Origin of the sequence: Streptomyces sp. NRRL F-5727 (genome assembly GCF_000719555.1) — a bacterium.
Classification (GTDB): Bacteria; Actinomycetota; Actinomycetes; order Streptomycetales; family Streptomycetaceae; genus Streptomyces.
On sequence record NZ_JOGX01000036.1, the window covers coordinates 1 to 55,331 of the forward strand.

At 74.0% G+C, this 55,331-nt stretch carries 55 protein-coding genes, 1 tRNA gene and 3 pseudogenes (1 of these 59 running past the window's edge); 33 read left to right on the top strand and 26 right to left on the bottom strand.

Features of this window, described 5'->3' with window-relative positions; translation table 11 throughout:
• The 9 genes and pseudogenes from IF73_RS0123055 to IF73_RS0123095 all read left to right on the top strand — a co-directional run.
• Positions 1-349, top strand: a pseudogene (locus IF73_RS0123055) (cupredoxin domain-containing protein); the annotation flags it as partial.
• Positions 346-1,629, top strand: coding sequence for a hypothetical protein (locus IF73_RS0123060; protein ID WP_031011159.1), 1,284 nt, complete (start codon positions 346-348; stop codon positions 1,627-1,629). The pseudogene IF73_RS0123055 and the gene IF73_RS0123060, both read left to right, overlap by 4 nt.
• A 19-nt stretch (positions 1,630-1,648) precedes the next feature.
• Entirely contained in the window at positions 1,649-2,296 is a 648-nt protein-coding gene (locus tag IF73_RS0123065; RefSeq protein WP_031011160.1) for a TetR/AcrR family transcriptional regulator, read from the top strand.
• A 97-nt stretch (positions 2,297-2,393) separates the two neighbouring features.
• On the top strand, positions 2,394-4,610 hold the full coding sequence (locus tag IF73_RS0123070; protein WP_031011162.1) for a molybdopterin oxidoreductase family protein: 2,217 nt from the start codon (positions 2,394-2,396) through the stop codon (positions 4,608-4,610).
• Positions 4,611-4,728: 118 nt separating this feature from the next.
• Positions 4,729-6,198, top strand: a complete 1,470-nt coding sequence (locus tag IF73_RS0123075) for a CitMHS family transporter (RefSeq protein WP_031011163.1) — start codon at positions 4,729-4,731, stop codon at positions 6,196-6,198.
• Between the two features lie 128 nt (positions 6,199-6,326).
• Complete coding sequence (locus tag IF73_RS0123080; protein WP_031011164.1) at positions 6,327-6,953, top strand: hypothetical protein; 627 nt, start codon at positions 6,327-6,329, stop codon at positions 6,951-6,953.
• A gap of 55 nt (positions 6,954-7,008) precedes the next feature.
• On the top strand, positions 7,009-7,767 hold the full coding sequence (locus IF73_RS0123085) for a class F sortase (RefSeq protein ID WP_051717181.1): 759 nt from the start codon (positions 7,009-7,011) through the stop codon (positions 7,765-7,767).
• Positions 7,768-8,039: 272 nt separating this feature from the next.
• On the top strand, positions 8,040-9,431 hold the full coding sequence (locus tag IF73_RS0123090) for an aldehyde dehydrogenase family protein (protein WP_031011167.1): 1,392 nt from the start codon (positions 8,040-8,042) through the stop codon (positions 9,429-9,431).
• 34 nt (positions 9,432-9,465) lie between these two features.
• Positions 9,466-9,618: pseudogene (locus IF73_RS0123095) on the top strand (alcohol dehydrogenase); the annotation flags it as partial.
• Positions 9,619-9,788: 170 nt separating this feature from the next.
• Here IF73_RS0123095 and IF73_RS0123100 read toward each other — a convergent pair.
• Positions 9,789-10,520 (bottom strand): DsbA family oxidoreductase, encoded by a 732-nt coding sequence (locus IF73_RS0123100; protein WP_051717183.1) that lies wholly within the window; start codon positions 10,518-10,520, stop codon positions 9,789-9,791.
• A 103-nt stretch (positions 10,521-10,623) separates the two neighbouring features.
• Positions 10,624-11,562: a DMT family transporter gene (locus IF73_RS0123105; protein ID WP_031011173.1), complete on the bottom strand. Its 939-nt coding sequence runs from the start codon at positions 11,560-11,562 to the stop codon at positions 10,624-10,626.
• A 308-nt stretch (positions 11,563-11,870) separates the two neighbouring features.
• On the opposite strand from IF73_RS0123105, the gene IF73_RS0123110 reads away from it, so the two are divergent.
• Positions 11,871-12,488: a TetR/AcrR family transcriptional regulator gene (locus IF73_RS0123110; RefSeq protein WP_037880185.1), complete on the top strand. Its 618-nt coding sequence runs from the start codon at positions 11,871-11,873 to the stop codon at positions 12,486-12,488.
• Here the strand turns inward: IF73_RS0123110 and IF73_RS0123115 are convergent.
• From IF73_RS0123115 to IF73_RS0123125, 3 genes are all read right to left on the bottom strand, one after another.
• Complete coding sequence (locus IF73_RS0123115) at positions 12,438-13,385, bottom strand: DMT family transporter (protein WP_051717186.1); 948 nt, start codon at positions 13,383-13,385, stop codon at positions 12,438-12,440. The two genes, IF73_RS0123110 and IF73_RS0123115, sit on opposite strands and share 51 nt — an antisense overlap.
• 164 nt (positions 13,386-13,549) lie before the next feature.
• Positions 13,550-14,245: an ArsR/SmtB family transcription factor gene (locus tag IF73_RS0123120; RefSeq protein ID WP_031011179.1), complete on the bottom strand. Its 696-nt coding sequence runs from the start codon at positions 14,243-14,245 to the stop codon at positions 13,550-13,552.
• A gap of 18 nt (positions 14,246-14,263) precedes the next feature.
• Positions 14,264-14,926 carry a TetR/AcrR family transcriptional regulator gene (locus IF73_RS0123125; protein WP_031011181.1) on the bottom strand — a complete coding sequence of 221 codons (663 nt, stop codon included), beginning with the start codon at positions 14,924-14,926 and terminating at the stop codon, positions 14,264-14,266.
• Positions 14,927-14,994: 68 nt separating this feature from the next.
• Between IF73_RS0123125 and IF73_RS0123130 the strand changes: the two genes are divergently transcribed.
• From IF73_RS0123130 to IF73_RS0123140, 3 genes are all read left to right on the top strand, one after another.
• Complete coding sequence (locus tag IF73_RS0123130) at positions 14,995-16,146, top strand: acyl-CoA dehydrogenase family protein (RefSeq protein WP_031011183.1); 1,152 nt, start codon at positions 14,995-14,997, stop codon at positions 16,144-16,146.
• An 87-nt stretch (positions 16,147-16,233) separates the two neighbouring features.
• Entirely contained in the window at positions 16,234-16,524 is a 291-nt protein-coding gene (locus IF73_RS0123135; RefSeq protein WP_031011185.1) for a YiaA/YiaB family inner membrane protein, read from the top strand.
• 98 nt (positions 16,525-16,622) lie between these two features.
• The gene (locus tag IF73_RS0123140; RefSeq protein ID WP_031011187.1) at positions 16,623-17,255 is read left to right on the top strand and encodes a TetR/AcrR family transcriptional regulator; all 633 of its coding nucleotides are present in this window, start codon (positions 16,623-16,625) and stop codon (positions 17,253-17,255) included.
• Here IF73_RS0123140 and IF73_RS0123145 read toward each other — a convergent pair.
• A complete protein-coding gene (locus tag IF73_RS0123145; protein ID WP_031011190.1) occupies positions 17,246-17,707 on the bottom strand; it encodes a MaoC family dehydratase in 462 nt (153 codons plus the stop codon). The two genes, IF73_RS0123140 and IF73_RS0123145, sit on opposite strands and share 10 nt — an antisense overlap.
• Before the next feature lie 106 nt (positions 17,708-17,813).
• Between IF73_RS0123145 and soxR the strand changes: the two genes are divergently transcribed.
• A complete protein-coding gene (gene soxR, locus IF73_RS0123150) occupies positions 17,814-18,287 on the top strand; it encodes a redox-sensitive transcriptional activator SoxR (protein ID WP_031011192.1) in 474 nt (157 codons plus the stop codon).
• A gap of 50 nt (positions 18,288-18,337) precedes the next feature.
• On the opposite strand, the gene IF73_RS0123155 is transcribed toward soxR, so the two are convergent.
• The 4 genes from IF73_RS0123155 to IF73_RS0123170 all read right to left on the bottom strand — a co-directional run bounded on the left by IF73_RS0123155 (position 18,338) and on the right by IF73_RS0123170 (position 22,448).
• Positions 18,338-19,015 carry a 3-keto-5-aminohexanoate cleavage protein gene (locus tag IF73_RS0123155; RefSeq protein ID WP_234338320.1) on the bottom strand — a complete coding sequence of 226 codons (678 nt, stop codon included), beginning with the start codon at positions 19,013-19,015 and terminating at the stop codon, positions 18,338-18,340.
• Positions 19,016-19,086: 71 nt separating this feature from the next.
• Positions 19,087-19,698: a hypothetical protein gene (locus IF73_RS0123160; RefSeq protein ID WP_031011197.1), complete on the bottom strand. Its 612-nt coding sequence runs from the start codon at positions 19,696-19,698 to the stop codon at positions 19,087-19,089.
• A gap of 138 nt (positions 19,699-19,836) precedes the next feature.
• A complete protein-coding gene (locus IF73_RS0123165; RefSeq protein WP_199806708.1) occupies positions 19,837-21,033 on the bottom strand; it encodes a serine-threonine protein kinase in 1,197 nt (398 codons plus the stop codon).
• Between the two features lie 140 nt (positions 21,034-21,173).
• Entirely contained in the window at positions 21,174-22,448 is a 1,275-nt protein-coding gene (locus tag IF73_RS0123170; protein ID WP_234338321.1) for an exo-beta-N-acetylmuramidase NamZ domain-containing protein, read from the bottom strand.
• Positions 22,449-22,603: 155 nt separating this feature from the next.
• Here IF73_RS0123170 and IF73_RS0123175 point away from each other — a divergent pair, with 155 nt between their 5' ends.
• Both IF73_RS0123175 and IF73_RS0123180 read left to right on the top strand, forming a co-directional pair.
• Positions 22,604-23,380 carry an SDR family oxidoreductase gene (locus IF73_RS0123175; RefSeq protein WP_031011203.1) on the top strand — a complete coding sequence of 259 codons (777 nt, stop codon included), beginning with the start codon at positions 22,604-22,606 and terminating at the stop codon, positions 23,378-23,380.
• An 84-nt stretch (positions 23,381-23,464) separates the two neighbouring features.
• Entirely contained in the window at positions 23,465-24,058 is a 594-nt protein-coding gene (locus IF73_RS0123180; RefSeq protein WP_031011205.1) for a TetR/AcrR family transcriptional regulator, read from the top strand.
• A 6-nt stretch (positions 24,059-24,064) separates the two neighbouring features.
• Here IF73_RS0123180 and IF73_RS0123185 read toward each other — a convergent pair whose 3' ends face one another.
• The 3 genes from IF73_RS0123185 to IF73_RS0123195 form a co-directional block, all read right to left on the bottom strand.
• Positions 24,065-25,279 (bottom strand): acyl-CoA dehydrogenase family protein, encoded by a 1,215-nt coding sequence (locus IF73_RS0123185; RefSeq protein ID WP_031011206.1) that lies wholly within the window; start codon positions 25,277-25,279, stop codon positions 24,065-24,067.
• Between the two features lie 6 nt (positions 25,280-25,285).
• Positions 25,286-26,311, bottom strand: a complete 1,026-nt coding sequence (locus IF73_RS0123190; RefSeq protein ID WP_031011207.1) for a phosphotransferase family protein — start codon at positions 26,309-26,311, stop codon at positions 25,286-25,288.
• Between the two features lie 248 nt (positions 26,312-26,559).
• Entirely contained in the window at positions 26,560-27,471 is a 912-nt protein-coding gene (locus tag IF73_RS0123195; RefSeq protein ID WP_031011208.1) for an MBL fold metallo-hydrolase, read from the bottom strand.
• 143 nt (positions 27,472-27,614) lie between these two features.
• Between IF73_RS0123195 and IF73_RS0123200 the strand changes: the two genes are divergently transcribed.
• Positions 27,615-28,544, top strand: coding sequence for an NADP-dependent oxidoreductase (locus IF73_RS0123200; RefSeq protein WP_031011210.1), 930 nt, complete (start codon positions 27,615-27,617; stop codon positions 28,542-28,544).
• A 161-nt stretch (positions 28,545-28,705) separates the two neighbouring features.
• Here IF73_RS0123200 and IF73_RS0123205 read toward each other — a convergent pair whose 3' ends face one another.
• From IF73_RS0123205 to IF73_RS0123225, 5 genes and pseudogenes are all read right to left on the bottom strand, one after another.
• Entirely contained in the window at positions 28,706-29,035 is a 330-nt protein-coding gene (locus IF73_RS0123205) for a DUF202 domain-containing protein (protein WP_031011212.1), read from the bottom strand.
• Entirely contained in the window at positions 29,035-29,427 is a 393-nt protein-coding gene (locus tag IF73_RS0123210) for a YidH family protein (protein WP_031011214.1), read from the bottom strand. The genes IF73_RS0123205 and IF73_RS0123210 overlap by 1 nt, the downstream gene beginning before the upstream one ends.
• 21 nt (positions 29,428-29,448) lie before the next feature.
• Positions 29,449-29,976 carry an NUDIX hydrolase gene (locus IF73_RS0123215; RefSeq protein WP_031011216.1) on the bottom strand — a complete coding sequence of 176 codons (528 nt, stop codon included), beginning with the start codon at positions 29,974-29,976 and terminating at the stop codon, positions 29,449-29,451.
• A gap of 31 nt (positions 29,977-30,007) precedes the next feature.
• A pseudogene (locus IF73_RS42755) lies at positions 30,008-30,511 on the bottom strand (SDR family oxidoreductase).
• A 29-nt stretch (positions 30,512-30,540) separates the two neighbouring features.
• Positions 30,541-31,179 carry a TetR/AcrR family transcriptional regulator gene (locus IF73_RS0123225; protein WP_037880168.1) on the bottom strand — a complete coding sequence of 213 codons (639 nt, stop codon included), beginning with the start codon at positions 31,177-31,179 and terminating at the stop codon, positions 30,541-30,543.
• 86 nt (positions 31,180-31,265) lie between these two features.
• Here IF73_RS0123225 and IF73_RS0123230 point away from each other — a divergent pair, with 86 nt between their 5' ends.
• Positions 31,266-32,921 carry an FAD-binding dehydrogenase gene (locus tag IF73_RS0123230; protein ID WP_031011222.1) on the top strand — a complete coding sequence of 552 codons (1,656 nt, stop codon included), beginning with the start codon at positions 31,266-31,268 and terminating at the stop codon, positions 32,919-32,921.
• Positions 32,922-33,194: 273 nt separating this feature from the next.
• Positions 33,195-34,079 carry a TIGR03619 family F420-dependent LLM class oxidoreductase gene (locus IF73_RS0123235; protein WP_037880171.1) on the top strand — a complete coding sequence of 295 codons (885 nt, stop codon included), beginning with the start codon at positions 33,195-33,197 and terminating at the stop codon, positions 34,077-34,079.
• A gap of 61 nt (positions 34,080-34,140) precedes the next feature.
• On the opposite strand, the gene IF73_RS0123240 is transcribed toward IF73_RS0123235, so the two are convergent.
• Together IF73_RS0123240 and IF73_RS0123245 are read right to left on the bottom strand one after the other, a co-directional pair.
• Positions 34,141-35,538 carry a GntP family permease gene (locus IF73_RS0123240; RefSeq protein ID WP_031011226.1) on the bottom strand — a complete coding sequence of 466 codons (1,398 nt, stop codon included), beginning with the start codon at positions 35,536-35,538 and terminating at the stop codon, positions 34,141-34,143.
• 23 nt (positions 35,539-35,561) lie between these two features.
• Positions 35,562-36,089 (bottom strand): gluconokinase, encoded by a 528-nt coding sequence (locus IF73_RS0123245; protein ID WP_031011228.1) that lies wholly within the window; start codon positions 36,087-36,089, stop codon positions 35,562-35,564.
• 169 nt (positions 36,090-36,258) lie between these two features.
• On the opposite strand from IF73_RS0123245, the gene IF73_RS0123250 reads away from it, so the two are divergent.
• From IF73_RS0123250 to IF73_RS0123265, 4 genes are all read left to right on the top strand, one after another.
• A complete protein-coding gene (locus IF73_RS0123250; protein ID WP_031011230.1) occupies positions 36,259-36,960 on the top strand; it encodes a FadR/GntR family transcriptional regulator in 702 nt (233 codons plus the stop codon).
• Between the two features lie 180 nt (positions 36,961-37,140).
• Complete coding sequence (locus IF73_RS0123255) at positions 37,141-38,598, top strand: amino acid permease (RefSeq protein WP_031011233.1); 1,458 nt, start codon at positions 37,141-37,143, stop codon at positions 38,596-38,598.
• Between the two features lie 129 nt (positions 38,599-38,727).
• Positions 38,728-39,813 (top strand): S-(hydroxymethyl)mycothiol dehydrogenase, encoded by a 1,086-nt coding sequence (locus tag IF73_RS0123260; RefSeq protein ID WP_031011234.1) that lies wholly within the window; start codon positions 38,728-38,730, stop codon positions 39,811-39,813.
• Positions 39,813-40,442 carry an MBL fold metallo-hydrolase gene (locus tag IF73_RS0123265; RefSeq protein WP_031011236.1) on the top strand — a complete coding sequence of 210 codons (630 nt, stop codon included), beginning with the start codon at positions 39,813-39,815 and terminating at the stop codon, positions 40,440-40,442. The genes IF73_RS0123260 and IF73_RS0123265 overlap by 1 nt, the downstream gene beginning before the upstream one ends.
• Here IF73_RS0123265 and IF73_RS0123270 read toward each other — a convergent pair.
• Together IF73_RS0123270 and IF73_RS0123275 are read right to left on the bottom strand one after the other, a co-directional pair.
• Positions 40,426-41,352 carry an RluA family pseudouridine synthase gene (locus tag IF73_RS0123270; RefSeq protein ID WP_031011239.1) on the bottom strand — a complete coding sequence of 309 codons (927 nt, stop codon included), beginning with the start codon at positions 41,350-41,352 and terminating at the stop codon, positions 40,426-40,428. The genes IF73_RS0123265 and IF73_RS0123270 overlap by 17 nt on opposite strands.
• 73 nt (positions 41,353-41,425) lie before the next feature.
• Positions 41,426-41,513: transfer RNA gene (locus IF73_RS0123275), tRNA-Leu, on the bottom strand.
• 242 nt (positions 41,514-41,755) lie between these two features.
• Between IF73_RS0123275 and IF73_RS0123280 the strand changes: the two genes are divergently transcribed.
• The 3 genes from IF73_RS0123280 to IF73_RS41575 all read left to right on the top strand — a co-directional run bounded on the left by IF73_RS0123280 (position 41,756) and on the right by IF73_RS41575 (position 44,479).
• Positions 41,756-43,081: a M20/M25/M40 family metallo-hydrolase gene (locus IF73_RS0123280; RefSeq protein ID WP_031011241.1), complete on the top strand. Its 1,326-nt coding sequence runs from the start codon at positions 41,756-41,758 to the stop codon at positions 43,079-43,081.
• Positions 43,082-43,232: 151 nt separating this feature from the next.
• Entirely contained in the window at positions 43,233-43,466 is a 234-nt protein-coding gene (gene chpH, locus IF73_RS0123285; RefSeq protein ID WP_015032475.1) for a chaplin ChpH, read from the top strand.
• A gap of 155 nt (positions 43,467-43,621) precedes the next feature.
• On the top strand, positions 43,622-44,479 hold the full coding sequence (locus IF73_RS41575) for a chaplin (protein WP_031011243.1): 858 nt from the start codon (positions 43,622-43,624) through the stop codon (positions 44,477-44,479).
• Positions 44,480-44,537: 58 nt separating this feature from the next.
• Here the strand turns inward: IF73_RS41575 and IF73_RS0123295 are convergent, their stop codons facing one another.
• Complete coding sequence (locus tag IF73_RS0123295; protein ID WP_031011245.1) at positions 44,538-44,726, bottom strand: DUF5703 family protein; 189 nt, start codon at positions 44,724-44,726, stop codon at positions 44,538-44,540.
• A gap of 48 nt (positions 44,727-44,774) precedes the next feature.
• On the opposite strand from IF73_RS0123295, the gene IF73_RS0123300 reads away from it, so the two are divergent.
• Entirely contained in the window at positions 44,775-45,482 is a 708-nt protein-coding gene (locus IF73_RS0123300; RefSeq protein ID WP_031011248.1) for a hypothetical protein, read from the top strand.
• A gap of 82 nt (positions 45,483-45,564) precedes the next feature.
• Here IF73_RS0123300 and IF73_RS0123305 read toward each other — a convergent pair whose 3' ends face one another.
• Complete coding sequence (locus IF73_RS0123305) at positions 45,565-47,766, bottom strand: ATP-dependent DNA helicase (RefSeq protein WP_037880175.1); 2,202 nt, start codon at positions 47,764-47,766, stop codon at positions 45,565-45,567.
• Positions 47,763-48,740 (bottom strand): aldo/keto reductase, encoded by a 978-nt coding sequence (locus IF73_RS0123310; protein ID WP_031011252.1) that lies wholly within the window; start codon positions 48,738-48,740, stop codon positions 47,763-47,765. The genes IF73_RS0123305 and IF73_RS0123310 overlap by 4 nt, the downstream gene beginning before the upstream one ends.
• 153 nt (positions 48,741-48,893) lie before the next feature.
• On the opposite strand from IF73_RS0123310, the gene IF73_RS0123315 reads away from it, so the two are divergent.
• Positions 48,894-49,943, top strand: a complete 1,050-nt coding sequence (locus IF73_RS0123315; protein ID WP_031011255.1) for an LLM class F420-dependent oxidoreductase — start codon at positions 48,894-48,896, stop codon at positions 49,941-49,943.
• Positions 49,944-50,152: 209 nt separating this feature from the next.
• On the top strand, positions 50,153-50,938 hold the full coding sequence (locus IF73_RS0123320) for a hypothetical protein (RefSeq protein ID WP_031011257.1): 786 nt from the start codon (positions 50,153-50,155) through the stop codon (positions 50,936-50,938).
• 49 nt (positions 50,939-50,987) lie between these two features.
• Here IF73_RS0123320 and corA read toward each other — a convergent pair whose 3' ends face one another.
• A complete protein-coding gene (gene corA, locus IF73_RS0123325) occupies positions 50,988-51,980 on the bottom strand; it encodes a magnesium/cobalt transporter CorA (RefSeq protein WP_031011259.1) in 993 nt (330 codons plus the stop codon).
• A 94-nt stretch (positions 51,981-52,074) separates the two neighbouring features.
• On the opposite strand from corA, the gene IF73_RS0123330 reads away from it, so the two are divergent.
• The 4 genes from IF73_RS0123330 to mshC all read left to right on the top strand — a co-directional run.
• Positions 52,075-52,764, top strand: a complete 690-nt coding sequence (locus tag IF73_RS0123330) for a histidine phosphatase family protein (protein WP_031011261.1) — start codon at positions 52,075-52,077, stop codon at positions 52,762-52,764.
• Between the two features lie 67 nt (positions 52,765-52,831).
• Positions 52,832-53,422, top strand: a complete 591-nt coding sequence (locus IF73_RS0123335) for a DUF3090 domain-containing protein (RefSeq protein ID WP_031011263.1) — start codon at positions 52,832-52,834, stop codon at positions 53,420-53,422.
• Entirely contained in the window at positions 53,386-54,225 is an 840-nt protein-coding gene (locus IF73_RS0123340; protein ID WP_420706578.1) for an SCO1664 family protein, read from the top strand. The genes IF73_RS0123335 and IF73_RS0123340 overlap by 37 nt, the downstream gene beginning before the upstream one ends.
• 147 nt (positions 54,226-54,372) lie before the next feature.
• On the top strand, positions 54,373-55,331 hold the 5' portion of the coding sequence (mshC, locus tag IF73_RS0123345) for a cysteine--1-D-myo-inosityl 2-amino-2-deoxy-alpha-D-glucopyranoside ligase (RefSeq protein WP_031011267.1). Its footprint extends 271 nt past the window's final position; the window shows 959 of its 1,230 coding nt (coding positions 1-959); the start codon lies at positions 54,373-54,375; its stop codon lies beyond the right edge, outside the window.

Genomic DNA, 55,331 nt, shown 5'->3' on the forward strand with positions numbered 1-55,331 from the left:
TTCCCCGACCACCGACCCCACCCGGACCGCCGACCCGGCCCCGACCGCAGACCCCACCCCGACCGTCGACCCGACCCCCACTCCCGCCGGCCGCACCCTCGACATCCGCGTCAGCGGCTCGACCGTCACCCCCGCGCCCTCCCGCGTCGAGGTGAGGAAGGGCGAGCGGATCACCCTCCGTGTCACCTCCGACCGTGCCGACACCGTCCACGTCCACGGCTACGACCGCGAGGCCGCCCTCGCCCCCGGCACCCCCACCACCCTCGACCTCACCGCCGACCGCACCGGCCTCTTCGAGGTGGAGACCCACGAGTCCGGACTCGTGCTCACCCAACTGGTGGTCCGGTGACCGCCGTCCAGCCCCCGCCCCTTCCGCTCGCCCACGGCGTCGGCGCCCAGCACGACCTGCCCCTCTCTCCCTTCTACGCCTACGCCGGCGCCTTCACCGCGCTCCTGGTCTCCTTCCTGGGCCTCGCCCTCCTCTGGTCCGCCTCCCGCTTCCGCGGCGACCGCGCCGGCCGCCCCCTGCCCGCCTCACTCCAGCGCCTCGCCGACGCCCCGGCCACCCGCACCGCCCTCCGTAGCCTCGGCACCGCCCTCGCCCTGCTCTTCCTCGCCCACCTCCTCCTCGGCCCCGACGACCCCGACCGCAACCCCGCCCCCGGTGCCCTCTACGTCCTCCTCTGGGTCGGACTCGTGCCCGCCTCCCTCCTCCTCGGCCCCGTCTGGCGCCTCCTCAACCCGCTGCGCGCCCTCCTCTCCCTCCGCCCGCCCGCGCACCCCCGCCCGATCCCCGCCGCCGTCGGCATCCGCCCCGCCGCCGCCGGGCTCCTCCTCTTCGCCTGGCTCGAACTCGTCGCCCCCGACAACACCTCCCGCCCCGTCCTCCTCACCGCCCTCGCCGTCCACCTCGCCGTCCAGCTCCTCGGCGCCGCCCGCCACGGCGCCGCCTGGTTCGCCCACGCCGACCCCTTCGAGGTCTACTCCTCCCTCCTCGCCCGGCTCTCCCCGCTCGGCCGCCGCACCGACGGCCGGCTCGTGCTCCGCTCTCCCTTCAACGGCCTCGACTCCACCCCCGAGACCCCCGGACTGGTCGCCACCGTCTGCGTCCTCCTCGGCACCACCGCCTACGACGGCCTCTCCGACAACCCCCGCTGGATCACCGCCCTCCAGACCTCCTCCCTCGACCCCACCGTCCTCGCCACCCTCGGCCTCCTCGCCGCCGTCGCCCTCGCCGCCGTCTGCTACGGACTCTGCGCCGGCGCCCTCCGTCTCCTGAACCGCGCCCTCACCACACCCCTCACCTCCTTCGCGCACTCGCTGCTGCCCATCGCGCTCGGCTATCTCGTCGCCCACTACTTCTCACTCCTCGCGGTCGAAGGACCACGTACCGTCATGATGGCAGCGGGCACTGACAACGCCCCCTCGCCCGCTCCACCCCTGGGCCCCGCGGGCCTCGCCGTCCTCCAGGTCGCCGCGATCGTCACCGGTCACGTCCTCGGCGTCGTCGCCGCCCACGACCGGTCCGTCCGCCTCTTCCCGCCCGCCCGGGCCGTCGCCGGCCAACTCCCGCTCTTCGCGCTGATGATCGCGTACACCCTCGGCGGCATCGGACTGCTCATCGCCTGAACGGGATCGGAGCGGCATCATGGACCCCGTGCCCCAGCCCCGCCCGTCCGGCCCGCCGCCCGCGCTCCGCCGCACCCCCGTCCAGCAGCGCAGCGCCGAGCGGCTCGCCCGCATCCTCGACGCCTGCGCCGACCTCCTCGACGAGACCGGCTACGAGCAGCTGAGCACCCGGGCCGTCGCCGTCCGCGCCGGCGTCCCGATCGGGTCGGTCTACCGCTTCTTCGGCAACAAGCGGGCCATGGTCGCCGCCCTCGCCCACCGCAACCTCGACCGGTACGCCGAGCTGATCGCCGCCCGCTTCGAGCGGACGCCCGTCCTCGACGCGCACTCCGCGATCGACGGCGTCCTCGACGAGTTCATCGCGATGAAGCGCAGCGTCCCCGGCTTCGCCCTCGTCGACTTCGGCGTCCCCGCCGCCGACGAGCCCGGGGGAGCGGCCGCCGAGGACCCCAACGGCCTGGTCGCCGAGCGGATCTGCGGCCTGCTCGCCACCCATCTCGGCCGTGCCTCCGACGAGACGCTGCGCCGCAAGGTCCTCGTCGGCGTCGAGACCGCCGACACCCTCGTCCGCCTCGCCTTCCGGGCCGACCCCGACGGCGACACCGCCCTCATCCACGAGACGCGGGAGCTCCTCCATGCCTATCTCGCCCCCTCCCTCTCCGCCTGACCGCCGAGACGCACCGCCGTCACCCCCTCCCCGCCGTGCCTACCGGTCGGTATGCTCGCGTCGAGCCGCCGCCCCGCCACCGCCCACGGGAGACGTCATGCCCACCGCCCCGCGCATCTGCCCGCTCTGCGAAGCGACCTGCGGACTCGTCCTGACCCTCGACGGCAGCCGGGTCACCGGCGCCCGCGGGGATCGCGACGACGTCTTCAGCCGAGGCTTCGTCTGCCCCAAGGGCGCCGCGTTCCCGCAGGTCGACGCCGACCCCGACCGGCTCCGCACCCCGCTCGTCCGCGAGAACGGCAGCCTGCGCGACGCGAGCTGGGAGGAGGCGTTCGACACGATCGCGGCGAGAATCCGCCCCCTGATCGAGGATTACGGCCCCGACTCCCTGGGCATCGTCCTGGGCAACCCCAACGTCCACACGATGGCCGGAGCGCTCTACCCGCCGCTCCTCCTCCGCGCCACGGGCACGAGCAACCTCTTCACCGCCTCCACGGTCGACCAGATGCCCAAGCACGTCTCCAGCGGCCTCCTCTTCGGCGACCCCTTCGCCGTCCCCGTGCCCGACCTGGACCGCACCGACCACCTCCTGGTCATCGGAGCCAACCCGCTGGACTCCAACGGAAGTCTGTGCACCGCCCCCGACTTCCCCGGCCGGCTCGCCGCGCTGCGCCGCCGCGGCGGCACCCTCACCGTCGTCGACCCCCGCCGCACCCGCACCGCCCGCCTCGCCGACCGCCACCTCGCCCCCCGGCCCGGCACCGACGCCCTCCTCCTCGCCGCCCTCGTCCACACCCTCTTCGCCGAGGGGCTCACCGACCCCGGCCCGCTCGCCGGCCGCACCGAGGGCATCGACCAGGTCCGGGACGCCGTCCGGGAGTTCACCCCCGAGGCCGTCGCCCCCGTCTGCGAGCTCGAACCCGGCACGATCCGCGCCGTCGCCCGGGAGCTCGCCGCCGCGCCCACCGCCGCCGTGTACGGGCGGATGGGCAGCTCCACCGTGGCCCACGGCACCCTCGCCAACTGGCTCGTCGACGTCCTCAACGTCCTCACCGGCAACCTCGACCGGCCCGGCGGCGCCCTCTTCCCCCGCTCCGCCACCGCCCCCGCGCCCCGCCCCGCCGGGCCCGGCCGCGGCTTCCTCCTCGGCCGCCGCCACAGCCGCGTCTCCGGACACCCCGAGGTCAAGGGGGAGTTCCCGCTCGCCGCGCTCGCCGAGGAGATCGACACCCCGGGGGAGGGCCGCATCCGGGCGCTGATCACCATCGCCGCCAACCCCGTCCTCTCCGCCCCGGACGGACTCCGGCTCGACGCCGCCCTCGACACCCTCGACCTGATGGTCTGCGTCGACCCCTACCTCAACGAGACCACCCGCCACGCCGACGTCCTGCTGCCCCCGCCGCCGCCCTCCCAGAGCGCCCACTTCGACTTCGCCTTCAACGGGTTCGCCGTCCGCGACCAGGTCCGCCACACCCCGGCCGCCGTCCCCCTGGAACCCGGCCGGATGGACGAGTGCGAGATCCACGCCCGGCTGGTCCTCGCCGCCTCCGGCATGCACGGCGCGCCGCCGTCCGTCGTCGACGACCTCGCCGTCGACTCCATGCTCGCCAGGGCCGTCACCGAGCCGCACTCGCCGGCATACGGCGCCGACCCCAAGGAGTTCGCCGCCGGGCTCACCGGGGAGAGCGGAGCCGAGCGGCGGCTCGACCTGATGCTGCGCCTGGGGCCGTACGGCCTCACCCTCGACGAGCTCAAGGCCCACCCGCACGGCATCGACCTCGGCCCGCTCAAGCCCCGCCTGGACGAGGTCCTGCGCACCCGCAGCGGCCGGATCGAACTCCTCCCCGAACCGATCGCCGCCGACCTGCCCCGGCTGCGGGCCGCCCTCACCGCCGTACCCGAGCCGGGGACGCTCCAGCTGGTCGGCCGCCGCCATCTGCGCTCCAACAACAGCTGGCTGCACAACACCCCGGCCCTCACCGGGGGTTCGAACCGCTGCACCCTCCAGGTGCACCCGGACGACGCCGGCCGGCTGCGGCTCGCCGACGGCGCCCCCGCCCGGATCGAGGGCGCGGGCGGCGGGCTGACGGTGGAGGTCGAGGTCACCGACGCGGTACGGCCCGGGGTCGTCAGCCTCCCGCACGGCTGGGGCCACGACCGCCCCGGCACCCGCCTCGCCGTGGCCGCCGCCCGCCCCGGTGTCAACGTCAACCAGCTCCTCGACGGCACCCTCCTCGACCCGCTCTCCGGCACCGCCGTCCTCAACGGCTTCCCCGTCGAGGTCACCCCGCTGGAACCCGCGCCACTGCTGTGACCTGGGGTTTTGCTCGTATTGCTCACGCGTCGACCCCTTGTTGAGGCCGGAAGGGGGCACCTACGGTCATCCGGACCGCCGCTCGGCGGCTGTTCAACGGTGAACGTGAGGTGCCTCCATGCTGACCGTCCTCGGCTTCGCCATGATCGCGACCTTCCTGGTCCTGATCATGATGAAGAAGATGTCGCCGATCGCGGCGCTCGTCCTGATCCCCGCCCTGTTCTGCGTCGCCGTCGGGCAGGGCGCGCAGCTCGGCGACTACGTCATCGACGGCGTGAGCAAGCTGGCTCCCACCGCGGCGATGCTGATGTTCGCGATCGTCTACTTCGGCGTCATGATCGACGTCGGCCTCTTCGACCCGATCGTCCGGGCCATCCTGCGCTTCTGCAAGGCCGACCCGGTCCGGGTGGTCGTCGGCACGGCGGTGCTCGCCGCGATCGTCTCCCTCGACGGGGACGGCTCCACCACCTTCATGATCACCGTCTCGGCGATGTACCCGCTCTACAAGCGGCTCGGCATGAGCCTCGTCGTCCTCACCGGCGTGGCGGCCACGGCCAACGGCGTGATGAACACCCTGCCCTGGGGCGGCCCCACCGCCCGCGCCGCGACCGCGCTCAAGCTCGACGCCGGCGACATCTTCGTCCCGATGATCCCGGCCCTCGCGGCGGGCCTGGTCTTCGTGATCGCCCTCGCGTACGTCCTCGGCCGCCGCGAGCGGAAGCGGATCGGCTACCTCACCCTCGACGAGGCCCTCGCCACCGAGACCGACGGTGAGACGGTCCTCGTGGGCGCCGGCGGAGGGGCGGACCAGGCCACGGGCCAGGGCGAGGTCAGGGGCGAGGGCCGCCTGACGAAGCGGGCGGGCGGTACGGCCTCCGGCTCCGGCGCCGCCGCCGGCGGCACGGGCGGCTCCGGTGCGCCCGACCAGGACCCGGCCGCCCCCGGCTTCCAGGGCCTCGACCCGGAGCGCACCACCCTCCGCCCCCGGCTGTACTGGTTCAACGCCGCCCTCACGGTCGCCCTGCTCACCGCGATGATCCTGGAACTGCTGCCGATCCCGGTCCTCTTCCTCCTCGGCGCCGCGCTCGCGCTCACCGTGAGCTACCCGCGTCCCGCCGAGCAGAAGGAGCGCCTGGCCGCGCACGCGGAGAACGTCCTCAACGTCGCCGGCATGGTCTTCGCCGCGGCCGTCTTCACCGGGGTCCTCACGGGCACCGGCATGGTCAGGCACATGGCCGACTGGCTGGTCGGCGCCATCCCGGACGCGATGGGCCCGCACATGGCGCTCGTGACCGGCCTGCTCAGCCTGCCGCTCACCTACTTCATGTCGAACGACGGCTTCTACTTCGGCGTCCTGCCCGTGCTGGCCGAGGCCGGTGCCGCGCACGGCGTCTCGCCGCTGGAGATCGCCCGCGCCTCGCTGGTCGGCCAGGCCCTGCACATGTCGAGCCCGCTGGTCCCGGCGGTGTACGTGCTGGTCGGCATGGCGAAGGTGGAGTTCGGCGACCACACCCGCTTCACGGTGAAGTGGGCCGCCCTCACCTCGCTCGTCGTCCTCGGGGCGGCGCTCCTCTTCGGCATCGTCTGACCCGGCCTGGGCCGGACGGGGGACCGTCCGCCCGGCTTGCGCATGTCGCGACCGTGCGTGTTCCCCTCGTGACAGATAGTCGGATTATCGGTTGAAATGTCCGACGACATGCTCACGGAGGAACACGCATGCGTGCTCGTACCGCCCGTCCCCTCGCCGCCGCGTCCGGTCTCGCGTTGGCCGGTCTCGCCCTCCTCGGCGCCGGCCAGCCCGCGTACGCCGCCCCCGGCGACAACGGCGACGTGAAGATCCACAAGAGGTCCACGCCGGCGACCGACCAGCGCAACGACCCGAAGGTCTGCAGGTTCTACCTCGCTGCCTTCAACTTCGACGAGGACCAGGAGATCACCTGGAAGATCGAGCCCCAGCCAGCGAAGCCCGGCGGCGCCACCTTGAGCGGCGGCTTCACGCTGCCGACCGGTACCGGCCGCACCGAGGACGACTACAGCCTGCCCGACGGCATGTACAAGCTCACGTGGAACTTCGCGGGCGAGCAGGGCGCCGGCAAGCACAAGGTCTTCCAGGTCGACTGCGACAACGGCAACGGCAACGGAGGCAACGGCAACGGCGGGCACGGCCACCACAAGCCCCCGCACGGCCCGGTCGGCGCCGGCGGCGGCGGCAGCGCCGAGATCGCGGCCGACGAGGACGCCTCCGCCTTCGGTGTCGGCGCGGCCGTCACCGCCGGCCTCGCGGGCACCGTCGGCCTGGTGCTGATCCGCCGTTCGCGCCGCCGCAACGATGGCGCGGCGTAAGGCCCGCCTCACGCGCCGGCAGCGACGCCTCCTCCGGCTCACCAGGACCGTGGCGGTGACCGTGGTCCTGGTGACCGGGGGCGTGTGGTGGAGTGCGGACGGCGACCCCGCCGACCGGCAGCCCGTCGCCGGGGCCGACGCCAAGTCCGACGCCGGGGCGTCGGCCGCGGCGCCCGGCCCCGCCACCCCGGCCGCCGGCGACGGCGGCGCCGGCGGAACCGGCCGCACGGAGGCGGCCCGGAGCCGTACCGGCGCCGACGCGAGCCGTGCCGGGGCCACGGGGAGCCGGGCCGGCGCCCCCGCCCGGGCCCGGGTCCGCGAGAAGCCGCCCGCACCGCCCGCCCCGCTCGGCCGCTCCCGTCCCACCCTCGTCGCCGTGCCCGCCATCACCATCGAGGCGCCCACCCTCGACATCGGCCTCGACCGGGAGGGGCGGCTGGGCGTGCCGCCGGTCGACGACCCGCAGAAGGTCGGCTGGTACGCGCGCGGCCCCGCGCCCGGCGAGCGCGGCACGGCCGTGGTGGTCGGCCACCGGGACACCCTGACCGGACCGGCCGTCTTCCTCGACCTCGAGTCGCTCGGCCCCGGCAACACCGTCCGGGTCGCCCGCGCCGACGGGCGGGTCGCCGTCTTCACCGTGGACAAGGTGCGCACGTACCCGAAGTCCGCCTTCCCCGACAAGGAGGTGTACGGCTCCACCGACCGGCCCGAGCTGCGCCTGCTGACCTGCGGCGGAGCCTACGACCGGGGCTCGGGCTACGACGCCAACATCGTCGTCTTCGCCCACCTCACCGGTGTCGACAAGACGATCTGAACCGCACGGACGGCGGCGGCCCCGTGTCGGGTACCGTCGGCCCCGGCGGGGTCGGCCGGCCCCGGCGCGGGGCCGTTCCGCGTGCGTCCGCCCGGTCCGCCGCCGGCGCCCCGCGCCGCGCCGCCCCGCCCCGCGCCGCTCCGCGATGAGATCCGTTCCACGCCCAGAGGCCCTGGCGCCCTAAAACTAACAGCGCTAGTTTGGGGCGGCGGAGCCGAGCGGATCGGCCCGCCGGAGGCGAGCGGTCGAGCGGACCGGGAATGGGGAAGCTGATGAAGGCCCACGACGCGATGTACATCGGTGGGGAGTGGCGCCCCGCGGCCTCCTCCGGGACGATCCCCGTCACCGATCCGGTCACCGAGCAGGTCATCGCCCACGTGCCGGCCGGCACCGCCGAGGACGTCGACGCCGCCGTGCGCGCCGCCCGCGCCGCGCTGCCCGGCTGGGCCGCCACCCCGCCCGCCGAGCGGGCCGCCCGGATCGCCGCCCTGCGCGACGTGCTCGCCGCCCGCGCCGGCGAGATCGCCGCCACCGTCACCGCCGAGCTCGGCGCCCCGCCGAAGCTCGCCGCGGCCGTGCACGCCGGACTGCCGGTCAAGGTCGCCGGCTCGTACGCCGAACTCGCCGCCACCCACCCCTTCGTGGAGAAGGTCGGCAACTCCACCGTCTACGCGGAGCCGGTCGGCGTCGTCGCCGCCATCACGCCCTGGAACTACCCGCTCCACCAGATCGTCGCCAAGGTCGCCCCGGCTCTCGCCGCCGGCTGCACCACCGTCCTCAAGCCCGCCGAGGACACCCCGCTCACCGCCCAGCTCTTCGCCGAGGCCGTCCACGAGGCGGGCCTTCCGGCCGGCGTCTTCAACCTGGTCACCGGCCTGGGAACGGTCGCCGGCCAGGCCCTCGCCGAGCACCCCGACGTCGACCTCGTCTCCTTCACCGGCTCCACCGCCGTCGGCCGCCGCATCGGCGCCCTCGCCGGCGGCGCCGTGAAGCGGGTCGCCCTCGAACTCGGCGGCAAGTCCGCCAACGTGATCCTGCCCAGCGCCGACCTCCCCAGGGCCGTCGCCGTCGGCGTCGCCAACGTCATGTCCAACTCCGGTCAGACGTGCAGCGCCTGGACCCGGATGCTGGTCCCCGCGGAGCGGTACGAGGAGGCCGTGGCCCTCGCCGCCGAGGCCGCCGCCGCATACGTCCCCGGCGAGCGCCTCGGCCCGCTGGTCAGCGCCCGCCAGCGCGACCGGGTCCGCGGCTACATCGAGAAGGGCGTCGAGGAGGGCGCCCGGCTCGTCGCGGGCGGCACCGAGGCCCCGCTGGAGACCGGCTACTACGTCTCCCCGACGGTCTTCGCCGACGTCACCCCCGGGATGACCATCGCGCAGGAGGAGATCTTCGGCCCGGTGGTCTCCCTCCTCCGCTACGAGGACGAGGAGGAGGCCCTCGCGATCGCCAACGGCACCGAGTACGGCCTCGGCGGCGCCGTCTGGGGCGAGGAGACCGAGGCGGTCGCCTTCGCCCGCCGCATGGAGACCGGTCAGGTCGACATCAACGGCGGCCGGTTCAACCCGCTCGCCCCCTTCGGCGGCTGGAAGCGCTCCGGCGTCGGCCGGGAGCTCGGCGCGCACGGCCTCGCCGAGTACCTCCAGACCAAGTCCCTCCAGTTCTGAGCCCCGACCCGCCCCGCAGTAAGGAGAGACACCCGTGATCCGTGCCGCCGTCCTGCCCGCCGTCGGTGCCCCGCTGGAGATCACCGGCATCGAGCTGCCCGAGCCCGGCCCGGGCCGGGTCCGGATCCGGCTCGCCGCGGCCGGCGTCTGCCACTCCGACCTGTCGCTGACCAACGGCACCATGCGGGACGGCCGCTTCGACCTGGGCGCCCTCGTCACCGAGCGGATCACCCTGGACGGCATCCCCGGCGCCTTCGACGCCATGCTCGCCGGAAAGGGAGGCCGCGCCCTCGTCGTCTTCTGACCCGGACCACGACCCCGGGGCCCGGACCCACGGTCCCGGTCCCGGGGTACGGCTCAGGCGGCGGCCCGCAGCAGGATGTCCTCGTACACCTTCGGGTCGTCGCCGTGCACCACCGGCCAGCCGACGCCGTACGCCCCCTCCCAGCCCACCTCGACGCCCGGGTTGGCGATGTCGCTGCCGTCCGGCAGGAACAGGTGCGGGCTGCACCGGATCGCGTCCGTCCGCGAGAGCGCCGTCTGGTCGGCGAGCGCGCGGCGGGCCCGGCCGTCGTCCAGGGCCTCCTCCAGCGCGGCGACGTCGACCACGCCGGTCTCCCGGGCGACGTCCAGGATGACCCGCCGGTTGCTCACGCACCGGGACTCGGCCCAGAAGGCCCGGCGCAGCCCCAGGTCGAGGAGTTCCGAGGCCCGCAGCGACTGCTCCTTGGCGGCGAGCACCGCTTCGAGGGCCGGCAGGGTCGTGGACGGGTAGAGCCAGTCCTTCGCCTGCCACAGCTGCCACCCGGCCGCCGGCTCCAGCGAGGCCATCCGGGCCACCTCGCTGTCCGTGCCGGGGCGCGGGCTCGGCGCGTCGTTGAGCAGCTCCAGCGGGAAGGCGCGCAGGTCGAAGGCGACCCGGTCCTCCAGGCCCAGCCGGGCCCGGGTGGAGTGCAGCCGGTGGATCGCGAGGTGCGCGAACGAGCACCAGAGGTCGGAGTGGACGACGAGGACGCCGGGCGGCGGCGTCTCGACCGCGGCGGGCGCCGCGCCCTGCTCGGCGGTGTTCTCGGTGCTGTTCTCGGCCATGGCCGGGTTCCCTTCGGCAGACGTGAGTGGTGGAGACGTCCGCTCAGACGTGCGTTCAGGCGTGAGCGGAGACGTGCGTTCAGGCGTGAGCGGAGACGTGCGTTCAGGCGAGCTGGATGGTGAGCGAGCCGGCGAGCAGCAGGGCGAGACCGAGCGCGCGCGGCCGGGTGAGGGGGCGCCGGGGCAGCCGGAAGAGTCCCTTGTGGTCGATGACGGCCGAGGTCAGCTGCTGGCCCGTCACGGTGAGCGCGATGGTCACGGCGGCGCCGATGGCCGGTATGAGCAGGAAGGTGCCGGTCACGTACGCGGCGGCGCAGGCACCGCCGAGCCATCCCCACCAGGGCATCCCCTTCAGCGGGGCGACGCGCGGGGCCGGGGTGCGCCGGGTGGCCCGCAGCACCAGCAGGACGACGGCGATGGTGAGGGTCGCGACGGCGAAGCTGATCAGGGCGACGGTGAGCGGCGCGTCGAGCCGTTCCCGCAGCTGGGCGTTGACCGCGCCCTGCACCGGCAGCACCCCGCCCGCGACGATTCCGAGGACCGGCCAGCCCGTACGGGCGGCGGGCGAGAGCCGGGCGGCGCCCGCCGGGGCCGCGCCGCGTCCGCCCCGGATGATCACGACGATGCCGGTGAGGACGGCGGCCGCGCCGAGGACCGTGCCGGCGCTGAGCGCCTGCCGCTCCAGGCCGAGCAGGCCGAAGAGGTCGAGGGCGAGCGAGGCGAACATCTGGCCGGTGACGAAGAGTCCGACGCTCGCCAGGGCGCCGAGCCGGGGGAAGAGCAGGATGCCGCTGGTGATGTAGAGCGGGCTGGCCAGCCCGCCGAGCAGTTGCCAGGGCGGTACGTCCGGGAGTCTTCCCAGTGCGCCGAGGGTCCCGGCGGCCAGCGCCAGGGCGGCCAACAGGGCGGTGGCGAGGCTCAGTTGGAGGGTCGAGGCGCCGTACGGGGTGCCGACGGCGGAGTTGAGCTGGAGGTTGGCCGACGCCTGGACGGCGAGGAGGCAGCCGACGAGGAGCGCGACGGCGAGCAGTGCGGTGTGCATCAGGTATCTCCCTCGTGGAACGGCCGCGCGGGGCAGGACGACGACCCCCGCAAGTGGACGCCGTGTCCGTTTAGAGTGGCACACGGAGACCCAAACGGACAAGGTGTCCACTTAGGTGGGGGAGAAGTAGGGTCGGACCCATGAGCGACCACGAGCGGCACGGTCCCGCGGCGGACCCGGTGCGGAAGACGAAGGGGGCGGCCCGCCGTCCGGCGGACCGCCCCACCCCCGCCGAGCGGGATCTGATCGGCGTGCTCGGGCCGGCCGGCGACCCGCTGCCCGCGGGTGACCTGCTGGCCGCCGGCGACCTGTCGGCCGCGGGCGACCTCCAGGTCGACGCGCGCCCCGCCGCCGCCCCACGCCGCCGCGCCGACTCCGAGCGCAACCGCGCCCAGATCCTCGCCGCGGCCGAACGGCTCTTCGCCGAGGGCGACCCACGGACCGTCACCATGGACCGCATCGCCAAGGCCGCCGGCGTCGGCCGCGCCACCCTCTACCGGAGCTTCCCCGATCCGTCCTCGGTCGCGGTGGCGCTGCTCGACGAGCACGAGCGCCTGCTCCAGGGCCAACTCGTCTACGGCCCGCCGCCCCTGGGGCCCGGCGCACCCGCGGGGGAGCGGCTCGCCGCGTTCTACCTCGCGATGCTCGACCTCCTGGAGAAGCACCTCCCGCTGGCCCTCGGTGCGGAGACCGGCCCCGAACGCTTCCGCACCGGCGCGTACGGCTTCTGGCGGGTCCACGTCCGCACCCTGCTCGTCGCCCACGGCACCGAGGACCCGGACGCCCTGGTCGACACCGTGCTCGCCCCGCTCTCGCCCGAGCTGTTCGCCTTCCAGCGGCACGAACTCGGGCTCTCCGCCGAGCGGATCGGCGCCTCACTCGCGGCGTTCGCCCGCGGACTCCTCCAGGCGGGCGCCCGCCCCTGACACCGGGACGGCGGACTCGCGCGGGCGGGACCGGGACACCGCCACCCCCGCCAGGCACAGCGCGCCGCCCAGCAGCGTCAGCGCCCCGGGCAGCTCGCCGAGGAGCGCCCAGGCCATCAGGACGACCAGGGCGGGCACGGCGTAGGTGGTCGCGCCCATCCGTCCCGCGGTCGTCCGCGCCAGCGCGTACGCCCAGGTCGTGAAGGCGAGCGCGGTCGGGAACACCCCGAGATAGACCATGTTCGCGGTCGCCGACAGCGGCGCCCGCGCCGCCTCCGTCACCAGCTGCCCGGCGAACGGCAGGCAGGCCGCCGCGCCGATCGCGCAGCCGAACGTCGTCACCTGGAGCGCGCTCGCGTGGGCCAGGGCCGGCTTCTGCGCCACGACCCCGCCGGCGTACGCCACCGCGGCCAGCAGGCAGAGCGCGACGCCCAGCACCGAGGCGTGACCGTCCTCGCCGGACATCGACAGCCCCACGGCCACCGCGCCGGCGAAGGACACCGCCATGCCGGCCAGCAGGCGCGGCGGCAGCCGCTCGCCCAGGAAACGGGCGCCGAGCAGCGCGATCAGGATCGGTCCGATGTTCACGAGCATCGCGGCCGTCCCGGCGTCCACCTCCTGCTCGCCCCAGTTCAGCACCACCATGTACACCCCGAACCACAGCAGCCCGGAGACCAGGATCCCGGGCCAGGCGGCCCGCGGCGGCAGTCCCTCCCGCCGGGCCAGGAGCACGGCCCCGAGGACCAGCGCCCCGGCGAGCAGCCGCCCGAGGGCGAGCGCGCCGGGGGAGTAGGCGGACCCGGCGCTGCGGATGGAGACGAAGGCGGAGGCCCAGAGGACGACGGTGACCCCGGCGGCGGCGACCGCGAGCCGGGCGGAGGAGACGGAGTTCGGCATGCCCCCGACGGTAGGACCCGGACCCTTCGGTCCACACCGCATTATCGCCCGCCCCCGCGCCGGCCCGCCCCGCCCCCGCGTCAGCCCGCCCGCCGCGTCAGCCCGCCCCCTCACGCCGGCCCGTGCTCCTGCCGCGGCGCCGACCTGACCTCACTCGCCGCACCTCACCGCAGCGCGTCCGCCTCGATCCCCAGCTCCCGCCGCAGCGCCCGCTCCCCGGCCGGGGTGACCTTCACCGCTCGCGCGGACCCGATCCGTACGCACCAGCCGCTGTCCAGCGCGTGCGCGCAGAGCGCCGCTCCCGCGAGCCCCGCGAGGTGCGGGCGGCGTTCGGTCCAGTCCAGGCAGCCGCGCGCGAGCGGCCGCCGCCCCTTCGGCACGAGGGGGATGCCGAGCCCGGCGAACCACTCCAGGCCGTCGTCCGTGAGGGCGAACCCGGTGTCCTGGCGGAGCAGTCCGCGTGCGGTGAGCGCGTCCGTGACGGCGGTCCCGAGCCGTCCGGCGAGGTGGTCGTAGCAGGTACGGCCCCGGGCCATCGCCCGACCGGCGCTCGCGGCGGCCAGCGAGCGGGGCGGCTCGTCCGCGACCGGCCCGGCGAGGTTCGCCAGCTCCTCGACGAGCTGCGCGATCGCGGGACCGGCGAGCCGCACATACCGGTGCCGACCCTGCCGCTCCTCCGCGAGCACGCCGCCCGCGACCAGCTTCCCGAGGTGTTCGGTCGCGGTGGACGGCGCCACGCGCGCGTGGCGGGCGAGTTCCCCCGCCGTCCAGGCCCGCCCGTCGAGCAGGGCGAGCAGCATCGCGGCCCGGCTCTCCTCCGCGAAGAGCGCCGCGAACGCGGCGAGATCACTGGCTCCCATGGGTCCAGCATCCCGCGCTCACGCTTCGGCCCGCCCCGAAACGTGCGCCTCCCGCTCGTACTGCGCCCCCAGACCCTCGAGCAGCGCGCGCAGGCCCGTGGTGAAGGCACCCTCGTCGACCTTCTCGCGGTGCTCCGCGAGGCGGTGCGCCTGGCCGAGGTGGGGGTAGTCGGCGGGGTCGTACGCCGTCTCGTCGTCGACGAAGCCGCGCGCGAAGGAACCGAGGGCCGAGCCGGTGACGAAGTACCGCATCAGGGCGCCGATGTGGGTGGCCTGGGCGGGCGGCCAGCCGGCCCGGACCATCGCGCCGAAGACGGCGTCGGCGACCTTGAGGCCCGCGGGGCGGCGGCCGGGTCCCTGGGCGAGCACCGGGACGATGTGCGGATGGTCGGCGAGGGCGGCCCGGTAGGACAGCGCCCAGTCGTGCAGGGCGGTGCGCCAGTCGCGCGGGTCGCCCGGTTCGAACATCGACAGGTCGATCTTGGCGCTGACCGCGTCCGCGACCGCGTCGAGGATCTCGTCCTTGGTGCGGAAGTGGTTGTAGAGCGAGGGTCCGCTCACGCCGAGCTCGGCCGCGAGCCGCCGGGTCGAGAGGGCGGCCAGCCCCTCCGCGTCGACGAGCGCGCCCGCCGTCTCGACGATGCGGTCTCGGCTGAGCAGGGGCTTGCGCGGTCGGGCCATGGCGCACATAGTAGGCCCGCACCGATAAAACTAGCAGTGGTAATTAAACGGATGGGTGAGGTGGCACCGTGGATCTGGCGCTGAGCGAGGAGCAGCAGGACGTCCGGCGGCTCGCCGAGGACTTCGTCGCCCGCGAGGTCGCCCCGCACGTCGTCGCGTGGGACCGTGCCGAGGAGGTGGACCGGGGCATCGTGAAGAAGCTCGGCGCGGTCGGCTTCCTCGGGCTCACGATCCCGGAGGAGTACGGCGGTTCCGGCGGCGACCACCTCTCGTACTGCCTCGTCACCGAGGAGCTGGGGCGCGGCGACTCCTCCGTGCGCGGGATCGTCTCCGTCTCCCTCGGCCTGGTCGCCAAGACCATCGCCTCCTGGGGCAGCGAGGAGCAGAAGCGGGCCTGGCTGCCCCGGCTCGCCTCGGGTGACGCGCTCGGCTGCTTCGGGCTCACCGAGCCCGGCACCGGCTCCGACGCGGCCGGCCTGAGCACCCGGGCCGTCCGCGACGGCGACGACTACGTGATCGACGGCGCCAAGATGTTCATCACCAACGGCACCTGGGCCGACGTCGTGCTGCTCTTCGCGCGGACCGGCGACGCGCCCGGCCACAAGGGTGTCTCCGCCTTCCTCGTCCCCACCGACACCCCCGGCCTCACCCGCCGCACCATCCACGGCAAGCTCGGCCTGCGCGGCCAGGCCACCGCCGAACTGGCCCTGGAGGGTGTGCGCGTCCCGGCCTCCGCGATGCTCGGCCCCGAGGGGAAGGGCTTCTCCGTCGCCATGTCCGCCCTCGCCAAGGGCCGGATGTCCGTCGCGGCCGGCTGCGTCGGCATCGCCCAGGCCGCCCTCGACGCCGCCGTGCGCTACGCGGGGGAGCGCGAGCAGTTCGGCAGGCCCATCGCCTCGTACCAGCTCGTCCAGGAGCTCATCAGCGACATCGCCGTCGACGTGGACGCGGCCCGGCTGCTGACCTGGCGGGTCGCCGACCTCGTCGACCGGGGCGAGGAGTTCGCCACTGCCGCCTCCCAGGCCAAGCTGTTCGCCTCCGAGGCCGCCGTCCGCTCCGCCAACAACGCCCTCCAGGTCTTCGGCGGCTACGGCTACATCGACGAGTACCCGGTCGGCAAGCTGCTGCGGGACGCGCGCGTGATGACCCTCTACGAGGGCACCAGCCAGATCCAGAAGCTCATCATCGGCCGCGCGCTCACCGGCGTCTCCGCCTTCTGACCCGCCCTCGCGCGCGGGCTCCCTCTGAGTACCGGTCTGAGTATCCGGGCGGATGTGGCGCCGGCCACATCCGCCGATCCTGTCCCCATGAGCGAGTCACAGGTCAAGCAGCAGAACACCAGCGCCTACCACGCGCAGGCCGTCATCTCCTTCGCGATCGCCCTCGCCGCCGTCGCGATCGGGATCTACCAGCTGGAGGCGAGCGCCTGGGTGCGGGCCTTCCTCGCGGTCTCCGTCCTCTACCTCACCACCTCCGCCTTCACTCTCGCCAAGGTCGTCCGCGACCGGCAGGAGTCGGAGCGGATCGTCAGCCGGGTCGACCAGGCCCGCCTGGAGAAGCTCCTCGCCGAACACGACCCCTTCCAGCAGAAGCTCTGAGCCCTCTCCGCCCGGAGAACCGACACCCGCGATCTCTAAGCGCTTGCTCAGCTTCGTTGTATGGTGTTCGTCCTGACCGGTCCGAGGAGGAGTGTGGGATGAGCACGGCGGAGCAGACGCCCGGCGGCGAGGACGTGACCTGGGGCGAGGTCGCGCCCGAGGCCGCCCGGAGGCTGCTGGTCGCGGCCGTCGAGGCGTTCGCCGAACGCGGCTACCACGCCACCACCACCCGTGACATCGCCGGCCGGGCCGGGATGAGTCCGGCGGCGCTGTACATCCACTACAAGACCAAGGAAGAGCTGCTCCACCGGATCAGCCGCATCGGCCACGACCGCGCCCTGGAGATCCTCCGGGCCGCCGAGCTCCGCGACGGCGCCCCCTCCGACCGGCTGGCCGACGCCGTCCGCTCCTTCGTCCGCTGGCACGCCGAGCGCCACACCACCGCCCGGGTCGTCCAGTACGAGCTGGACGCGCTCGGCCCCGAGCACCGCGCCGAGATCGTGGAGCTGCGCCGGGAGACCGAGGCGACCGTGCGCCGGATCATCGAGGAGGGCGTGGCGGCCGGCGAGTTCGACGTGGCGGACCCGGCGGGCACCACCGTCGCGGTGCTGTCGCTCTGCATCGACGTGGCCCGGTGGTTCAACGTCCAGGGCCGCCGGACGCCCGACGAGGTCGGCGCCTTCTACGCCGACCTCGTGCTCCGCATGGTGGGGTACCGCGCTCAGAAGTAGTAGCGCGAGACCGACTCGGCGACGCACACCGGCTTGTCGCCGCCCTCGCGCTCCACGGTCACCCGCGCGGTGACCTGCACGCCGCCGCCGGCCTCCTCCACCTTCGTGAGCACCGCCGTGGCGCGCAGCCGCGAGCCGACCGGCACGGGGGCGGGGAAACGCACCTTCTCCGTGCCGTAGTTGAGGCCCATCTTCATGCCCTCGACCCGCAGCACCTGCGGCACGAAGAGCGGCAGCAGCGAGAGGGTCAGATAGCCGTGCGCGATCGTCCTGCCGAAGGGGCCCGAGGCGGCGCGCTCGGGGTCCACGTGGATCCACTGGTGGTCGCCGGTGGCGTCGGCGAACAGGTCGATCCGCTTCTGGTCGATCTCCAGCCAGTCGCTGTGCCCCAGCTGCTCGCCGACCCCCGCGCGCAGTTCCTCGGCGGAGGTGAAGATCCTCGGCTCGGCCATGTCCCTGGTCCCTTCTCGTACGACATACCAAACGGTCTGTGTCTAAGCGCTTGCTCAGCATGTGGGGTGAGGGTCGCGCTGTCAACGGACCAGTAGGGTTCGAGGGGTGCCGCAGATTCCAGAGAAGATCCACGAGCTCACCGTCGGCCAGCTCTCCGCCCGCAGCGGCGCCGCCGTCTCCGCCCTTCACTTCTACGAGTCGAAGGGGCTCATCAGCAGCCGCCGCACCGCCGGCAACCAGCGCCGTTACGGGCGCGACGCGCTGCGCCGGGTCGCCTTCATCCGCGCCGCCCAGCGCGTCGGCATCCCTCTCGCCACCATCCGCGACGCCCTCGCCGAACTGCCGGAGGAGCGCACGCCGACCCGCGACGACTGGTCCCGGCTCTCCGCCACCTGGCGGGCCGAACTCGACGACCGCATCAAGCAGCTCGGCCGGCTCCGCGACCACCTGACGGACTGCATCGGCTGCGGCTGCCTCTCCCTGGAGACCTGCGTCCTCTCCAACCCCGACGACGTCTTCGGCGAACGCATGGCCGGCTCCCGGCTGCTGCCGCTGCGCCGCGAGACCGCGGACGAATAGGCCGTTTCTTTCGGATCACGCCGCGAGCCCCATGATCCGAAAGAAACGGCCTATCGCCAGGACAGCGCGGCGCGCACCTGCTCCGCCGTGGAGCGGGCGCGGGTCCCGTCCGGCAGCAGGAGGGTGTCCTCCAGGCCGATCCGCCCGGCCACGCCCAGCCGCCGGGCCCGCCGCAGTGCCGGCCAGGCCGCCGCCCCGGTCCCGTACACCAGCACGGGCACCCCGCCGCACCGGCCCGCCGACCCGCTCCCGCCCTCAGGGCCGGCCGCGAGCGCGCGCAGCCACGCCCCGAGGTCGCCGTCCGGCCCGGCCGGCGCCTCGACGGCGATCCGCCGCACCCGGGGCGCCAGGGGAGAGCGGGCGAACAGGACCGGGTCCGGGGCGCCGGGACGCAGACCCGCCTCCACCGCCACCCCGCGCGCCAGCAGCGCCGCCGCCGTCTCCTCGGCGCCCGGCTCGTGCCAGGCCACCGAGGCCAGCTCCGGCAGCGTCTCCCAGGACCGGATCCGCGCGACCCGCCGCTCCGGGTCGGGCTCGGCCCACGCGTCCGCCGGCACCGTCACCGGGACGCGGACGAGCCTCCGCACCGCCGTCAGCGCGGGACCCACCACCCGGGGCGAGAGCGAACCGGCGCCACAGGGCGTCCGGGGCCGCAGCCGCACCTCGTGGGCCCCCGCCGCCACCGCCTCCGCCGCGGCCACCGCGAGCGCCGCCGGATCGCGCGGCACCGCCGCCGACTCCCCGGGCCCCCGTGCGCCGTTCAGCGCCGCCTGGAGCGGAGGGCCCGCTCCCGGCCGTGTCACGCCGCGGAGACCAGCGGGCGGCCGCGTACCTCCCGGGCCCGGGCCAGCGCCCCCGGGGTGAGGACCGCCCGGGGCACCTCGACCCCGCAGTCCCCGCACACCGGCCCGTACCAGGTCTCCTCGCCCGGTGCGCCCGCCCACGCGATCCGCGCCCCCGCGCAGACCGGGCACGCCTCGCCCGGGTCGTCCTCCAGCGCCGTGACCAGCCGCCGTACCACCTCCGGCAGCGGATCCGTCGGATGGACGGCCGGATCGCCGCAGCGCACCACCCCGTTGCCACCCCACACCGCCCGGTGCCAGTCGTCCGTCGCCCCCAGGGCGCGCAGCCCGCCGTGCTTCTCGCGCCGGCGCCGGGCGGCGAACTCCTTCTCGTACGCCAGCCAGACCGTCCGCGCCTCCTCCAGCTCCTCCAGCGCGGCCACCAGCCGCGCCGGATCGAGCTCCCGGTCGTCGGGCCCGAACCCGTGCCTGCGGCACAGGTGGTCCCAGGTCGCCCGGTGCCCGTAGGGGGCGAACCGCTCCAGGCACTTGCGCAGCGAGTATCTGCGCAGTGCCGTGTCGCACCCCTGATCGCGCACCTGTCTCGCGAGACTCCGGAAACCGGCCATCGCTCGCCACCTCCGTCGCTGGTCCTTCGCGGTCCTTCGCGCATCCGCGGTACCAGAGGGACGAACGGCGGCGCCGCCGTGTTCCGCCGGGCGGCGGAACGAGCGCCTTCTGGCGAGAAGACGCCACCGGGGAACGCGCTACCGGCGGCCGATCCGGGCCGCCGAGACCACCACCCCGGCCAGCTCCGGCCGCCGGATGTCGCTGTGCGAGCGGACCGCCTCCGCCGCGTCCACGCTCACGCACCCCGAGGCCGGAACCCCGTCCCGCAACACCGTGGCCAGCACCCGCCGCGCCGCCCCCGGCACGCCCTGGACGCCGTCCCACCCGATCGCCCCCCACCGCGGATCGCGCGCCACCAGCCGCCCCAGCGGCTCCGCGAGCGACGCCGAGTCCCGGGCCGCCCGGGAGGCCAGCGGATACAGCAGCCCGAGCGCGGTGTCGTGCCGCGAGTGACAGGCCACCACCGGCCCCCGCACCCGCAGCTGCAGGTCCCTCAGCGCCCCCGCCCGGCCCGGGTCGTGCGGCAGCCGGGCCGCGAACGCGTAGTGCGAGAAGGCGCCCTGGAGCAGCGTCATCGAACGGACCGGCCGCAGCGCCCCCGGCAGCCCGCGCAGCGCGTACGCCACCAGCCGGGCGCCCATGCTGTGCCCCACCAGGTGCACCCGCAGCCCCGGCGCCGCCCGTGCCACCTCGGCGAGCAGCGGCCCGAGCCCCCGCTCCCCGACCTGCCCCGCCCGCTTCTTCATCACGTAGTACGCGGCCTGGCGCAGCGCCTCGCGGCCGCCGTTCCACAGCCGGCCCAGCCCTGCCCCGAGCAGCGCCTCCGGCACCTCCGCCGCCAGCGCGCCGGTGAACACGGCGCAGGTCTCCACCGGATCCGCGAGCAGGAAGTCCGGCACCGTGCGGTCCGGGGCGACCCCCTCCCCGGCCACGTCCGCGAGCTCCCGCAGCAGCGCCCCGAACTCCGCGAACGCCGCCTCCTCGGCCGGGGCCAGCGCCACCAGCTCGGTGAGCCGGACGATCGTCCGCTCCTTCTCCGGCAGCGTCGTCACCAGCGCCCGGAAGTCCGGCACCGGCTCGTCCGTGAACATCATCGAGGGCCACACCACGCCCGCGTACCCCGCCTCCACGCCCGGAGCCAGCAGGCCCGGGAACGGCGCGAAGAAGTCCGAGTACAACCGGGTGGCCCCGGACGGCGAGTTGTTCCAGCCGTGCGCGAACACCACCAGATCCGTCACCCCCCGCCGCGCCAGCGCGACCAGTTCGGCCGCCTGCCCGGCCGGACCGTCCCCGTCCCTGTCGAAGACGATCTCCCGGTACGGATCCACACTCATCCCGCTCACGGCCCGCCCGTCCCTCCCCGTCGAGGAAGCGCCCTGGGGCCCGCGTCCCGCAACCCCTGGGCAGCATGCCCGGATCCGGCCATGGTCAGACCTCGGCGGCGCGTTTCCGGCCCGCGCGGGGGCGACCCGGGTCACCGGTACAGCAGATGCTCCCGCCGCACCGCCCGGAAGGCGGCCAGGTCGTCGGTCCAGGCGGCCACGGTCTCGTCGGTGTCCGCGCCCGCGTCGATCAGGGTGCGGACCCGGCTGGAGCCGGTGAGCTTGTCGATCCAGTGGTCGGGACGCCAGGCGAAGCCGGGCCAGGAGGCGCGGGCGGTGACCAGCAGGGCGATGCCGGTGCGGACCGGGTCGAAGGTCTCGCGGTCGTGGACGTGGAGCTGGACGCCGCCGACCGTCCGGCCCTGGAACTTGGAGAAGGTCGGCGCGAAGTACGCCTCGCGGAAGCGGACTCCGGGCAGCTCCAGGGCGTTCGCCGCCTCCGCCCAGCGGCGGTCCACGCCCTCCGCGCCGAGGAGTTCGAAGGGGCGGGTGGTGCCCCGGCCCTCGGAGAGGTTGGTGCCCTCGAAGAGGCAGGTGCCGGAGTAGACGAGCGCGGTCTCCGGGGTCGGCATGTTCGGGCTCGGCGGCACCCACGGCAGCCCGGTGGCGTCGAAGAAGTCCGCACGCCGCCAGCCCGTCATCCGCACCGTCTCCAGCTCCACCGGGCGGGCCAGGAACTCGGCGTTGAACAGCAGCGCCAGCTCCGCCACCGTCATCCCGTGCGCCTGCGCGATCGGCTCGCGCCCGACGAAGGTCGCGAAGGCCCGGTCCAGGACCGGGCCGAGGGCCGCCCGGCCGCTCACCGGGTTCGGCCGGTCCAGCACCACGAACCGCTTCCCGGCGAGCTCCGCCGCCACCATGCAGTCGTAGAGCGTCCAGATGTACGTGTAGAAGCGGGCGCCCGCGTCCTGGATGTCGAAGACGATCGTGTCGACGCCGGACGCGGTGAAGACGTCCGCCAGCGGCCGTCCGCTCTTCAGGTACGTGTCGTAGACCGGCAGTCCGGTCGCCGGGTCGTCGTACCGGCCCTCCGAACCGCCCGCCTGGGCGGTGCCCCGGAAGCCGTGCTCGGGGCCGAACACGGCCACCAGGTCCACCCGTTCGTCGGCGTGCATCACGTCCACCAGGTGCCGGGCGTCCGGCGCGATCCCGGTCGGGTTGGTGACGACGCCGACCCGTTCGCCGGCCAGCAGGGCGTACCCGTCCGCCGCCAGCCGCTCGAAACCGGTCCGTACGCGCGCGTGCCCCCGCCCGGGGGCCGCGGCGGCGGGGGAGGCCGTCACGGCCAGCGCCCCTCCGGCGGTCAGCGCCCCTCCGGCCGCCAGCAGATCCCGACGCGACAGCTTCTTCCGCCTCATGCGTGACATGGCCACGCAGGCTAGCGCTCCTGACGGCCCGGGGGAACGAGGCGTGCGGAAGCCGCGCGTCGCGCTCGCCGGGTCTTCCACCGCTCCATACCGACCGGTTAGTCTGCCGGAGTCATCCGAACCGTGACCGAGCCGAACACCACCTGGAGGGGCCCATGAACGCGGCCACGCACGAGCTCCGTGACGCAGCCGTCGTCGTCACCGGGGCGGGCGGCGGCATCGGCGCCGCCCTCGCCCGGCGCTTCGCCGCCGAGGGCGCCCGCGTCGTCGTCAACGACCTCGACGCCGACCGCGCCAAGGCCGTCGCCGCCGAACTCGGCGCCGTCGCCGTCCCCGGCGACGCCTCCGCGATCGTCGACGAGGCCCGCGAGGCCCTCGGCGGCACCGTCGACATCTGGTGCGCCAACGCCGGGCTCGCCTCCGCCGGCGACGCCTTCGCCGACGAGGCCGTCTGGGCCGCCGCCTGGGACGTCAACGTCATGGCCCACGTCCGCGCGGCCCGCGCCCTGCTCCCCGACTGGCTGGAGCGCGGCACCGGCCGCTTCGTCTCCACCGTCTCGGCCGCCGGACTGCTCACCATGATCGGCGCGGCCCCGTACTCCGTCTCCAAGCACGGCGCCTACGCCTTCGCCGAATGGCTCTCGCTCACCTACCGCCACCGCGGCCTCAAGGTGCACGCGATCTGCCCCCAGGGCGTCCGCACCGACATGCTCGCCGCCACCGGCTCGGCCGGCGACCTCGTCCTGGTCCCCACCGCCGTCGAGCCCGAGACCGTCGCCGACGCCCTCCTCGACGCCATCGCCGAGGACCGCTTCCTCGTCCTGCCGCACCCGGAGGTCGCCGACTACTACCGCAACCGCGCGGACGACCCCGAGCGCTGGATCGGCGGCATGAACAAGCTCCAGCGGCACTGGGAGGCGGGCGCGCGGTAGCGCACCCGGCGGCGGATGGGAAGATCTACCGACGACAGACCCCGGACGCCAGGGACGGGGCAGCGAGCTGGAAGGCGGCGGAGCATGGCCAGGACGACGGACGGGGACGGTTCTCCCGTCCCCCAGAGGCTCCTCGCCGCCGCCACCCGGCTCTTCGCCGAGCGGGGCTACGACCGCACCTCGGTGCAGGAGATCGTCGAGGCGGCGGGCGTCACCAAGGGCGCGCTCTACCACTACTTCGGCTCTAAGGAGGACCTCCTCCAGGAGGTGTACGCGCGCGTGCTCCGCCTCCAGCAGGAGCGCCTGGACGACTTCGCGGACTCCGACGCGCCCGTCGAGGAGCGGCTGCGCGCCGCCGCCGCCGACGTCGTCGTCACCACCATCGAGAACCTCGACGACGCCTCGATCTTCTTCCGCTCCATGCACCACCTGAGCCCGGAGAAGAACAAGCAGGTCCGCGCCGAGCGCCGCCGCTACCACGAGCGCTTCCGCGCCCTGATCGAGGAAGGCCAGCGGGCGGGCGTCTTCTCCTCCGCCACGCCCGCCGACCTCGTCGTGGACTACCACTTCGGCTCCGTGCACCACCTGTCCACGTGGTATCGCCCGGCCGGCCCGCTGGCCCCGCAGCAGGTCGCCGACCACCTGGCCGACCTCCTGCTGCGGGCCCTGCGCCCGTAACGGCCGCTAGAGGTAGCGCTTCAGCTCGCGGCGGGCCAGCGACCGCTGGTGCACCTCGTCGGGACCGTCCGCGAGCCGCAGGGTCCGCGCCGCCGCCCACAGCTCGGCGAGCGGGAAGTCCTGCGAGACGCCGCCGGCGCCGTGCGCCTGCACCGCCTTGTCGATGATGTCCACCACCGCGCGCGGGGTGGCGATCTTGATCGCCTGGATCTCGGTGTGGGCGCCCTTGTTGCCGACGGTGTCCATCAGCCAGGCCGTCTTCAGGACGAGCAGCCGCAGCTGCTCGATCGTCACGCGCGCGTCCGCGATCCAGTTCTGCACCACGCCCTGCTGGGCGAGGGGCTTGCCGAAGGCGGTACGCGAGACGGCCCGCCGGCACATCAGCTCCACGGCCCGCTCGGCCATGCCGATCAGCCGCATGCAGTGGTGGATCCGGCCGGGACCGAGCCGGGCCTGGGCGATGGCGAAGCCGCCGCCCTCCTCGCCGATCAGGTTCGCGGCCGGGACCCGCACGTTCTCGAAGACCACCTCGGCGTGGCCGCCGTGGTAGTGGTCCTCGTAGCCGTACACCCGCATCGCCCGGCGCACCTCGACGCCCGGGGTGTCGCGCGGCACGAGGATCATCGACTGCTGCCGGCGGAGGTCGGACCCGTCGGGGTCGGTCTTGCCCATCACGATGAAGACCTTGCAGTCGGGGTTCATCGCCCCGGAGATGTACCACTTGCGCCCGTCGACCACATACGCGTCCCCGTCCCGCCGGATCCGTGTCTCGATGTTGGTCGCGTCGGAGGAGGCCACCTCGGGCTCGGTCATCGCGAACGCGGACCGGATCTCGCCCGCGAGCAGCGGCTCCAGCCACTGCTTCTTCTGGGCCTCGTCGGCGAACTGGGCGAGCAGCTCCATGTTGCCGGTGTCCGGGGCCGCGCAGTTGAGGGCGGTCGGCGCGAGCTGCGGGCTGCGGCCGGTGATCTCGGCGAGCGGGGCGTACTGGAGGTTGGTCAGCCCCGCCCCGTACTCCTCGTCCGGGAGGAAGAGGTTCCACAGGCCCTGCCGCCTGGCCTCGGCCTTCAGCTCCGCCACCACCGGCGGCTCGTCCCACGGCGAGGCGAGCCCGGCCCGCTGCTCCTCGGCGACGGCCTCGGCGGGGTACACGTGCTCGTCCATGAAGGCGAGCAGCCGGGCCCGCAGCTCCTCGGTGCGGGCGTCGTAGGAGAAGTCCATGGCGGTTCAGCCCTCCTGAAGGGTGGTCAGGCCGTGCTCGATGAAGACGGGGACGAGGTCGCCGATGCGGTCGAAGCCGGCGCCGACGGTCTGCCCGAGGGTGTAGCGGTAGTGGATCCCCTCCAGGATCACGGCGAGCTTGAACCAGGCGAAGGCCGTGTACCAGGAGAGGGCGGAGACGTCCCGGCCGGAGCGGGCGGCGTACCGCTCGACCAGCTCGGCGGCCGTGGGGTGGCCGGCGGCGCTCGCGGTGGTCGAGATCGGGGAGCCGGGCAGGTCCAGCGGGGTGCTGTACATGACGAGCAGGCCCAGGTCGGTCAGCGGGTCGCCCAGCGTGGACATCTCCCAGTCGAGGACGGCGGTGATCCGGTCGTCCGCGCCGACGAGGGCGTTGTCGAGCCGGTAGTCGCCGTGCACCACGGTCGGCGCGGGGGAGGAGGGCAGCGCGCGGCCCAGGGCGGCGTGCAGCTCCTCGATGCCGGGCAGGTCGCGGCCCCGGGAGGCGGCGAGCTGCTTGCCCCAGCGGCGCAGCTGCCGGTCGAGGAAGCCCTCCGGCCGGCCGAAGTCGCCGAGCCCGACGGCCTCCGGCTCCACCGCGTGCAGGTCGACCAGGGTGTCGACCAGGCCGAGGACGGCGGCGCGGGTGCGCTCCGGGCCCAGCGGCGCCAGTTGGGAGGCGGAGCGGTACGGGGTCCCCTCGACGAACTCCATGACGTAGAAGGGCGCGCCGAGCACCTCCTCGTCCTCGCAGAGCAGCACCGTGCGGGGCACCGGCACCGAGGTGGCGCCGAGGGCGCTGATCACCCGGTGCTCGCGCCGCATGTCGTGCGCGGTGGCCAGCACGTGCCCGAGCGGCGGGCGGCGCACCACCCAGCGGCCGGTGCCGTCGGTGACGGCGTACGTGAGGTTGGAGCGGCCGCCCTCGATCAGCCGGGCTTCGAGGGGCCCGGCGACCAGTCCCGGCCGCTCGCGGTCCAGGTGGTGGCGCAGGCGCTCGGGGTCGAGGCCGGGTGGCGGGGCGGTGTGGCTCATCGGGCGTACCTCCGGTCGGTCGGTCGGCGTTCATGATGACCGACCAGTCGGTATGTCGTCCAGAGGGCTCCCCGAAAGACCGGAGGGCCCCGAAGGACCGGAGGGGTCCCGGAAGAGCGCAGGGCCCCGAAGGACCGGAGGGGTCCCGGAAGACCAGAGGGCCCGAAAGACCGGAGGGGACCCGGGTGCCGCCCCGGATCCCCCCGTCGTTCACACCCGCCCTGCGCATCCCGCGCACCAGCGCCCCGTCAGGCGTGGCACGCCACCGGGACCCCGCCGTTCATCGCCGCCATGTCGCCGAAGACCGCCACCGGGTCGAGCGGGTGCCCCTCCGGCAGCCCGTCCAGCTCCGCGTACGCCCGGTGCAGGTTCGCCACGAGCCGCTCGCTCTCCCGCCACGCGGCGAACTCGCCGGGCTCGGCCCGGCGGGCGGTCTCCAGCGGCGGGTCCCCCTTCGCGTGCCCCTCGGCCGCCAGCTCCGCCACCCACCGCAGATAGCGCTCGGTGGCGTCGTATGCGGCCGGGTCCGTCACCGGCCCGTGCCCCGGCACCACCCGCTCCGCGTCCAGCGACCGCAGCACGTCCAGCGCGCGCAGCGAGCCGGCCAGCGAGCCCATCGGCAGGAACGGCGTCCCGCCCTGGAAGACCAGGTCACCGGTGAAGACCACGCCCTGCTCCGGCAGGTGCACGATCGAGTCGCCGGTGGTGTGCGCCGGGCCCGGGTGCACCACCCGCACCTCGATCCCGCCGGCGTACACCGTCAGCCGGTCCCGGTACGTCACGTCGGGCGGCGTGATCTCGACCCGGCCGAAGTCGGTCTGCGGCCACAGCAGGTGCAGCTGGTGCCCGGCGCCCAGCTGCTCGGACCGGCAGTTCTCGTGCCCGATGATCCGGGCCTCGGGGCGGAAGACCCCGTTGCCGTAGGTGTGGTCCCCGTGGTGGTGGGTGTTCACGACGGTGCGCGGCAGCGGCAGCCCCGCGGCGAGCACCGCGTCGCGCAGCAGCAGGGCGCGCCGCTCGGTGGCGGTGGTGTCGACGAGCAGCGACTCGCCCGCGTCGCCGAGGAAGCCGGCGTTGTTCAGGCACCAGCCGCCGTCGGGCTGGACATAGGCGTGGACGTGCGGCGCGAGCGTGACCACGTACGGGTCGGTGGCAGGCACAGGGCTCCCCCGGGGAGGTGAAGATCGACGAAACAGGGGAAGCCTGCCACCGGCGGGCCCGCCCGGGGGCCGGATCCGCCGGATCGGACGCGTCTGCCCCGCCCGGCTTGCGGGACGCCCCGACCCCGTCGAGGGTCGGTTCCATGAAGGCGATCAGCTACCGCCGGTACGGCGGCCCCGAGGTCCTGGAGTACGGCGACCTGCCCGACCCGAAGGTCGGCCCCGACGAGGTCCTGGTCGAGGTGCGCGCGGCGGCGGTCAACCCGGTCGACTGGAAGGCCCAGGCCGGCTACCTCGACGGCATGATCGACGCGGTCTTCCCCGTCGTGCCGGGCTGGGACGTCTCCGGCGTCGTCGTCCGGCCCGGCGTCTCCGTCACCGAGTGGGCGGCGGGCGACGAGGTCATGGGGTACGTCCGGGAGGACGTCCTCGGGCACGGCACCTTCGCCGAGTACGTCGCCGCCCCCATCCGCACCCTCGGCCGCAAGCCCCGCCGCTACTCGTTCGAGGAGGCCGCCGGGCTGCCGCTCGCCGGACTCACCGCCTACCAGGCACTGCGCACCGCGCTCGCGGTGCGGCCGGGGGAGACCGTGCTGGTGCTCGCCGCGGCCGGCGGGGTCGGATCGATGGCCGTGCAGATCGCCCGCCACCTCGGCTGCCGCGTCCTCGGCGCCGCCCGCGCCTCCGGCCGGGACCGGGTCGCCGAACTCGGCGCGGAGCCGGTCCTCTTCGACGAAGAGACCTTCGCCCGCCAGGTCCGGGAGCTCGCCCCGGACGGCGTGGACGCCGTCCTCGACACCCTCGGCGGCCCCTTCCTCCAGCACGCGGCGAAGCTGCGTGCCCCCGGCGGCCGGCTCGCCTCCATCGCCGACGGCGAGGTCCTGGCCCTCGGCGGCCTCTACTACTGGGTCCGCCCGGACGCCGCCGACCTGAACGCGCTCGCCGACCTCGCCGACGAGGGCGTCCTGGACGTGCGGGTGGCGAAGACCTTCCCGCTGGAACGGGCGGCCGACGCCCAGCGCGCCAACGCCGAGGGCGGCCTCCAGGGGAAGGTGGTGGTCACGGTCCCTTAGCGGGACCGCGGCCTGACTGGATGTCGGATCCAATCTCCCAGCGTCCGGATCCAATCTCCCGGATCCCACACCCTGGATCCCACATCCAACATCTAACATCCTGGATCTGAGCTCCCGGATCCTGGATCCAGGCTCCCGGACCCAAGCTCCCGGATCCCGGATCACCAGATCAGCGCCGCCCCGCACACCGCCAGCGCCACCGTGCACCCCGCGGCCAGCAGCGCTCCGCGGGCCGACAGGACCCGCGGCCGGGCGGTGTCCAGGGAGTGGATCCGCCGGTGGGCGGCGGCCAGGAACCCGATCCACAGCAGCGCGGCGAGCGCCAGCCCGGTGACCCCCGCCACCGTGGCGTCGTCCACCAGGGCCGCCCTGACGCCGAGCACCGCCACGACCGTCCACGACAGCGTCGTCCGCCGCCAGGCGAGCCGGGTGCGCTCCGGCTGGAGCCCGGGGTCGCGGGCGGTCTCGTCCCCGGGCGCGGGACCGGCCACTATCCGGCCCGGCCGACGACCACGAGCACCACCATGGCGACCGCCACCACGGCCACGGTGAGGCTCAGCACGGCAGGGAAGCGGGAGACGGGCAGGTCCTCGCCGCGGCGCATGGCCCGCTCGCAGCGGATCCAGTGGTTCACCGCGCGCAGGGCGCACAGCACGCCGGCGGCGAGCAGCGCCAGCGCGAGCCCGACCCGCACCCCCCAGCGCAGGTCCGGCAGGAACTGGTCGACGGCGAACCCGCCGCCGATGAGCGCGAGCGCCGTCCGGATCCAGGCGAGGAAGGTCCGCTCGTTGGCGAGGGAGAAGCGGTAGTCGGGGGTCTCGCCCTCGTCCCGGATCCGCCGCGGCGCGAACCACAGCCGCAGGCTCTGTACGAATCGACTCACCCCGGCACCCTAACGGCCCCGCTACCGGTCCCCGTCCGCCGTCAGGCGTTCGTACGCGGCGAGCCCGTCCGGCACCCACTCCCAGGCCCCGGCCGCGCCCGGCAGCCGCTCCCGCAGCTCCTCTTCGGTCAGGAAGGCGTGCCAGGCGACCTCCTCCGGCTGCGGCCGCACCGGCAGGTCGCAGCGGACCTCGTACACGGAGGACCACCACTTCCCGGCGACGCCGCCGGAGTCGTACAGGAACGCGAAGCGGAAGGCGGGCCGGGGGAGGCCGGAGACGCCCAGCTCCTCCTCGGCCTCGCGCAGGGCCGCGTCGTCGTAGGACTCGCCGGCGCCGACGACCCCGCCGACGAACAGGTCGTACATCGACGGGAAGACCAGCTTCGTCGGGGTCCTGCGGTGGACGAAGACCCGTCCCTCGGCGTCCCGCACCCTGATGAAGACGCAGCGGTGGATCAGGCCCCGCGCGTACACCTCGCCGCGCGGGGCCTGTCCGATCACCCGGTCCTGCTCGTCGACGACGTCCAGTACCTCATCGGAAGCGCTCATGCGCCCATCCAAGCACCCGCCCCGCCGGCGTTCACCGCCCCATGACGCACTCGACCGTCGGGCCGATGGTCCAGCCGCCGTCCACGGCGAGCTCGGCGCCCGTCACGTACGAGGCCGCGTCCGAGAGCAGGAAGACCACCGCGCCGGCGATCTCGTCGGCCTCGCCGACCCGCCCCATCGGCGTGTTCGGGTACCCGCCCTCGCCCCGCTGGATGCCGACCGAGGCGGTCGGTCATGGGGGTGTACGTCATGCCCGGGTGGACCGAGTCGACCCGGATCCGTGCGGTGCCGAGCTCCACCGCACGGATCTTCGTCAGACCCCGCACGCCCCACTGGGAGGCGCCGTAGCCGGCGGTCGGCGCAAGGCCCCTCAGGCGCGCTCGCCGAGGCTCGCGGCGGTCGCCGCGCCGTCCTCGTCGAGGACGTCGGTGACGACCACGTTCGCGCCGGCGGCGACGGCCCGGCGGGCCGCCTCGGCTCCCAGGCCGCGGGCGCCGCCGGTGACGAGGACGGTCTTGCCGGTGAGGTCGGCCACGGAGGGTGCCTTCGGGGTGGTGCTTCGCATCAGACGTTCCGGGGCCGTGCGGCCCGGAGCAGCGCGGTGGTGGTCTCGACGAGGTCGGCGAGGAAGAGCGCCTCGCTCGTCAGCGGCTCCGTCCCGTCGAGGTACTGCCGGGCCCGGTCGGCGAGCGCCGCGCCGACCACCGTGAGGGCCAGGTCGAGGCGCTCCAGGAGCAGCGGCTCGGGCAGTCCCTCGTCGGCCAGCCGGGCGGCGATCCGCTCGATGAGCGCCCAGTAGGCGGTGCCGGCGAGGGTGGGGTGCGGGGTGCGGGCGCGGACGCCGCTCTCGTGGCTGAGCTGTGCGGAGACGCGCAGGCAGCGGCATCCCCGCTCGGTGCGCAGCTCGCTGGCCTCGGCCGTGACCAGGGCCGTGACCAGCCCGTGGACGTCGGCCTCGGCGTCGTACGCGAGGGCGACGAGCACCTGCTCGGTGCGGGCCAGCCGGCCGGCCATGACCGCGTCGAGGAGCCCGGCGCGGGAGCCGAAGTGGTACTGCACGGCGGAGGGGTTGGCCTGCCCGGCCAGCTTGGTGATGTCCCGCAGCTGGGCGCCGTCGACGCCCTGGGCGGCGAAGAGCTCCTCGGCCGCCCGGATCAGCTTCGCCCGGGTCTCGGGTCCTGACGTCCTTGCCACGGGACCCATGCTAATGCTCGGCATTAGAAAGTGGGAGGGCATCCTTCCGGTCCCAGAGGTTGACTCGATACATCCGTGTATCCAAGATGCGGTCCATGTCCTACGACGCCGATGTGATCGTGATCGGGGCCGGCCTCGCCGGTCTCGTCGCCACCGCCGAACTGGTCGACGCCGGCCGGTCCGTGATCCTCCTGGACCAGGAGCCCGAACAGTCCCTGGGCGGCCAGGCCCACTGGTCCTTCGGCGGGCTCTTCCTCGTCGACTCGCCCGAACAGCGCCGGCTCCGCATCAAGGACAGCCACGCGCTCGCCCTCCAGGACTGGATGGGCACCGCCGGCTTCGACCGCCCCGAGGACGACTGGGCCCGCCGCTGGGCGGAGGCGTACGTGGACTTCGCGGCCGGCGAGAAGCGCTCCTGGCTGCACGCGCGCGGGGTCCGCTTCTTCCCCGTGGTCGGCTGGGCCGAGCGCGGCGGCTACGACGCCAACGGGCACGGCAACTCCGTCCCCCGCTTCCACATCACCTGGGGTACGGGCCCCGGTCTCGTCGCCCCCTTCGAGCGCAGGGTCCGCGAGGGCGTCGCCCAGGGGCGCGTCACCTTCCGCTTCCGCCACCGCGTCACCGCCCTCGGCCGCACCGACGGCACCGTCGACACCGTCTCCGGCGAGATCCTGGAGCCCTCGGACGCCGAGCGCGGCACCGCCAGCAGCCGGACCGTGACGGGTTCCTTCGAGCTGCGCGCCCAGGCGGTGATCGTCACCACCGGCGGCATCGGCGGCAACCACGACCTGGTCCGCGCCCAGTGGCCCGCCCGCCTGGGCACCCCGCCCGACAAGCTGCTCTCCGGCGTCCCCGCCCACGTCGACGGCCTGATGCTCGGCATCGCGGAGAAGGCCGGCGCCCGGCACGTCAACCGCGACCGGATGTGGCACTACACCGAGGGCATCGAGAACTGGAACCCGATCTGGGCCAGGCACGGCATCCGCATCCTGCCCGGCCCCTCCTCGCTCTGGCTCGACGCCACCGGCAAGCGGCTCCCCGTGCCGCTCTTCCCCGGCTTCGACACCCTCGGCACCCTCGAACACATCATGCGGACCGGCCACGACCACACCTGGTTCGTCCTCGACAAGCGCATCATCGGCAAGGAGTTCGCCCTCTCCGGCTCCGAACAGAACCCCGACCTCACCGGCAAGTCCGTCCGCGACGTCCTCGGCCGCGCCCGCGCCGACGTGCCCGGCCCCGTCCAGGCGTTCATGGACCGGGGCGCCGACTTCGTCGTCGAGGACGACCTCACGGCCCTCGTCCGCGGCATGAACCGGATCACCGGCCAGGACCTCATCGACGAGACCGCCCTGCGAAAGGAGCTCACCGCCCGCGACCGCGAGATCGCCAACCCCTTCACCAAGGACCTCCAGATCACCGCGATCCGCGGCGCCCGCAGCTACCTCGGCGACCGCCTGATCAGGACCGCCGCCCCGCACCGCATCCTCGACCCCAAGGCCGGCCCGCTGATCGCCGTCCGCCTCAACATCCTCACCCGCAAGTCCCTCGGCGGCCTCCAGACCGACCTCTCCTCCCGGGTCCTCACCGAGACCGGCGAACCCCTCCCCGGCCTGTACGCGGCGGGCGAGGCCGCCGGCTTCGGCGGCGGCGGCGTCCACGGCTACCGCTCCCTCGAAGGCACCTTCCTCGGCGGATGCGTCTTCTCCGGCCGAGCGGCGGGCCGCGCGGCGGCCGCGGCGACGGCGTAGCCGTACGGCACCGGGGCACACCCCCGCCACGCGCGCGTACACCCCCGCCCCCGCCACACGGCGCACCCGCCACGCGCGCGTACGGCACCGGGCCACACCCCGCCACGCGCGCGTACACCCCCGCCACACGGCGCACCCGCCACGCGCGCGTACGGCCCCGCCACCCGGCGCACGCGCGCCTCCGGCCTCCGCCCGCCACGCACGCGTGCGTGGCGGGGGTCACACCCCGAACCCTTCGTGTCGCGGGCCGCCGAGCCGCCCAGGATGAGGCCCATGGAGATAGGCATCGCACTGCCCCAGTACGGCACCCACGCCCGCGCCGACCGCATCGCGGACTTCGCGCGGGACGCCGAGGAGGCCGGCTTCGACTCGTTCTGGGTCGGCGACCGCGTCCTGACCCCGGTGGACCCCGGCGACCTCTATCCGGGCCACACGCCGGAGAACCCGTACCCCCACCAGTACAAGACCTTCCTCGACCCGCTGACGGTGCTCACCGTCGCCGCCGGCGCGACCACCCGCGCCCGGCTCGGCACGAGCACCCTCAACGGCCCCTGGTACCCGCCGGCGCTGCTCGCCCGCTCCCTCACCTCCCTCGACCAGGTCAGCGGCGGACGCCTCGACGTCGGCCTGGGGCTGGGCTGGCTGCGTGACGAGTACACCGCCGTCGGCGCCGACTTCGGCCGGCGCGGTGCCCTCCTCGACGAACTGCTCGACGTCCTCCACGCCGTCTGGACCCGGGAGGAGTTCGGCCACCAGGGGCCCCGCTGGACGATCCCCGCCGCGTACGTCGGCCTCCGCCCGGTCCAGCCGGCCGGACCGCCCGTCCTCCTCGGCGGCTTCAGCCCGGCCGCCCTGCGCCGGGTCGGCCGCCGGGCCGCCGGCTGGGCCGGCGCCGTCCTGCCGCCCGGCGCGGCCGAGGGCCTGTGGGACGTGGCGCGGCGCGCCGCCGACGAGGCCGGCCGCGACCCCGAGGCGCTGCGCCGGCGGATCCGCTGCAACCCGGCCCCCGGCGCCACGGCGGACGGGATCGCGGCGGTCCTGGAAGGGGTGCGCGACACCGGCGCCGACGGCTGCTTCGTCGACCTCCAGCAGTCGGTCGACTCGCCGGACGAGGCCCTGGAGCTCGGCGCGAAGGTCCTGCGCCTGCTGCGCGGCTGAGCACGCCGAAGGGCCCCGGACCTCCACGCGGAGATCCGGGGCCCTCGGCTCACCGCCGGCGCTACAACACCAGCGACAGCAGCAGCACGAACACCAGGCCCACCACCGAGATGATGGTCTCCATCACCGACCAGGTCTTGATCGTCTGGCCGACGTTCAGGCCGAAGTACTCCTTCACCAGCCAGAAACCGGCGTCGTTGACGTGGCTGAAGAAGAGCGAACCGGCACCGATCGCCAGCACCAGGAGCGCCGTCTCACCGGTGGACATGCCCGCGGCGAGCGGGGCCACCAGGCCGGCCGCCGAGATCGTCGCGACCGTGGCGGAGCCCGTCGCGAGCCGGATCGCGACCGCGATCAGCCAGGCGAGGAGCAGGGCCGGGATCGACCAGTCCCTGGAGAAGTCCAGGATCATCTGGCCGACGCCGATGTCGATCAGCGTCTGCTTGAAGCCGCCGCCGGCGCCGACGATCAGCAGCACGCCCGCGATCGGGGCGAGGGACCTGTCGACCGTCGAGGACAGCCGCTCCTTGGTGAAGCCGGCCGCCCGGCCCAGCGTGAACATGCCGACTATGACGGCGGCGAGGAGGGCGATCAGCGGCGAGCCGATGACGTCGGTGACCTTCTGCACGGAGTTCTCGGGGTCGTCGACCACGATGTCGACGAGCGCCTTCACCAGCATCAGGACCACCGGCAGCATCACCGTGGCGACCGTGACGCCGAAGCCCGGGCGCTTCTCCAGGTCCTCGGAGGGGCGGGTCGGGATCATGTGCTCGGGCGGCGGGACGTCCACCCAGCGGGCCGCGTACTTCGAGAAGACCGGACCCGCGATGATCACGGTCGGGATCGCGACGACCAGGCCGAGGGCGAGGGTGACGCCCAGATTCGCGCCGACCGCGTCGATCGCGACGAGCGGTCCGGGGTGCGGCGGGATGAGCCCGTGCATCACCGACAGGCCGGCCAGCGCCGGGATGCCGATCCGCATCAGGGAGTAGTTGCCGCGCTTGGCGACCATCAGCACCACCGGGATCAGCAGCACGATGCCGACCTCGAAGAAGAGCGGCAGGCCGATCACCGAGGCGATCAGGACCATCGCCCACGGCATGGACCGCCTGCTCGCCTTCGCGAGGATCGTGTCGACGATCTGGTCGGCGCCGCCCGAGTCGGCGAGCAGCTTGCCGAGGATGGCGCCGAGCGCGATGAGCACGCCCACGCCGGCCACGGTGTTGCCGAGCCCGGTGCTGAACGACTTGACGGTGTCCGCGAGCGGCGCACCGGCGAACACGCCGAGCGCGAGCGACCCGATGGTCAGCGCGAGGAACGCGTGCAGCTTGAACTTGGTGATGAGCAGGACGATGACGGCGATGCCGGCGAGAACGGCGATGCCCAGCTGGGCGTTGCCGGCCGAGGTGATCGGTTCGACGGCGTCCGCTGCCAGGGTCTCGACGCTGAGACTGGTCACGGGGGGTCCTCAGGGGGTCAGGGTCAGGGGGCGAGCCGGCGCAGCGCGGCGACGGCGCGGGCGGTGATCTCCGCGGGGGTGCCGGAGACGTCGACGGCGACGCCGGCCTCGTCGTCCTGCAGCGGCTGCAGGGCGGCGAACTGGGAGTCGAGGAGCGCCGTCGGCATGAAGTGGCCCGTGCGCGCGGCCATCCGGCCCCCGATCAGCTCCCGGTCGCCGGTCAGATGGAGGAAGACGACCCCGGGGGCGGCCGCACGCAGCCGGTCCCGGTAGATCCGCTTCAGCGCGGAGCTGCTCACCACACCGCCTCGCCCGGCCCGGTCGTGGGCCCAGGCGCCGATGGCGTCGAGCCAGGGCTCCCGGTCGGCGTCGTCGAGCGGGACGCCGGCCGACATCTTGGCCACGTTCGCCGCCGGGTGGAAGTCGTCGCCCTCCGCGTAGGGGAGGTCCAGCGCCTCGGCGACCAGCGGGCCGATCGTGGTCTTGCCGGTCCCGGCGACGCCCATGACGACGACGACCGGCCGCGTCCCGGGCTGGGGGGTGGTGCTCATGGTGGTGCCTCGCTGTCTTCTTCGACATCGGTGCCGTCTTCCGCGACATCGATCCGTCGCGCTGTCATGAAACCCATTGAGTACGACGTATTCAAGAGCCTGTGACATAAAAGTCGTACTTTTCATTCCCGAGGTGATCACCGGACGGCGCCCGCATAGGCTGAGCACCATGACGACATCGGCCCAGGGGCTCCACTCGCACGTGCTCGCCACCCTGGGCCTGGCCATCACCGCGGGGGAGTACCCGCCCGGCACGGTGCTGCGCACCGACGAACTCGCCCAGGGCTTCGACGTCTCCCGCACCGTCGTCCGCGAGGTCGTCCGCGTCCTGGAGTCGATGCACCTGGTGGAGTCCCGCCGCCGGGTCGGCGTCACGGTGCTGCCCACCGAGAGCTGGAACGTGTACGACCCCCAGGTCATCCGCTGGCGGCTGGCCGGCGCCGACCGCCCCCGCCAGCTCCGCTCCCTCACCGTGCTGCGCTCCGCCGTCGAGCCCGTCGCGGCCGGCCTCGCCGCCCTCAACGCCACCCCGGCGCAGTGCCGCCGGCTCACCGAGGAGGCCCTCGGCATGGTCGCCACCTCGCGCGGCCGGCAGCTGGAGGCGTACCTCGTCCACGACATCGCCTTCCACCGGGTGGTCCTCGACGCCTCCGGGAACGAGATGTTCGCCCGCCTCGGCGACGTCGTCGCCGAGGTCCTCGCCGGCCGCACCCACCACCACGTGATGTTCGAGGACCCCGACCCGGCCGCCGTCACCCTCCACGTCCAGGTCGCCGAGGCCGTACGCGAGCGGGACGCGGCCCGCGCGGAGGCGCTGACCCGGGAGATCGCCGTCGGCGCGCTCAGGGAACTGGACGTCCTGGCTCCGTAGCGTCTGGTTAACCCGCCCGTAACCTCTGAACTAGCTCAAATCCGGGCGTTCAGTGACAGCGGTCACAGTCAGCGAGCGGGTGTAGCCGTGAGGATGTGCGCTGGCCATGCCAGGGAGACCCCCACGAGGGCACGGCCGGGTACCGCACAGACCCTCCCCCTCACGAAGGCGAACAACTCCATGACTGACCGCGTCACCGCGGCCGAGCCGCTGTCCGCCGCACCGGCGAACACGGCCGCCCCCGCCCATGTCGACGCCGGCGACGCCGGATACCGCAAGGACCTCAAGTCCCGGCACATCAACATGATCGCCATCGGTGGCGCCATCGGCACGGGGCTCTTCCTCGGCGCCGGCGGCCGGATGGCCAGCGCCGGCCCCTCGCTCTTCATCGCGTACGCGGTCTGCGGCGTCTTCGCCTTCTTCGTGGTCCGCGCCCTCGGCGAGCTGGTGCTCTACCGCCCGTCCTCCGGCGCCTTCGTCTCCTACGCCCGCGAGTTCATGGGCGAGAAGGGCGCCTACACGGCCGGCTGGCTCTACTTCCTCAACTGGTCGACCACCGCCGTCGCCGACATCACCGCCGCGGCCACCTACGCCCACTTCTGGTCGATGTTCAGCGACATCCCGCAGTGGGTTCTCGCCCTGATCGCCCTCGCGGTCGTCCTCGCCGCCAACCTCATCTCGGTGAAGTACTTCGGCGAGATGGAGTTCTGGTTCGCGATCGTCAAGGTCGCCGCGCTCGTCGCCTTCATGCTCGTCGGCATCTTCCTCGTCGTGACCTCGCACGACGTCGGCGGCTCCACCCCGGGCCTGGCCAACATCACCGACAACGGCGGCATCTTCCCCAACGGCATGATGCCGATGCTCCTGCTCATCCAGGGCGTCGTCTTCGCCTACGCCTCCGTCGAGCTCTGCGGCGTCGCCGCCGGCGAGACCGAGAACCCCGAGAAGATCATGCCGAAGGCGATCAACTCGATCATGTGGCGCGTCGGCCTCTTCTACGTCGGCTCCGTCGTCCTGCTCGCGCTGATCCTCCCGTACACCGCCTACTCGGGCGACCAGAGCCCCTTCGTCACCGTCTTCGACAAGCTGGGCATTCCCGGCGCCGCCGGCGTGATGAACCTCGTCGTCCTCACCGCCGCCCTCTCCAGCCTCAACTCCGGCCTGTACTCGACCGGCCGCATCCTGCGCTCCATGTCGCTGGCCGGCTCCGCGCCGAAGTTCACCGGCGTCATGAACAAGGGCGGCGTGCCCTACGGCGGCATCCTGCTCACCGCGGGCTTCGGCGTCGTCGGCGTGCTCCTCAACGCCAAGATGCCCGAGGACGCCTTCGAGCTGGTCCTCAACTTCGCCTCCATCGGCATCATCGGCACCTGGGCCATGATCATGGTCTGCTCGCTGCTCTTCGTCCGCCGCGCCGAGCAGGGCAAGCTCAGCCGCCCCGCCTACCGGCTGCCCTGGGCCCCGTACACCCAGATCGTGACCCTGGTCTTCCTCGGCTCCGTCCTCGTCCTCATGTGGATGGACGGCGGCATCGGCCGCACCACCGTGAACTGCCTGCCGCTGATCGGCGCGGCCCTCGTCGGCGGCTGGTTCCTGGTCCGCCGCCGGGTCCGCGAGACCTCCGGCAAGCAGGACTGACACCCCTCGACTCCCCCCACGGGAGCGGTGGACCCCCGCAGGCACGGCCTGCGGGGGTCTCGCCTTTTATCAGGAGATAGTGGTACGCAGGAGGCTTACAAGATCCTCTCGGCCGAAGGGAAGTCAGCGATGCCACAGCACGTGCGGGGGGTCATCGCCCCCGGTCGGAACGAGCCGGTGCGGATCGAGACGATCGTCGTCCCCGATCCGGGCCCCGGCGAGGCCGTCGTCCAGGTCCAGGCGTGCGGCGTCTGCCACACCGACCTCCACTACAAGCAGGGCGGGATCAACGACGACTTCCCCTTCCTGCTCGGCCACGAGGCCGCCGGCGTCGTCGAGTCGGTCGGCGAGGGCGTCACCGACGTCGCCCCCGGCGACTACGTGATCCTCAACTGGCGGGCCGTCTGCGGCCAGTGCCGCGCCTGCCGCCGCGGCCGCCCCTGGTACTGCTTCGACACCCACAACGCCGAGCAGAAGATGACCCTGCTCGACGGCACGGAGCTCTCCCCGGCCCTCGGCATCGGCGCCTTCGCCGAGAAGACCCTCGTCGCCGCCGGCCAGTGCACCAAGGTCGACCCGGCCGTCGCCCCCGAGATCGCCGGCCTCCTCGGCTGCGGCGTGATGGCCGGCATCGGCGCCGCGATCAACACCGGGAACGTCACCCGCGGCGACACCGTCGCCGTCATCGGCTGCGGAGGCGTCGGCGACGCCGCCGTCGTCGGCGCCCGCCTCGCCGGCGCCGCGAAGATCATCGCCGTCGACATCGACGAGCGGAAACTGGCCAAGGCGAAGGAGATGGGCGCCACCCACACCGTCGACTCCCGCACCGCCGACCCCGTCGAGGCGATCCGCGAACTCACCGGCGGCTTCGGCGCCGACGTCGTCATCGAGGCCGTCGGCCGACCGGAGACGTACCGGCAGGCGTTCTACGCCCGCGACCTGGCCGGCACCGTCGTCCTCGTCGGCGTCCCCACCCCCGAGATGAAGCTCGAACTGCCCCTCCTCGACGTCTTCGGCCGCGGCGGCTCCCTCAAGTCCTCCTGGTACGGCGACTGCCTGCCGTCCCGCGACTTCCCCATGCTCATCGACCTGCACCGGCAGGGCCGCATCGACCTCGGCGCCTTCGTCACCGAGACCATCGCCCTCGACGAGGTCGAGAAGGCGTTCGCCCGCATGCACGAGGGCGACGTCCTCCGCTCGGTGGTGGTGCTGTGATGACCGCCCGCGTCGACCACCTGGTCACCTCCGGCACCTTCAGCCTCGACGGCGGCACCTGGGACGTCGACAACAACGTCTGGATCGTCGGCGACGACGACGAGGCGATCGTCATCGACGCCGCCCACGACGCCGGCGCCGTCCTCGCCGCCCTCGACGGCCGCACCCTGCGCGCCATCGTCTGCACCCACGCCCACGACGACCACGTCGGCGCCGCCCCCGCGCTCGCCGCCGCCACCGGCGCCCGCATCCTGCTCCACCCCGCCGACCAGCCGCTGTGGAAGCTCACCCACCCCGACCACGCCCCCGACGGCGAACTCGCCGACGGCCAGGTCCTCACCATCGCCGGCACCGACCTGAAGGTCCTCCACACCCCCGGCCACGCCCCCGGCGCCGTCTGCCTGTACGCCCCCGACCTGGGCACGGTCTTCACCGGCGACACCCTCTTCCAGGGCGGCCCCGGCGCCACCGGCCGGTCCTTCTCGGACTTCCCCACGATCGTCGAGTCGATCCGCGGGAAGCTCCTCACCCTGCCGCCGGAGACGGTCGTCCGCACCGGCCACGGCGACTCCACCACCATCGGCGCCGAGGCCCCGCACCTGGAGGAGTGGATCACCCGGGGCCACTGAGCGAGAGCCGGCTCTCGAACCGCCTCTCCTCGCCCGTGACCGGGTCGGTGAACTCCAGCGACCGCGCCAGCAGCCGCAGCGGCCGCCGGTAGTCCTCCGGCCCGTCCTCACGCACCACCGGATAGAGCGGATCGTCCAGGATCGGCAGCCCCAGCGCGTTCATGTGCACCCGCAGCTGGTGCGTCTTCCCGGTCTCCGGCACCAGCCGGTACCGCCCGAGCCCGTCGCGGTGCGCCACCAGCTCGATCCGGCTCACCGCGTTCGGCTCGCCCGGCACCTCCCGCGCGGCGAGCACCCCCCGCTCCTTCTCGATCCGGCTTCGCACCGTCACCGGCAGCGCCACCCCCGGGTCGTACGGCGCCACCGCCTCGTACTCCTTGCGCACCCGCCGCTCCTTGAACAGCAGCTGGTACGCCCCCCGGTCCTCGGGCCGCACCACGAAGAGCACGAGACCCGCCGTCAGCCGGTCGAGCCGGTGCGCCGGCTGGAGCGCCGGCAGCCCGAGCCCGGCCCGCAGCCGCGCCACCGCCGTCTCCGTCACATGGCGCCCGCGCGGGGTCGTCGCCAGGAAGTGCGGCTTGTCCGCGACCAGGATCCGCTCGTCCCGGTGGACCACCCCGATCTCGAACGGCACCCGCTCCTCGGCCGCCAGGTCCCGGTGGAACCACAGCCACCGCCCCGGCTCGTACGGCTCCGAGGCCGCCGCCGCCCGCCCGTCCGCGCCGACGAACCGCCCCGCGTCCAGCATCGCGCCGACCCGCTCCGCGCCCACCGCCGCCCCGTACCGCCCGAGCAGGTACGCCCCGACGGTCGGCCAGGCGCCCTCGGGGTCCTCCGGCAGCCGGAGCCGTACCGGGTCGATCCCGTCCCGCTGCGGCAGCGGCGCGGCCGGCACCCTCTTCCTCCGCACGGCTCCGCCTCACGTCCTCTGCATCCGGAACACGAGAAAGTCCCGGTCGAGAGACTCGACCGGGACTTTCCTCTGGTGTCCGAGGGGGGACTTGAACCCCCACGCCCGATAAAGGGCACTAGCACCTCAAGCTAGCGCGTCTGCCATTCCGCCACCCGGACAGGGTGTGTGTCTCACGGCGCTGGGCCGTTCCGACGAGGAAAACCATAGCAAACATTCGGGGTGGCCGATCACCACCCCCTCACCCGCCCCAGCGGCCCCACCCGCCCCGCCGGACACGCCGTCTCGGCATGTGTCGGCGGTGTGTCGGCCGGTGGACGCCCTTGCGCCGCCGGGGCGGGGGCGCGGCAGGATGGAGGCGACCACCACCAGGCATGTGGGGCACGTCGTGGGAGGAAGCAGCGTGAGCGAGTCGAACACCGGCCGGACCGTCTCGGGTGAGGACGAGGTCGTCGACCTCTGCCGGGACCTCATCCGCATCGACACCAGCAACTACGGCGACCACTCCGGCCCCGGCGAACGGGCCGCCGCCGAGTACGTCGCCGAGAAGCTCGCCGAGGTGGGCCTCGACCCGAAGATCATCGAGTCGCACAAGGGCCGTGCCTCCACCGTCGCCCGCATCGAGGGCGAGGACCCTTCCCGGCCGGCGCTGCTCATCCACGGGCACACCGACGTCGTCCCGGCCAACGCCGAGGACTGGACCCACCACCCCTTCTCCGGCGAGGTCGCCGACGGCTGCGTCTGGGGCCGCGGCGCCGTCGACATGAAGGACATGGACGCGATGACCCTCGCGGTCGTCCGCGACCGGCTGCGCAGCGGCCGCAAGCCCCCGCGCGACATCGTCCTCGCCTTCCTCGCCGACGAGGAGGCCGGCGGCACCTACGGCGCCCGCCACCTGGTGGACAAGCACCGCGGTCTCTTCGACGGCGTCACCGAGGCGATCGGCGAGGTCGGAGGCTTCTCCTTCACCGTCAACGAGAACCTGCGCCTCTACCTGGTCGAGACCGCCCAGAAGGGCATGCACTGGATGCGGCTCACCGTCGAGGGCACGGCCGGCCACGGCTCCATGACCAACTCCGACAACGCCATCACCGAGCTGTGCGAGGCCGTCGGCCGCCTCGGCCGCCACCAGTGGCCGGTCCGCGTCACCAAGACCGTCCGCAGCTTCCTCGACGAGCTGTCCGACGCCCTCGGCACCCCGCTCGACCCCGAGGACATGGACGCCACCCTGGCCAAGCTCGGCGGCATCGCCAAGATGGTCGGCGCCACCCTGCGCAACTCCGCCGCCCCCACCATGCTCGGCGCCGGCTACAAGGTGAACGTCATCCCCGGCCAGGCCACCGCCCACGTCGACGGCCGCTTCCTGCCCGGCTACGAGGAGGAGTTCCTGGCCGACCTCGACCGGATCCTCGGCCCCAAGGTGAAGCGCGAGGACGTCCACGGCGACAAGGCCCTGGAGACCAGCTTCGACGGCGCCCTCGTCGACGCCATGCAGCTGGCCCTGCGGGCCGAGGACCCGATCGCCCGCGCCGTCCCGTACATGCTCTCCGGCGGCACCGACGCCAAGTCCTTCGACGACCTCGGCATCCGCTGCTTCGGCTTCGCCCCGCTCCAGCTGCCGCCGGAGCTGGACTTCGCCGGCATGTTCCACGGCGTGGACGAGCGCGTCCCCGTCGACGGCCTGAAGTTCGGCGTCCGCGTCCTGGACCGCTTCATCGACGCCTGCTGACCCCCGGCCCCGCCGGGCCCCGAATTCGGCCGCCCGTTTGGGTCTGCCCGGAAAGAGTGAATGCACCCGAGGGCTCGTAGCCCTCAACCTTCCCCCTCGTTACAGGTGATGCGGTCCGCGGCTGGGGCCGCATTGTCAACTAGGAGGAATAATGATCAAGAAGGTCGTCGCTGCTGCGGCTGCCACCGGCGGTCTGGTTCTCGCGGGCGCGGGCATGGCCGTCGCCGACGCGGGTGCCCAGGGTGCGGCCATCGGCTCCCCCGGTGTCCTCTCGGGCAACGTCGTGCAGGTCCCGGTTCACGTTCCCGTGAACGTCTGCGGCAACACGGTCTCCGTGATCGGTCTGCTGAACCCCGCCTTCGGCAACACCTGCGTCAACGCCTGACGTTGTGCCCCGCCCCTTGAGGGCGTGAGCCGTCCGGCCCCGGAGTGCGTGCCATGCACTCCGGGGCCGGTGGCCATTCCGCCCCGGGCACGGGCCCGGTGGCCCCCACTCCAAGCCGATCAGGCGACATCGCCGAGAAGGCAGGTAAGCAAGCTATGCGACAGGTCACGCGCAAGAGCATCATCACCGTCGCGGCGGCCGGAGGCGTCTTCGCGCTCGGCGGCGGCATCGCGCAGGCGGACTCCGGTGCGAGCGGCACCGCGGCGAACTCACCCGGCGTCGCGTCCGGGAACTCCGTCCAGGTGCCGGTCCACGCCCCGGTCAACGCCTGCGGCAACACCGTGAACGTCGTCGGGGTGCTCAACCCGGCGATGGGCAACTCCTGCGCCAACATCCCCGCGCAGTCCGGCCCCGGCGCGTCCGGCGGCGCGTACGCCAGCGACTCCCCGGGCGTGGCCTCCGGCAACACCGTCGTGGTGCCGGTCGACGTGCCGGTGAACGCGTGCGGAAACAGCGTCACGGGCATCGGCCTCGGCAACGCCGCCACGGGCAACGACTGCGCCAACACCGGGAACCCCGACGACGGCTACGGCGAGGAGGAGCCCGGCGGCTACGGCGAGGAGCCGGGCGGCTACGGCGAGGAGCCCGAGACCCCCGGCACGCCGGGCACCCCCGGTACCCCGGGCACGCCGGGGACTCCCGGTACCCCGGGCACGCCCGGCACGCCCGGCACGCCCGGCACGCCGGGGACCCCGGGCACGCCCGGTACCCCCGGCACCCCCGGTACGCCGGGGACCCCCGGTACCCCGGGCACGCCCGGCACTCCCGGTGTGCCGCCGAGCTCGGACGGTGGCTCGAACCAACCCGGGCCGCAGCTCACGCCGCCCCCGGCCGCGCCGGACGAGCTCGCCGAGACCGGGTCCTCCGCGCCCCTCGGCGTGATCGTCCCGGCCGCCGCGGGCATGCTCCTCGCCGGCTCGCTGGTCTACCGCCGCTCCCGCCGCGGCGCCTGAGCCGCGCCGGCCGGAACGCGAAGGGGCCCCGCATCACACGGGGCCCCTTTCGCGTCCGTCACCAGGTCGTGCGGATCTGACGGATGATCCGCCGCTTCAGCCGCACTCTGCGGCTGCCGTCCCGGCGCAGGGTGAGTCGGTCCAACTCCCAGTGCCCGTACTCGGCATGGTCGGTCAGAAGCCGCGCGGTCTCCTTGCGGGAGATACCGCGCGGCACGTACACGTCGACAAATTCGTATTCCGGCATCGGTATCTATTGTGCGGGCACCGGCCCGGTACGGATAGCGTCTGTCCCATGTCTGATGCTGCGCAGCCCACCGCTGCCGAGGTACGTGCCGCCGCAGAGGCGGTCAAGACCGCACTGGACCGCCACCTCGCGGCGGTCGAACGCCGCACGGGGGACGACGACAGCGGCGTGTACGAGGCGTTCAACGCCCTCGCCGCGGCCGCCGAGACCTATGACGAGCTCCTCTACGACCGCTACGACGAGGTGACCCCCTTCGAGATCCCCGGGGCCGACGACAAGCTGCCCCCGTACGCGGGGCCTGACGAACCGCACGCCCTCAGCGTGCTGATCCGGCGCGACTACGCCGTGGCCGAGCCGCGCCGGCTCGTGGCCCAGGCCCGGCGCGTCGCCGACCTCGACCACGACGAGGACGGACCCCGCTCCACCGCCGCGGCGCTCGGGGTCCTCTTCGGGGAGTACGAACCCGACGAGATCGCCTCCCGGCACAAGGAGTTCGGCCTGGAGGAGGGCGACTCCACGCTGTGGGTCACCGCCGACGGAGACCTTCCGGAGCCGGGGGAGTGGCTGGCCGCCCCCTTCGACCAGGCCGACCCCGAGCGGATCGTCTGCCGCTTCGACATCAGCTCCGTCTTCGACGACGAGGACGACGAGGACCACGGAGACGGCGAGGACGACGGGGACGCCGAGGACGGCGAGGAGACCGCCGAGGAGGCCGCCGAGGCGTCGGGCGCGGGGGAGGCCGGGGCCGCCCGCTGACACGCGCCGGGGAGGACGGCGGAGGGCCGGGACATCGACGGTGATGTCCCGGCCCTCCGGCGTTCCGCCCCGGCGGGGACGTTCACTCCTCGCCGGGGACGGCGAGCAGGCCGGCCAGGAGCGGTCGCAGCCGGGTCGTCCGCGCCGGGGCGAGGACCTCGGCCACCGCCCGGGGAAGCGCCTGGTCCACACCGTGCACGACCGACAGATGGCGCTCGGCCCGGCCGAAGGCCGTGTAGACCCACGGGCGGCTCAGCCCGGGCGCCGCGTCGCCCGGCAGCACCGCGACCACCGCGGGCCACCGGCCCCCGGCCGCCTGGTGCGCGGTCAGCGCCCAGCCGTGCCGCAGCGCCGACTCCACCCGCTCCTTCGGTACGACGACCTCGCCCTCCGAGGTGCGCAGCCGCAGCCCCTCGGCGTCGGCCCCGAGGACCGTGCCCGAGACCGTCCGGCCCGGCACCGGCGCGTACGCCACCCGGTCGCCCGGGTCGTAGCCGCCGAAGCGCCCGGGGCCGGGGTTCAGCCGCTGCTTCAGGGCCGCGTTCAGCGCGCGCGTGCCGGCCGAGCCGCCGTGGCCGACGGTGATCACCCGGGTCTGCTCGGGGGTCAGCCCGAAGGCGCGCGGCACCGATTCGGCGACCAGCTGGACCGTGCGGTGCACGGCCTCGCCGGCGTCCCGCACCGGGACGATGACGACCTCCTTGCCGGGGGCCTCGACCTGGTTCAGCTCGCCGATGCCGATGCCCGAGACCAGCTCGCCGATCGGCCCCGGGTCGGGGCGGCGGGAGGCCACCCGGGGGCAGACCCGGGCGGCGAGCGCGTCCGCGAGGACCGCGCCGGGGCCGGCCGACCCGAGGACGGCGGGGTCACCGCTGAGCACCAGACGGCAGCCGTCCGGGAGGGCCTCGACGAGCATCGCGCCCGTCTCCACGTCCAGCTGCGGGGCGTCCAGCACCACCAGCAGGTCCAGGGCGAGCCCGCCCTCCTCGTCCCGGCCCGGTCCGGCCGTCCCGGACAGCAGCGCGGCGAGCGGCACCGCCGTCCCGGCGGCCCGCTCCTCCTCGGTCAGCCGCTCCGCGTCGTGCACCGCGACCAGGACGCGCAGTCCGCGCTCCCGGGCCGCGGCGGCCAGCGCCAGCGGCTCGGCGCGGGCGGCCTCGCCGCCGGTGTGCAGCACCAGACCGTGGCCGCCGACGGCCCGCTCCAGCTCCTCGCCGTCCCACTCCTCGGCGGTGACCGTGCGCACCAGCCGGGCCAGACCGTCCGCGAGGCTCTCCTCGGCGAGCGCGTACCGGTCGAGGCCGAGCAGCGGGGGCTCCGCCGGGCCCTCCTCCGCGCCGGCGGACGCCTGGTCCTCCCCGTCCTCCTCCGGTGCGCCGTCCTCCGGGCCGCCCTCCTCCTGGAAGACCAGGACGGCGCCCTCGGAGATCGCGGTCTCGACGGCCTGCCCCGGGTCCGGCACCCCGTGCCGGGCGAGACCGGCCCGCACCTCGTCCACGGTGAGCGCGGTGTGGCCCTGGAGGGCGGCCCGGTCGAGCAGCCACACGGTCAGGGCGACGGCCCGGCGCGGATCGTCCGGACCACACTCCGCGCCGAGCAGGGCCCGCGCGAAGCCGTCGGCCTGCTCCGGCCGCACCCCGGTGACCGCCAGCAGCCGCCACGGGTCCTCGGTGAGGGCCTCGGCCGCCTGCTCGCCGAGCGCGGCGGCCACCTGGCCGGCCAGCGCCTCGGGCGCGCCGCCCCGGGCCAGCACCTCGCGGACCCCGGCGAGCGCCCCGGCCGTGGGCGCGGGCGGCGCCGCGGGGGCGGGAGGGCGGACGGTGGTCTCGGCCGGCCGGGCGGGGCGGGCCGGCTCGGGCGCAGGCTCGAAGAAGGCGCCGCCGGAGGCGGCACCGCCCTCCACGGCCCGCACGGCCGCCAGCAGGTCGGCGGCGGTCCCGCTCAGCTTGGCGCCGCTCGCCACGGGCCCGCCCCGCTCGGCCTTCCGCGCCTCGATCCGGGCCCGCAGCTCCCGCTGGGCCGCCAGCTCCGCCTGCGCCTCGCTCAGCTCCGGCGCCGCACCCTCGGCACCCTCCGAGGCCCCGGCGTCCGCCGAGGTCTCGGTCTCCTCCGAGGCTCCTGACGTCTCCGGGGTCTCCGAGGTCTCCGCGGTCTCCGACGACGCTGAGGTCCCGGCGTCCTCGGGGGTAGTCTCAGGGCTCTCGGGCGCGGCGGACGGCGCCACGTCCTCGTGGGCCAGGTCCTCGGACGCCTCGGGCGCGGTCTCGCCGGAAGGCTCGGTCACAAGGTGCTCCAGTCGTGATCCGGATAGCGGTGCACGGGCGCGGACACATCGTCCAAAGCCCGGCAGATCTCGTCAGGAAGACTAAGGCCCTCCACCGACAGCGCGGCCGTGAGCTGCCGTGCCGTGCGCGCGCCGACGATCGGGGCGGTCACCCCGGGCCGGTCCCTGACCCAGGCGAGCGCCACGTGCAGCGGGGTGGTGGCGAGCCCGTCGGCGGCGGTGCTGACCGCCTCCACGATCCGGCTCGCCGCCTCGTCCAGATACGGCTCCACGAACGGCGCCAGCGCCTCCGACGCGCCCCGGGAGTCGGACGGGGTGCCGCTCCGGTACTTGCCGGTCAGCACGCCCCGGCCGAGCGGCGACGACGGCAGCAGACCTATCCCGAGGTCGATCGCCGCGGGCAGCACCTCCCGCTCGACGCCCCGCTGGAGCAGCGAGTACTCCAGCTGGGCCCCGGCGAGCCGGGTCCGGTCGCCGGCCAGCTGCCAGGTGCCCGCCTTGGCGAGCTGCCAGCCGCAGAAGTTCGCCACGCCCGCGTACCGCGCCCGCCCGCTGCGTACCGCGATGTCGAGCGCCTGGAGCGACTCCTCCAGCGGGGTGTACGGGTCGTAGGCGTGCAGCTGCCAGAGGTCCACGTGGTCCGTGCCGAGCCGGGCCAGGGAGGCGTCGAGCGCGGCGAGGAGATGGCCGCGCGAACCGTCGGTGCGCCGGTCCGGGTCGGGGACGCTGCCGGCCTTGGTGGACAGGACCAGGTCGCTCCGGGGCACGAGCCGCTCCATCAGCCGCCCGAGCAGATGCTCCGCCTCGCCGCCGCCGTACACGTCGGCGGTGTCCACGAGCGTGCCGCCCGCGTCCCAGAACGCCTTCAGCTGTTCGGCGGCGTCGTGCTCGTCGGTGTCCCGCCCCCAGGTGAGCGTGCCGAGCCCGATGCGCGAGACGCGCAGGCCGGTACGTCCGAGATGCCTCTGCTCCATGGGCGGGACCTTACTGGCCGGGGCTGCGGGCGGAGAGACCCTGTGGACAGAACCTGTGGACGACGGCGTGGCGGCGGGCTCCTGACGGATGCGGGGGTGGCGCGCTAGAGTCCGGACCGAGAGACGTTACCGATGGGTAAGGGGTGCGTGGACATGCGGCTCGGCATCAACCTCGGCTACTGGGGCGCCGGCATGGACGGCGACAATCTGGCCGTGGCCCAGGAGGCCGACCGCCTCGGCTACGACGTGTGCTGGGCGGCGGAGGCGTACGGGTCGGACGCGCCGACCGTGCTCTCCTGGGTCGCCGCGAAGACGGAGCGGATCGACGTCGGCTCGGCGATCATGCAGATCCCGGCCCGTCAGCCCGCGATGACGGCGATGACCGCCGCCACCCTCGACTCGCTCTCCGGCGGCCGCTTCCGCTTGGGCCTCGGCGTCTCGGGACCGCAGGTCTCCGAGGGCTGGTACGGCGTGAAGTTCGACAAGCCGCTGGCCCGCACCCGCGAGTACGTGGAGATCGTCCGCAAGGCGATGTCCCGCGAGCGCCTGACCCACGAGGGCGAGCACTGGACGCTCCCGCTGCCCGGCGGCCCCGGCAAGCCGATCAAGCTGACCGTCCACCCGCAGCGCGAGCACATCCCGCTCTACATCGCCGCGATCGGCCCGAAGAACCTGGAGCAGACCGGCGAGATCGCCGACGGCGCCCTGCTGATCTTCCCCTCCGCCGAGCACCTGGAGGAGACCGCCCTGCGGCCGCTCCGGGCGGGGCGCGAGAAGGCCGGCCTGACCATGGAGGGCTTCGACGTCTGCCCGACGCTGCCGCTCGCCCTCGGCGACGACATCGACGCGCTGGCCGACGTCTTCCGCCCGTACACCGCCCTCTACGTGGGCGGCATGGGCAGCCGCAAGCAGAACTTCTACAACCAGCTCGCCCAGCGCATGGGCTACGAGAAGGAGGCCGCCGAGATCCAGGACAAGTACCTGGCCGGCGACAAGACGGGCGCCGCGGCCGCCGTGCCGCGCACCCTGATCGACCAGACCGCCCTGCTCGGCAGGGTCGACCGGATCGCGGACCGCATGACCGCCTACGCGGAGGCCGGTGTCACCACCCTGACCCTCGCCCCCGCCGGCTTCACGCTCGACGAGCGCCTCACCGCGCTGCGCGCCGGCGTCGACGCCCTGGAGCGGGCGGGCCTGGCGTAAGAGGTTCTGCGGCCGTGGTGGGGGCTCGGGGGTCTTCCCCGCCACGGCCGTCATGCCGTTCAACGCGCCACCGCGCCCCCGGTTACGGCCCCGCGCCTCACTCTTTCGGCCGATACCCAGGAGCCCTCCTGTTGCCCGTCGTCCCGGACCGCATTTGACTCGGTCTGCCGGACCCGCGGAGCGCGGACGTCCGCAGGGAGGTGGCAGCGATGCTCACGGCCAAGAGTGTGTTCCAGGAAATCATCGACGACGACGAGGCGTTCCGGCTCTTCTGCTCGATCGCCGCCAGCGGCGAGTCGCAGGGCGGCTGGGAGAACGCCCGGATCGCCGCCCTCGTCGCCCCCGCCATGCGGGACCTCACCCCGAAGATCGTCCGGCACGGCGCCGACGAGGACAAGCACGGCCGGATCTTCAACGCCCTCATGCGCAAGCGCGGCCTCGAACCCGTCCCCGTCCCGCCGGACACCGACTACACGATGCTCCTGGAACGGCGCGGCATCGGCCTGGCCCACGACAAGCTCCACCGGGACGAGCCGCTCACCGAGGAGGACGTCGTCGTCTACCTCGCCCACAGCCGGGTCACCGAGGAACGCGCCGCCGCCCAGATGCAGCTCCTGGTGAAGTACTTCGGCGACCACCCCGAGCTCGGCAAGGCCATCCGCATGATCTGCAACGACGAGGACAACCACCTCGCCTACTGCCACGAGGAACTGCTCCGGCTCGCCCGCGCCGGCCACGGCCGGCTCATCCAGCGCACCCTGCGCGAGTCGGCGCTCGCCGAGATCCAGGTCTACCGCGACGTCAGCCTCGCCGTCATGCGCCACATGGGCCGCATCCTGGAGTGGCCGAAGGCCAAGGGCGCGGTGCTCGCCGCCGGCATCCACGGCATGTACGCCTACGAGCGCGCGGCCGGCTGGCACCGGATGATCGGCCTGCGGATGCCCGAACGGCTCGACGCCCTCGGCGGCCCCGCCACCCCGGCCCCGGCCTTCTGACCGGGCCGGGCGGCCCCCGAGGGCCCCACGGGCGGCCGGCGCGGCCGGCTCACAGCCAGCCGCGCCGCTTGAACAGGCGGTACAGCGACACCTCGATCAGCACCATCGCGCCGATCAGCGTCGGATACGACCACGTCCAGTGCAGCTCCGGCATGTGGTCGAAGTTCATGCCGTAGATCCCCGCCACCATCGTCGGCACCGCCGCCATCGCCGCCCAGGCCGAGATCTTCCTCATGTCGTCGTTCTGCCGCACCCCCATCTGCGCGAGGTGCGCCGACAGCACGTCCGACAGCAGCCGGTCCAACCCCTCCACCTGGTCGTTGGCCCGCAGCAGATGGTCGTTGACGTCCCGGAAGAAGGGCCGCGACTCCTCGCTCACGAACGGCACCGCGCCCGCCGTCAGCCGGGCCATCGGCCCCGCCAGCGGACCCGACGCCCGCCGGAACTCCAGCACCTGCCGCTTCGCCGTGTAGATCCGCTCCGCCGTGCTCCCCGTGCCGGTCCCGCCCGGCGCGAAGACCGCGGCCTCCAGCTCCTCCAGGTCCACCTGGAGCTCGCCCGCCACGTCCAGGTAGTGGTCCACCACCGCGTCGCTCACCGCGTACAGCACCGACGTCGGCCCGTGCCGCAGCACCTCCGGATGCGTCTCCAGCCGCTTGCGCACCGCCGCCAGGGGCGCGCCCTCGCCGTGCCGCACCGTCACCACGAAGGAGTCGCCCAGGAACAGCATCAGCTCCCCGGACGTGACCCGGTCGCTCTCCGGCTCGTAGAGGACCGGTTTCAGCACCACGAAGAGGGAGTCGTCGTAGATCTCCAGCTTGGGCCGCTGGTGCGCCTTGAGCGCGTCCTCGACCGCCAGCGGGTGCAGAGCGAACTCCGAGGTCACATGGTCGAACTCGGCCTCCGTCGGTTCGTAGAGCCCCACCCAGAGGAAGGCGTCACCACCGGCCCGCGCCTCCGCGAGGGAGCGGGAGAGGTCGCCGCCGCATTCCCTCCGGCGGCCGTCGCGGTACAGGGCAGCGTCGACGATCACGGGCCGTATTCTCCCCCGCTCCGGCCCGCGGCGCACGCGCGCGGGGCGGCTCACCCGGCCGTACCCGCTCCCGCACGCGCGCGTGCGCCGTAGGCTGGCCGCCATGGCCACGCTGATCCTCGTCCGGCACGGACGCTCCACCGCCAACACCTCCGGACTGCTCGCCGGGCGCACGCCGGGCGTGGCGCTCGACGAGCGCGGGGCCGCGCAGGCCGCCGCGCTGCCCGCCCGGCTCGCCGGGATCCCGCTCGCCGCGGCCGTCTCCAGCCCCCTCCAGCGCTGCCGGGAGACCCTCCAGCCGCTCCTGGACGCCCGCCCGGACCTCCCCCTCCACATCGAGGACCGGATCAACGAGTGCGACTACGGCGACTGGTCGGGCCGCAAGCTCAGCGAACTCAACGACGAACCGCTGATGGAGGTCGTCCAGGCGCACGCCTCCGCCGCCGCCTTCCCCGGCGGCGAGTCCATGCGCGCCATGCAGACCAGGGCCGTCGAGGCGGTCCGCGACTGGAACGCCCGGATCGACGCGGAACACGGCGAGGACGCCGTCTACGCCATGTGCTCCCACGGCGACATCATCAAGTCCCTCGTCGCCGACGCCCTCGGCCTCCACCTCGACCTCTTCCAGCGGATCCACGTCGACCCCTGCTCGCTCACGGTCATCCGCTACACCCGGCTCCGCCCCTTCCTGGTCCGCCTCGGCGACACCGGCGACCTCGCCTCCCTGGCCCCGCGGGAGACCCCCGACACCAGTGGGACGGCCGAGGTGGGGGGCGGCGCGGGCGCACCGTGATCCCCCCGCGCAGTAGGGTGGACTCGCCGTTGCAGTACGACAGTCGACAGTCAAGGGAGCCGGGAGCGTGTCCCGTCAGGTGTTCCTCTACGACCCACCGGAGCGTTTCGTGGCCGGCACGGTCGGGCTGCCTGGCCGCCGGACGTTCTTCCTCCAGGCGTCCGCGGCCGGCCGGATCACCAGCGTCGCCCTGGAGAAGACCCAGGTGGCCGCACTCGCCGAGCGTATGGACGAACTCCTCGACGAGGTGCTGCGCCGCACCGGGGGCAGCGCCCCGGTGCCCGCCGTCGCCCCCGCCGACGCCGCCGACACCGCCCCCCTCGACACCCCCGTCGAGGAGGAGTTCCGCGTCGGCACCATGGCGCTCGCCTGGGACGGCGAGGAGCAGCGCATGATCGTCGAGGCCCAGGCGCTCGTCGAACTCGACGCGGAGTCCGAGGAGGACCTCGCCGCGGCCGAGGAGCGGCTGCTCCAGGACGAGGAGAACGGCCCGCCGATGCTCCGCGTCCGCCTCAGCGGCGCCCAGGCCCGCGCCTTCGCCAAGCGGGCCCTGGACGTGGTCAACGCCGGCCGCCCGCCGTGCCCGCTGTGCAGCCTCCCGCTCGACCCGGAGGGCCACGTCTGCCCCCGCCAGAACGGATACCGCCGCGGAGCATGAGCAGCAGCCCCGAGTACCCGCAGGACACCGAGCTGCTCGCGCGCGGTGAGCTGACCGTCCGGGGGCAGCTCCGCGAGGCGTCCAACGCGGTGCTCTACTGCACGGTCGCCCACGAGGGCCGCGAGGCCGCCTGCGTCTACAAGCCCGTCGCGGGGGAGCGCCCGCTGTGGGACTTCCCCGACGGCACCCTCGCCGAGCGGGAGGTCGCCGCGTACGAACTCTCCGAGGCCACCGGCTGGGGCCTGGTCCCGCCCACGGTGCTTCGGGACGGCCCGTACGGGGAGGGCATGGTCCAGCTGTGGATCGAGGCCGACCCGGAGGCCCGGCTGCTCGCCCTCACCGAGGACGAGGAACCCGGCGAGGGCTGGCGCGCGATCGGGCCCGCCGAGGTGGGGGAGGGGCGCACCGCGCTCCTGGTCCACGCCGACACCCCCGGACTGCGCCGGCTCGCCGTCCTCGACGCGGTGATGAACAACGGCGACCGCAAGGGCGGCCATCTGCTCCCCGCCCCCGGTGGCAGGCTCTACGGCATCGACCACGGCGTCTCCTTCCACGTCGAGGACAAGCTGCGCACCCTGCTGTGGGGGTGGGCGGGCCAGGAGCTGCCCGAGGAGGCCACCGCCGTCCTCGGGACGCTCGACACGGTCCTGGCGCCGGGAGGGGCCCTCGCCACCCGTCTGGCGGAACTGCTCACGGCCGCCGAGGTGTCCGCCGTACGGGAGCGGGTCGCGGCGCTGCTGGCCTCCGGGCGGCATCCGGAACCCTCCGGTCAGTGGCCCGCGATCCCCTGGCCGCCGGTCTAGGGCCGTACGGTTTCGGCCATACCCCCGGAGCGTCGCCCTGACCCCTGGGGGGTATGCACACACCTCGCTGACCCGCAAGAGCGCATGATCGGACAAGATTCCGGATCCGGTTCGTATCCGAAACACCTGTCCGGTTACGCTCGGGTCATGCATGCCTGGCCCGCTTCTGAGGTCCCCGCCCTTCCCGGCAAGGGCCGCGACCTCCGGATCCACGACACCGCGACCGGCGGGCGAGTGACCCTCGCCCCCGGCCCCGTCGCCCGCATCTACGTCTGCGGCATCACGCCCTACGACGCGACCCACATGGGTCACGCGGCGACCTACAACGCGTTCGACCTCGTGCAGCGCGTGTGGCTCGACACCAAGCGGCAGGTGCACTACGTCCAGAACGTCACGGACGTGGACGACCCGCTCCTGGAGCGCGCCCTCCGCGACGACATCGACTGGGTCGCCCTCGCCGAGCGCGAGACCTCCCTCTTCCGCGAGGACATGACCGCCCTGCGGATGCTGCCCCCGCGCCACTACGTCGGCGCGGTCGAGTCGATACCCTCCATCGTCCCGCTGGTCGAGCGGCTCCGGGACTCCGGCGCGGCCTACGAGCTCGACGGCGACATCTACTTCTCCGTCGAGGCCGACCCGCACTTCGGCGAGGTCTCCCACTACGACACCGAGCTCATGCGGCACCTCTCCGCCGAGCGCGGCGGGGACCCCGACCGCCCCGGCAAGAAGAACCCGCTCGACCCGATGCTGTGGATGGCCGCCCGCGAGGGCGAGCCCAGCTGGGACGGCGGCAGCCTCGGCGCCGGCCGCCCCGGCTGGCACATCGAGTGCGTCGCCATCGCCCTCGACCACCTCGGCATGGGCTTCGACGTGCAGGGCGGCGGCTCCGACCTGATCTTCCCGCACCACGAGATGGGCGCCTCGCACGCCCAGTCCCTCACCGGCGAGTTCCCCATGGCCAAGGCGTACGTGCACGCCGGCATGGTGGCCCTGCACGGCGAGAAGATGTCGAAGTCCAAGGGCAACCTGGTCTTCGTCTCCGCGCTCCGGCGCGAGGGCGTCGACCCGGCCGCCATCCGGCTCGCCCTCCTCGCCCACCACTACCG

Coding starts and splice junctions, on each gene's coding strand:
- IF73_RS0123225 (WP_037880168.1), bottom strand. CDS start 31,179: ATGGGTCCCGTGGCAAGGACGTCAGGACCCGAGACCCGGGCGAAGCTG.
- IF73_RS0123200 (WP_031011210.1), top strand. CDS start 27,615: ATGAAGGCGATCAGCTACCGCCGGTACGGCGGCCCCGAGGTCCTGGAG.
- IF73_RS0123170 (WP_234338321.1), bottom strand. CDS start 22,448: ATGTCACGCATGAGGCGGAAGAAGCTGTCGCGTCGGGATCTGCTGGCG.
- IF73_RS0123145 (WP_031011190.1), bottom strand. CDS start 17,707: ATGGCCGAGCCGAGGATCTTCACCTCCGCCGAGGAACTGCGCGCGGGG.
- IF73_RS0123090 (WP_031011167.1), top strand. CDS start 8,040: ATGAAGGCCCACGACGCGATGTACATCGGTGGGGAGTGGCGCCCCGCG.
- IF73_RS0123265 (WP_031011236.1), top strand. CDS start 39,813: ATGACCGCCCGCGTCGACCACCTGGTCACCTCCGGCACCTTCAGCCTC.
- IF73_RS0123250 (WP_031011230.1), top strand. CDS start 36,259: ATGACGACATCGGCCCAGGGGCTCCACTCGCACGTGCTCGCCACCCTG.
- IF73_RS0123065 (WP_031011160.1), top strand. CDS start 1,649: ATGGACCCCGTGCCCCAGCCCCGCCCGTCCGGCCCGCCGCCCGCGCTC.
- IF73_RS0123140 (WP_031011187.1), top strand. CDS start 16,623: ATGAGCACGGCGGAGCAGACGCCCGGCGGCGAGGACGTGACCTGGGGC.
- IF73_RS0123230 (WP_031011222.1), top strand. CDS start 31,266: ATGTCCTACGACGCCGATGTGATCGTGATCGGGGCCGGCCTCGCCGGT.
- IF73_RS0123235 (WP_037880171.1), top strand. CDS start 33,195: ATGGAGATAGGCATCGCACTGCCCCAGTACGGCACCCACGCCCGCGCC.
- chpH (WP_015032475.1), top strand. CDS start 43,233: ATGATCAAGAAGGTCGTCGCTGCTGCGGCTGCCACCGGCGGTCTGGTT.
- IF73_RS0123300 (WP_031011248.1), top strand. CDS start 44,775: ATGTCTGATGCTGCGCAGCCCACCGCTGCCGAGGTACGTGCCGCCGCA.
- IF73_RS0123180 (WP_031011205.1), top strand. CDS start 23,465: ATGGCCAGGACGACGGACGGGGACGGTTCTCCCGTCCCCCAGAGGCTC.
- IF73_RS41575 (WP_031011243.1), top strand. CDS start 43,622: ATGCGACAGGTCACGCGCAAGAGCATCATCACCGTCGCGGCGGCCGGA.
- IF73_RS0123175 (WP_031011203.1), top strand. CDS start 22,604: ATGAACGCGGCCACGCACGAGCTCCGTGACGCAGCCGTCGTCGTCACC.
- IF73_RS0123125 (WP_031011181.1), bottom strand. CDS start 14,926: ATGGCCCGACCGCGCAAGCCCCTGCTCAGCCGAGACCGCATCGTCGAG.
- IF73_RS0123245 (WP_031011228.1), bottom strand. CDS start 36,089: ATGAGCACCACCCCCCAGCCCGGGACGCGGCCGGTCGTCGTCGTCATG.
- IF73_RS0123105 (WP_031011173.1), bottom strand. CDS start 11,562: ATGCACACCGCACTGCTCGCCGTCGCGCTCCTCGTCGGCTGCCTCCTC.
- IF73_RS0123315 (WP_031011255.1), top strand. CDS start 48,894: ATGCGGCTCGGCATCAACCTCGGCTACTGGGGCGCCGGCATGGACGGC.
- IF73_RS0123215 (WP_031011216.1), bottom strand. CDS start 29,976: ATGAGCGCTTCCGATGAGGTACTGGACGTCGTCGACGAGCAGGACCGG.
- IF73_RS0123115 (WP_051717186.1), bottom strand. CDS start 13,385: ATGCCGAACTCCGTCTCCTCCGCCCGGCTCGCGGTCGCCGCCGCCGGG.
- IF73_RS0123080 (WP_031011164.1), top strand. CDS start 6,327: ATGCGTGCTCGTACCGCCCGTCCCCTCGCCGCCGCGTCCGGTCTCGCG.
- IF73_RS0123135 (WP_031011185.1), top strand. CDS start 16,234: ATGAGCGAGTCACAGGTCAAGCAGCAGAACACCAGCGCCTACCACGCG.
- IF73_RS0123295 (WP_031011245.1), bottom strand. CDS start 44,726: ATGCCGGAATACGAATTTGTCGACGTGTACGTGCCGCGCGGTATCTCC.
- IF73_RS0123120 (WP_031011179.1), bottom strand. CDS start 14,245: ATGGGAGCCAGTGATCTCGCCGCGTTCGCGGCGCTCTTCGCGGAGGAG.
- IF73_RS0123185 (WP_031011206.1), bottom strand. CDS start 25,279: ATGGACTTCTCCTACGACGCCCGCACCGAGGAGCTGCGGGCCCGGCTG.
- IF73_RS0123075 (WP_031011163.1), top strand. CDS start 4,729: ATGCTGACCGTCCTCGGCTTCGCCATGATCGCGACCTTCCTGGTCCTG.
- IF73_RS0123255 (WP_031011233.1), top strand. CDS start 37,141: ATGACTGACCGCGTCACCGCGGCCGAGCCGCTGTCCGCCGCACCGGCG.
- IF73_RS0123165 (WP_199806708.1), bottom strand. CDS start 21,033: ATGAGTGTGGATCCGTACCGGGAGATCGTCTTCGACAGGGACGGGGAC.
- IF73_RS0123320 (WP_031011257.1), top strand. CDS start 50,153: ATGCTCACGGCCAAGAGTGTGTTCCAGGAAATCATCGACGACGACGAG.
- IF73_RS0123260 (WP_031011234.1), top strand. CDS start 38,728: ATGCCACAGCACGTGCGGGGGGTCATCGCCCCCGGTCGGAACGAGCCG.
- IF73_RS0123330 (WP_031011261.1), top strand. CDS start 52,075: ATGGCCACGCTGATCCTCGTCCGGCACGGACGCTCCACCGCCAACACC.
- IF73_RS0123070 (WP_031011162.1), top strand. CDS start 2,394: ATGCCCACCGCCCCGCGCATCTGCCCGCTCTGCGAAGCGACCTGCGGA.
- IF73_RS0123190 (WP_031011207.1), bottom strand. CDS start 26,311: ATGAGCCACACCGCCCCGCCACCCGGCCTCGACCCCGAGCGCCTGCGC.
- IF73_RS0123310 (WP_031011252.1), bottom strand. CDS start 48,740: ATGGAGCAGAGGCATCTCGGACGTACCGGCCTGCGCGTCTCGCGCATC.
- IF73_RS0123100 (WP_051717183.1), bottom strand. CDS start 10,520: ATGGCCGAGAACAGCACCGAGAACACCGCCGAGCAGGGCGCGGCGCCC.
- IF73_RS0123160 (WP_031011197.1), bottom strand. CDS start 19,698: ATGGCCGGTTTCCGGAGTCTCGCGAGACAGGTGCGCGATCAGGGGTGC.